This window comes from Vibrio sp. 378 (assembly GCF_033339435.1).
Window position 1 is genome coordinate 1 of record NZ_JAWOUO010000011.1, and the last position, 57,671, is coordinate 57,671.

Genomic DNA, 57,671 nt, shown 5'->3' on the forward strand with positions numbered 1-57,671 from the left:
GCTCGACTTGCATGTGTTAGGCCTGCCGCCAGCGTTCAATCTGAGCCATGATCAAACTCTTCAATTTAAGATTTTGTTCGGCTCAATGAATACTGAACATTACATAAAGTAATGTTTGAATTGACTGTGCTGAATCCGAAGATTCAATGGTCACTTCGTATCATTGAAACCTAATTTGAAGCCTAAGCTTCTAATTGGATTATCATCAACGAGTGCCCACACAGATTGATAGGTCTATATTTTTAAAGAGCACACTTCGAAGTTCTCTTCAAAGTGGACGGCTATTTTAACTAGATAACTTATCGTGTCAAACACTTTTTTAAGTTATTTATCTGCGAGTTAATTTTAACTCACTAACCGTAGTTGTTTAGGTTCCGCTTCACTTGCTTTCCCGTGACAACGGAGGCGCATTATAGGGAGTTCATTAAAGAACACAAGTGCATTTTTTAAAAAAACTCACCTTTTTAGTTTGTTCGTATAGAAAACAGACAAAAGACTCTAAAAAACTATAGAAAAGGGGCCAAACGGCCCCTTTAGTGTGATTTTTATCTCAATTTTACTGTATCCATACAATTATTGATGAGCACAAATTTGGTCATTAGTAACAATTAGCTGCACTGTCTTGTCTGGAACGATTTCACCAGACAGAATTGATTTGGCTAACGGGTTCTCGACATTCTGCTGAATTGCACGTTTTAAAGGACGCGCACCATACACAGGATCGAAACCAACTTGAGCGATCAAATCGAGTGCTTTGTCGGAAACTTCTAGTTGATAGCCTTTTTCCTCTAGTCGTTTCGCCAAACGTTCCAATTGAATAGAAGCAATGGACTTAATGTGTTCTTGACCAAGTGGATGGAACACCACGATTTCGTCAACACGGTTCAAGAACTCTGGGCGGAAGTGTTTGCTAACCACATCCATCACTTCACTCTTGATACCTTGATAGTCTAATGTTGCGAAATTCTCTTGGATACGAGATGAACCCAAGTTAGATGTCATGATCACAACCGTATTACGGAAGTCAACAGTACGACCTTGACCATCCGTTAAACGCCCATCATCGAGAACTTGCAGCAGAATGTTAAATACATCCGGATGCGCTTTCTCTACTTCGTCTAACAAAATTACCGAATACGGCTTGCGACGAACCGCTTCAGTTAAGTAACCACCCTCTTCATACCCGACATAGCCTGGAGGTGCACCAACCAACCTTGCCACTGAGTGTTTCTCCATGAACTCAGACATATCGATACGGACCATCGCATCTTCACTGTCGAACATAAAGCTCGCAAGTGTCTTACAAAGCTCTGTTTTACCCACACCAGTTGGACCTAAGAATAAGAAGGAGCCAATTGGTCGGTTTGGATCAGAAAGCCCAGCTCGACTACGACGAATGGCATTCGATACAACAGAGACCGCTTCGCTTTGACCTACCACACGATTATGCAGCACGTCTTCCATGCGAAGTAGTTTCTCTTTTTCCGCTTCTAGCATCTTGGATACCGGAATACCGGTTTGCTTAGAAAGTACTTCTGCAATCTCGTTGTCGGTTACTTTATTACGCAATAGCGTCATTTCCTGCATTTCAGCTTGGGTTGCAAGATCTAACTGCTTCTCAAGTTCAGGAATACGACCATATTGAAGCTCCGACATGCGGTTTAGATCACCAGCTCGGCGAGCAAACTCCATGTCCATACGAGCTTGTTCAAGCTCAGACTTAATATGTTGAGTACCAGAAAGAGCTGCTTTTTCTGTATTCCAAACCTCTTCTAGTTCAGCGTACTCACGTTCTTTTTCATTGAGTTCTTCATTAAGCGCTTTCAAACGCTTTTCACTCGCTTCATCGTGCTCGTTACTTAGTGCTTGTTGCTCAATTTTGAGTTGGATAATTTTACGCTCAAGCTTATCCAAGGACTCTGGCTTAGAGTCAATTTGTAAACGAATGCTTGAAGCCGCTTCGTCGATTAAGTCGATCGCTTTATCCGGCAACTGACGGTCGGAGACATAGCGATGTGACAAGCTCGCCGCAGCAACAATCGCTGGGTCAGTAATTTCGACGTGATGATGAAGCTCATAACGCTCCTTCAAGCCACGTAAAATCGCCACGGTATCCTCAACGGTCGGCTCATCCACCAGCACTTTTTGGAAACGACGTTCTAATGCTGCATCTTTTTCGATGTACTGACGATATTCATCCAATGTTGTTGCGCCAACACAGTGCAGCTCACCACGAGCTAATGCCGGTTTTAGCATGTTGCCCGCATCCATTGAGCCTTCACCTTTACCAGCACCGACCATAGTGTGTAGTTCATCAATGAAGAGGATGACGTTGCCTTCTTCTTTAGCAAGTTCATTCAATACTGATTTTAAACGCTCTTCAAATTCCCCACGGTATTTCGCGCCAGCAACCAGTGCGCCCATATCCAGTGATAGCACACGGCGACCACGCAGACCTTCAGGTACTTCATTGTTAACTATGCGCTGCGCTAAGCCTTCAACAATTGCTGTCTTACCTACGCCTGGTTCACCGATAATCACAGGGTTGTTTTTAGTACGACGCTGCAATACCTGGATAGTACGACGGATTTCATCATCACGGCCGATAACCGGATCCAATTTACCTTGCTCTGCACGTTCGGTAAGGTCTATGGTGAACTTTTCCAATGCTTGGCGAAGCTCTTCCGCATTCGGGTCATTGACCTTTTGACCACCTCTGATCTTTTCGATTGCCTGGCTGACTTTTTGCTCTGTTAAGCCGATCTCTTTGAGTAATTGCCCCAGTGGTCCGCGATCTTCTAAAGCGGCAAGCAGGAAGACTTCAGACGAGATATAGGAGTCTTGACGCTTTTGCGCCACTTTGTCACACAGGTTAAACAATGTGCCCATCGAGCTAGAGAGCTGAACATCCCCACCGATGCCACTGACTTTTGGTAATCGATCTAACATTTCACTCAATTTAGAGCGTAAATGCGTTACGTCCACATCCAGCATAGTAAGCAATGGACGAATTGGACTGCCATTTTGATCAAGCAAAGCCACCATGAGGTGAACTGGCTCGATATATTGATGATCGCGCCCTAACGCTAGTGATTGAGCATCAGAGATAGCGATTTGAAACTTACTTGTGAATCGATCAAGACGCATATCTACCTTCCTAACCTCAACTAAAGGAAATTCTTTTGACAGTTAGAAAGATGGATACTCAGGAGGGGAATTTCAAGGGAGTGAATGAATAAAGATAGCTTTGCAAAAATAGTAGTATGCATCTTAGCACTTTGGTGCTTATAGCTAGTCTTCGATCCAAATAAAGGTTGCTTGTCGACCAGTCTTACCATCACGGCGATAAGAGTAAAAAGAGGCTTTATCTTGGTAAGTACAAAGTCCAGAATCAAACACTTGTGTCACACCAGCCCGGTTTAGACGTTGCGTTGCCAGCACCGACATGTCAGCAAACCATTTACTGTCGATATCGCGTGGAGCAAATGCTTGATTCGCCTGTGAATCAAAATCAACAAAAGCTTGCAGAACATCTTCACCCACTTCGAAGGCTTGAGGGCCAATGGCGGGGCCAAGCCACGCTATCACTTCACCAGAAAACAACGCTAACGCATTTTCGACAATGCCATTTGCTAAGCCGCGCCAACCTGCGTGAACTGCGGCTACTTGCGTACCTTGTGTATTAGTCAATAATAAAGGTAAACAATCGGCGGTCATCGCTGAACAAACAACATGGCTTGAAGAAGTAAATACACCATCCGCATCAAGCACCTGTGTTGTTGGTTCATTTGCTTGAGCCACAACGGTTGAATGCGTTTGGTTTAACCAGATTGGCGCATTTGGCATGCTTGCCTGTTGCGCCAACCAAGCTCGGTTCTTCTCTACTAAAGACAAATCATCCCCAACGTGAGTACCTAAATTTAGCCCTTGGTAAGGGCCTGTCGAAAATCCGCCTATGCGTGTTGAGGCGAAAGCTTTGACATTTTTAGGCGCTGGCCAATTCGGAATGATCGTCTTCATATTAGAATTCTTCCGGTAAGCCGTGCTCTTCTGTATCTTGACGAAGCGCTTCAGTCATCACCACCATGTCATCAGGCACTGGAGCATGAAACTCAAGAACTTCGCTCGTAATTGGGTGCTCAAAGCGCAGCATTACTGCGTGCAATGCTTGGCGATCGAAACCCCGGATCATTGCCGTTAGCTCTTCAGACGCACCTGTCGGGATGCGAGCACGTCCACCATATGCAATATCACCGAGCAACGGATGCTGAAGGTAAGACATGTGCACACGAATCTGGTGCGTACGACCCGTTTCTAGACGCAAGCGAATACGCGTGTGTTCGCGGAAGCGTTCAGCAACACGGTAGTGCGTTACGGCTGGTTTGCCCATTGGTGCCACCGCCATAAGCGTGCGCTTAGTAGAGTGACGACCAATAGGTTGATCCACTTTACCGCCCGCAGTCATACGACCAATAGCGATCGCTTCGTACTCACGAGTAATATTACGTTTTTGCAGTGCGCGAACCAGACGAGTTTGTGCAGGAACGGTTTTCGCCACCACCATCAAACCCGTGGTGTCTTTATCCAAACGGTGCACGATACCTGCACGAGGTACTTCTGCAATATCAGGGTAATGATGCAACAACGCATTAAGTACAGTGCCATCAGGCGTACCAGCGCCCGGATGAACCACAAAGTCACGAGGTTTGTTGATAACGATAATATCTTCATCTTCATAGACGATATCTAGCGGGATATCTTGCGCTTCCCAGCGTTCTTCATCTTCTAACTCGGCTTGCAATGTAATTTCCTCGCCACCCATTACTTTGGTACGAGGTTTAGTGACAACTTCACCATCAACTTGAACTTTCCCATCAAGCAGCCACTCTTTTAGGCGCGAGCGAGAGAAGTCCGCGAATAATTCGGCGATAGCTTGGTCTAAACGTTGACCTAACTGGCTATCTTTTACGGTATTTGTTAATACAATCTGCTGAGCCATATCGAACTTTTTTAAAAACTGTGAGACTAATGCTCACGACTGTGAAAAAATAGACTATTACGTCATTGTATCTGTTACTGGAAAGAAAGTAACGGCAGCTTAAGAAATATTTAGATTCAAGGAACAGACTCCTGATATGAAACGTCAGACTTTAACAGGCCTTTTAGCGGTATCCCTTCTGTTTGGATGTGCAAGCAAAGAAGAAATCGTTCCTGATGTGCCGCCTTCGGAACTGTATGCAGACGCACAGATTTCTCTTCAAAGTGGTAATTGGCTTTCTGCAATTGAGAAACTGGAAGCATTAGACTCACGTTACCCATTCGGTGCCTACTCAGAACAGGTGCAGCTTGACCTAATCTATGCGTACTACAAAAACGACGACCTTGCTTTGGGCTTGGCAACCATTTCTCGCTTTATGCGTTTAAACCCAACCCATGAAAAGATGGATTGGGTGCTGTACATGCGAGGTCTAAGCCACATGGCGCAAGATCGTAACTTTATGCATGATTTATTCAGCGTAGATCGAAGCGATCGCGATCCTGAACCGGTAAAAAAAGCGTTTGATGACTTCAAAAAACTGCTTCAACGCTACCCGAATAGCCCATATGCAGAAGATTCACAAAAACGTATGGTCGCGCTGAAAAACCGTCTAGCGAACTATGATTTAGCGACTGCTGACTTCTACCTTCGCCGTGAAGCTTGGGTCGCTGCTATTAATCGTAGCCAAGAGCTACAAAAAGCGTATCCAGACACAGAAGCTGCACGTAAGTCACTGACTATCCAGTTAGAGGCCTACAAGCAACTTGGTTTGGAAGACGCCGTAGCAAGAACTGAAAAGCTTATCGAGCTCAACCCTGTGAAGTAATTGAACTTGCTTTAAACTGAACCGCCACCGTTTTTACCGTGGCGGTTTTTTATTACTCTCAATAGTGTATTCAGCCCTTTCTTGATGATCTTCCTAGCTCCACATATGCTTAAAGTTCTCCTCCCCCCTTTATAAAAAGGATGTGAACGTGACGATATCTAAGCTTTGCGCAGTTATGCTGCTCCTATTGTCTGCTTCCGTTTGCGCACTGCAAATCTCGCCGCTCAAACAGCCTCCTTATACCGGAGACCTCGATGTCATCAAGGAGAAGAATGTACTGCGCGTCTTAGTTTCTGCTGATTTAGGCTTTTACTACATTGAGGGCGGCACACCAAAAGGCATAGGCGCGGAATTGCTGGCGCATTTCGAAAAAGACCTTCGTAAACTCAAACCAAAGCTTAACGTACAAATTATTCCTGTTGCCCGCGACCAGCTACTGCCAGCCTTAGAAAACGGTTCAGGTGACTTAGTTGTCGCCAACCTGACTATTACCGACACGCGCAAACAGAAAGTGGAGTTCAGTTCACCCATCCTCACTGGTATTCAAGAGTGGGTAGTGACAAACAAAAGCACACCAACGATGACGAAAATCGAACAACTGAGCGGCAAAGAGATTTGGGTGCGCGCCAGTTCTAGCTACTTTGAAAGCATTCAGACACTAAATAAGAAACTAAACAAAAAAGGCTTACCGCCTGTTATCGTGCACTTTATTGAAGAAACACTTCAAGATTATGAGCTGGTCGGAATGCTCAACAATGGTTACGTCAAAGCCATTGTTCTCGATAGCCATAAAGCCAAGCTTTGGCTGAAAGTGATGGATGATATTCGGGTTCACAAAAAAATCCCTATCCGCAAAAATGGCAAAATTGCTTGGGCAATGCGAGAAAATAGTCCCAAATTAAAAGCCGTCGTGAATAAGTTCATCCAGAAGTCTCGCTCTGGGACACTACTCGGTAACGTTATTTACGGTAAATACATCGATAATACGGGATGGTTGAACAGAGCTCTTAACCCTAAGAAAATTGCTCAACTAGAAAAACTCGCGGCGCTATTTTCACGCTATGGTGAGAAATACGATATCGACTATTTACTGATCGCTGCAATCGCTTACAAGGAATCAGGATTTAATAACGACCTAGTTGGAAGTCGAGGTGCCGTTGGCATAATGCAAGTCCTACCTAGCACTGCTCAAGATCCGAATATCAATATCAAAAATGTTCGACAATTAGAAAACAACATTCATGCTGGAGTGAAATACTTAGCTTTTTTGCGTAAGCAGTACTTCAGTGATCCTGATATTACTGCACAAAATAAACTCTACTTTACATTGGCGGCTTACAATGCGGGCCCCGGCAATGTAGAGCGTATTCGTAAGCGTGCAGCCCAACAAGGTTACGATCCTAATGTTTGGTTTAATAACGTGGAAGTCGTTATGCGGAAAAGTTTAAGCTCAACGGTTGGGTACGTCACAAGCATTAATCGCTACTACATAATATACAAACAACTAGAAAGTTTGGACCAAGTCAAAAGTCTAGAAAGGGTTTCACTAGCCCCAAAAGACCCCATTTTCATGATACCGCTACGAAAAGTCAGCCAAATGCCAGACAGTAAAAAGCCGCTTGTACAGTAAGCGGCTTTTTAAATGGATTCATTGGAAAGACTCAGTGATCGTCATCACACCTTACGTGTAGTTAAATTTTAACCACCTCAAATATTAGGCCGTAAAACTTCCCTAAAAACGAGGCCGTTTTCAGCTGAGTACTCTATCCAATCTACGGATTTACTAACCGATAACAAGCAATTTCACGATAAATCTCAGAAGTTCTTGAGTGAGATCACATTCATTTTTCATCATAAAAAACCCGAGCAAAATAATGATCTGAATCACATTTTTTTATACTTAAAGCGGTAATCTGAACTCAACCCATGAGGGATGCAACAGAGGAAAAACACTTATGACAATGAATATCACTGGCAAAAACATCGAAATCACCTCTGCAATCCGAGCTCATATTGAGAGCAAATTTAAAAAACTGGAGAAATGGCAAGTAGACCTAATTGGTTGCCAAGCAACTTTCAGTGAGGAACCAAACAAACAGAAGAAATTCGAAGCGGTTATCAAAGTTCCTAAAGGCCAGCTCATTGCCTCAGCAACTCACGAAGATCTTTACGCAGCTATCAACGAAGTGGAGCAAAAACTAGAACGACAATTGAACAAGCTGACCCACAAACCTGAAGCTCGACGTGCAAGTAAGCCTGAGCTAGTGGAAGAAGAAGAGTAAACTGAACAGATTGAGGAAATAGCGCCGAAAGGCGCTATTTTTTTGCTTGACGCTCTCCCCAGCCTTGCTTATTGTGTTTAAACACTCATAAATTAAGCACTATTTATGCATTTAACCTCACTGTTTATTTTTGACTTCTTTTTCCTCCCATAGTTGGAGGGGCGAACTCGTTTGTGAAAGAAAAGTCAAAAACAAACAGAAAGCCTCCCAAATCGGGAGGCTTTTTTATAAGGAAAGAATTGATGACTGACCAACCTATTTCCCTCGAAGAAATTCGTTTACGCTTGAATGAGTTGGATGACCAACTTCTCAGCTTATTGTCTGAGCGCCGTAAACTCAGCATTGAAGTAGCCAAAAGCAAAGTACAAACCTCAAAGCCTGTTCGCGACGCCGTCCGTGAACAGCAATTATTGGTCAAGCTGATTTCTAATGGCCAAGATAAATACGAACTTGACGCGCAGTACATCACCAAACTTTTCCATACCATCATTGAAGACTCAGTTCTGCTTCAACAAAGTTATCTGCAAAATCTCGTTAACCCACAGCAAAGCCGTAAGCCACTTGCTCGCGTCGCTTTTTTAGGAGCCAAAGGCTCTTATTCGCACTTGGCAAGTCGCGAATACTTCAGTCGTAAAAATACGGAGCTTATCGAGCTCAACTGCGAGCACTTTAAAGAAGTGACTCAAACGGTTGAATCTGGCCATGCTGATTATGGCGTTCTGCCAATCGAAAACACCAGCTCAGGCTCTATTAATGAAGTGTATGACTTACTACAACACACGACGCTTTACATCGTTGGAGAGCTAACTCAACCAATCGAACACTGCTTGGTTGCGAAAAAAGACATTCGTCTGGAAGATATTAAAACGCTGTATTCTCACCCTCAGCCACACCAACAGTGCAGTGAGTTTTTAAGCCGTATGAAAGGGGTAAAGCTGGAGTCCTGCGCGAGCACAGCAGATGCAATGCAGAAAGTCCAAGAGATGGATCGTGATGATGTGGCTGCAATTGGTAATGCATCAAGCGGTAAGCTATATGGCTTGCAAGCAATTCAAGGCAACATCGCAAACCAAACCGAAAACCATACTCGCTTTATCGTGGTTGCTCGTAAACCGGTTGAAGTTTCTACTCAGATTCCAGCAAAAACCACATTGATCATGTCGACCTCCCAAGAGGCAGGTTCATTGGTTGAAACACTATTAGTGCTGCAACGTTACGGCATCAATATGACCAAGCTAGAATCACGCCCAATTATGGGGAACCCGTGGGAAGAGATGTTCTACGTAGACTTGACATCACATCTTGCTTCGACAGAAATGCAACAGGCACTTGAAGAGCTAACAAAAATCACTAAACACTTGAAAGTATTAGGCTGTTACCCGAGTGAGAACGTAAAGCCTACGCAAGTAAAATTGAGTTAATAGACACCAGTGAGTAAAAAGATCATGGCAACCCAAAAAGTCGTAATCGCATCGCTAAACCCAGCCAAAATTAATGCAGTTCAAAGTGCATTTCGTAATGCATTTCCGTATCAAGAGTTCAACTTCGTTGGCATCAGTGTACCGAGTGAGGTCGCAGATCAGCCCATGACGAATGAAGAAACTCATCGTGGTGCGCTAAACCGCGTTAAAAACGCAAAAGTAGAGATGCCAAACGCGGATTACTATGTCGGTCTCGAAGCGGGAATTGAAGCAAACGTGACGTTTGCTTGGATGGTGGTTGAGTCAGAGACTCACCGCGGTGAATCTCGTTCTGCAAGCTTAATGTTGCCGCCAAAAGTCTTGGAAAAACTCAAGGATGCGAATGAGTTGGGAGATGTAATGGACGAAGTGTTTGGTACTGATAATATCAAACAGAAAGGTGGCGCTATTAGCCTGCTAACCCAAAACCAGCTAACTCGAAGCTCGGTCTATCACCAAGCCTTGATTCTGGCTTTAATTCCATTCACAAACCCTGAGCATTTTCCTTCAAATTTATAACACTCAGCCTAGTCTCTAGATACGCAAAAAGGGCGGATATTTCCGCCCTTTGTAATACGTTATCTTAGTCACTTGTAACACCAAGGCCTAAAAGCAGTTTGGATATACTGTCTACTTAGATACCGCAACTTGTTCTAACAAGACTTTCAACTTGTCTTTTTCTTCATCAGATTTCGACTTTAGTTCGTTAGAGCCACGAGTAATGGTGGCAATGCCCACACCAAGCATCTGACTGATCTGACGTTGAGATAATTCTCCTTTAAGAAGTTCGTTAATTATATTAACGCGTGATATTAATGACTCTCTCTCATCACGTGACATCAGCATAGTTAACAGCATGTCATCTTGCTGGGTGCCCATACTTGTTCGAATTAGCTCAATAATCTGTTGCCAGTCTTTATACTCGGGTTCGTGCGACATCAAGTTACCTCACTCAATACTTGGTATTGATCTCATGTTGATTCAAGAACGCGCCATCGATACCCAAAAGATCACGATAGTATGTTTCAAACATCAAGATGTTTTGTACATAACCGCGCGTCTCTTTAAATGGAATTGCCTCAATAAAGGCATAAGCATCCACTTTTCCTTGGGTACGCTCTCGCCACGTTTTTACTCTGTTAGGACCTGCATTATAAGCAGCAAGAGCAAAAATACGATTATTATCGTAATCCTCTAATAAACCTTGCAAATAATGGCTACCAATCTCGATATTTTTTCCTACATTGTAGAGATCCTGCGTACCTTGATAACTCAACTTATATTTACGTGCCGTGTACTTCGCCGTTGCAGGCATGATCTGCATAAGACCACGAGCGCCAACTGGAGAGCGGGCTTCAACATCTAACGCACTTTCCTGTCGAGCGAGAGACATCATCGTGACGGGATCAATGTTGTGCTTTTTCGCATAAAAGTTAAACCACCAGCGGTGTGCTATTGGGAACCTAAGTTCGATGTTATCCCACATCTGCGCTTGAATACTCGCGGTCACCGTTAAGTTATGCCAACGTTTAAATGATGCATAAGCCGCCAACATCGCCTTTTCATCTTTTCCTACGCGGCGCAGTAAGTGTGCCCATTCACTCTTCGCTGCTGCGATTTTATCCGTCGCGATCAACTCTTCGATACGAGCTAGCGAGTCTTGATAGGGTTGAACAACTTTCTTATCCAACTTAACCGTATGCGTTGGGTATTTGATTGATTGTCCGATTGCATTGGCGGCAGCCACACTGTAGAAGTTTCGTTGCCCAAGCAGAGTTGCTAAACGCTGTTTCCCCGCGATGTCATCACCTAACGCTATTTCACTTCTTCCAAGCCAATATTGCCAGCGTAGCGTGGCTTGTTCTTCTTTATTTAGAACAGCAATCCACTCTTGTACGCCTTTCCAATCTGCATTTTGAATCGCTAAGCGGATGCGCGTTTCAATCAACGGTAAGTACTGACTGGTTTTCGTTTTATCATCGCGCCATTTAGCTAATGACTCAGACTCCGTACGAGTCAATCGAAATGCAATATAGTCGGCAAGTTCTTGCGCTTTTTCTGGAGAAAACTTCTGTCCTTTAATGACAGCATCGTACGCACCTTGTGCTTGGCTAGTGTTCATACGAGCCAACTTTTCTAACGCATATTCACTTTGCGCTCGATTAAAATCATTCGCAGGTTTTTTCTTCGCGAATTCCGCAACGCTTGAAGGATTATCAAACAACGCTTTCATTTCTTTGGCTTGTTGCTTTGCCTGCGCTGATTTAGGCAGTTTGAGCAAGTAACTCATCAAACCGCCATTACGAGCATCAAACGCCAGTAACATACGCTGTAGAATCAGTTCATCGGTACGCTCACCCGCCTTGTCCCATGCCGCAAATAATGGGTCACACTCATCAGCAATGCTGATGCCACGTAACCACATATGTTCAGCCCCTTTAAACGCCGCGACTTTCTTGCCTTGCTTTAATTGAGCGACGTAGAAAATACATTGGTAACGCTCACCACTAGGAATGACTTTTTGAAACTCAGTAATGGTTTTCCAATCTTTTTGCTTATAAAGATGATTGAGGTATGGAGCGCGAACTCGACGAGAAAATGGAAAAGACTCGTGCTCAGAAATAAACTCGTTCACCTGTTGTGGTGACTTTTCCGGTAACTGTCTAATAAAAGTGCGGTAATCCACATAAGGCGTTAGTGGATAGTCAGAAATTTTAGGACGAATCGAAAGGTATCCGTCGATGTCATTTTTATCTAATAAATCTTGAGCTTGCTCATATACTTCGCGCTGCTTTTCCAAACTCAGCGCGGCATTAGCACTCAAACTCATAGCACACAACGCGGCGGCGCAGCATACGTTTTTAGCCAATTCAGATACGTTGAATCTCATTTGTGTCATTTTCCCCAGACATATACTGCCCTAAAGCCTAGTTTTGTTAGAGTTCATGTGATGTTAAGGCAATTTTCACACATGCATCTATTTACACAGAATGCAGATGTCCATGTAAAGCAACTTAGTGTATTAAAAATTGTACTCGTCAAACTTTTAAGACGATGGAGACAAAGCGTTTCTAACTCGCATAGAAAACATTTCGTCATTCTTAACGAATAACAAAAGTGTATACCCTAACCGTGTAAGTTTCCGGTCAGCTCAAAATAAGAAATCCATTCGTTAGGGAAATTCTTGCAATGCGGTAACAAAAACAAAGCACTTGGTATAAAATGATGGGTTTGAATGACAGTTAATTTAGGAACGATCGGCAATGGCTGAATACGTATATACCATGTCGCGGGTGAGCAAAATTGTGCCACCTAAGCGTCAAATTCTTAAAGACATCTCTCTGAGCTTCTTCCCTGGTGCGAAAATCGGTGTTTTAGGTCTGAACGGTGCAGGTAAATCCACACTGCTACGTATCATGGCAGGTATCGACACGGATATCGACGGTGAAGCGCGTCCACAACCTGGTCTAAACGTAGGTTACCTACCTCAGGAACCAGTATTAGACGAATCAAAAACCGTTCGTGAAGTTGTTGAAGAAGCGGTTGCTGACGTTGCTGACGCTCTGAAACGTTTGGACGCAGTCTACGCAGCATACGCTGAACCAGATGCAGACTTCGACGCACTTGCAAAAGAGCAAGGCGAGCTAGAAGCCCTTATCCAAGCGAAAGATGGCCACAACCTAGAAAATGCGCTTGAGCGTGCAGCAAACGCACTACGTTTACCTGAATGGGACCAAAAAATTGCGCACCTATCAGGTGGTGAACGCCGCCGTGTGGCTATTTGTCGCTTGCTACTTTCTAAGCCAGACATGCTACTGCTTGATGAACCTACCAACCACCTAGATGCAGAATCAGTGGCTTGGCTAGAGCGCTTCTTAGTGGATTACACAGGTACCGTAGTAGCCATCACCCACGACCGTTACTTCCTAGATAACGCTGCGGGCTGGATCTTAGAACTGGACCGTGGTGAAGGTATCCCATGGGAAGGCAACTACACCTCATGGCTGGAGCAAAAAGACGCTCGTCTACAACAAGAAGCCTCCCAAGAGAGTGCTCGCCAAAAGACTATCGAGAAAGAGCTTGAGTGGGTACGTAAAAACCCTAAAGGTCGTCAAGCGAAGTCAAAAGCACGTATGGCTCGCTTTGAAGAACTGCAAAGCTCTGATCACCAAAAACGTAATGAAACCAATGAACTGTTTATCCCACCAGGTGAGCGTCTAGGTGATAAGGTTATTGAAGTGAAGAACCTGACCAAGTCATTTGACGGTCGTGTTCTGATTGATGACCTGTCATTCAGCATCCCTAAAGGTGCGATTGTTGGTATCATCGGTGCTAACGGCGCAGGTAAATCGACGCTATTCAAGATGTTAAGTGGTACTGAACAACCAGACTCGGGCACAATTGAGATGGGCGATACAGTAAAACTGGCATCGGTCGATCAGTTCCGTGACAGCATGGACGATTCTAAAACCGTATTCCAAGAGATCTCTGAAGGTGCTGATATCATTAAGATCAACAACTTCGAAATCCCAGCTCGCGCATACTGTTCACGCTTTAACTTTAAAGGCAGTGACCAACAAAAGATTATTGGTGAACTATCGGGTGGTGAGCGTAACCGTGTCCACCTTGCGAAGCTGCTTAAAGCGGGCGGCAACGTGTTGCTACTCGACGAACCAACCAACGACCTTGACGTTGAAACACTGCGTGCTCTAGAAGAAGCATTACTAGAGTTCCCTGGTTGTGCAATGGTTATCTCGCACGACCGTTGGTTCCTTGACCGTATCGCGACCCACATCATTGACTACCGTGACGAAGGCCAAGTTAACTTCTACGAAGGTAACTACACAGAGTACATGGATTGGTTGAAGAAAACATTGGGTCCTGAAGCCGCAGAACCACACCGTATCAAATACAAGCGTATTGCGAAGTAATCGCAACCCACAAAGTTTGATTGTAATTTGTACAAAGGCCGCTATCATAGCGGCCTTTGTTTTCTTTGTTATAAAAAGAGCTCATTAGCCCGTCTCGTTCGTTAAGAACATGACATTGCACTTACGTCACTCTGTAGCGACCTCGACACTTTTCAAACAACAATCGAACACTTTTTGTTCGTATTGATATACTATTCAATTCTGTTTGACGACCTGACGAGAATATTCATATGACAGAGAGACGACGCTTTTCACGTATTCTCCATCAAGCTCCAGCTAAGATAGAACAACGTGACTTGGCAATTGAAGCTAGGATTCAAGATCTTTCCTTGCATGGTTTACTCATGAAAGTGGAAGAGACTGAGGCTTTGGATCCAACCCTTCCAGTCCATGTGACTTTTTCATTTGATCAATCCGAACAAGTGATTACGTTAAAAGCGCAAATTGTGAATGTCTCTAAGTGTGAGATTAGGTTGAAGATCGCTAAGGTAGACATCGAAAGCATTAGCCAACTAAAACGATTTATAGAATTGAATGTAGGCAATAACGACCTTCTGAATCGAGAGTTAGAGCACCTCTCTGGTTTTTAGGAGAAAAATAAATGAACGCCTATTTAAGTAACAATAACTATGTCTAAAAAAATCATCATGCAGATCCCGACGAAAGACGGCGATCAGCAGTTCTATTTGGGCCGCAGTTCGGTCCTAGCAGTATTTGCTTCAGTATTGGCATTACCCGCCGTCGTTGGTGGCGCGTGGTACCTTAATCAGCAGCAGATGCACAATAAAGACGAACTAACACAAATCATCGCCAAACTGGAAAGTGAAAAGGCCGAAGTGACGGCTCTTTACGAAGAACAGCTTGATACCAATCATTCGCTTTCCCAGTCTTTGACGGACAAAAACAATCAAATTCAGCTATTGGGCAAACGGGTATTCGACGTTGAATCGGTTTTAGGTCTCGCAGACGAAGAGTTGATGATCGATGAGAACAGCATGGGGTTAGAGGAGCGAATTGACGCAGCCGCTATCGATTCTGCTGTTCGAGCGACGATGTTCCGTTTGATACCAAATGACAGTCCAGTCACATACCAACGTATTTCTTCTTCTTACGGCAGTCGTATTAATCCGATTTCAGGTAAGAGGCATGTTCATACTGGTATCGATCTGACTTGTAAAAGAGGAGAAGAGATCCTGGCACCGGCTGACGGTGTGGTGGAAACCGTTCGCCCGAGCAATCGTGGTTATGGTAACTATGTCACCATTCGTCACTCATTTGGCTTTATGAGCTCCTTTGCTCATCTACAACGCTTCAAAGTGAAAAGCGGTCAGTTTGTTAGTAAAGGCGACATCATTGCTCAATGCGGTAACTCTGGCAACTCCACAGGGCCACACTTGCACTATGAAGTACGCTTCCTCGGACGAGCACTCAACCCTCAATACTTAATGGAGTGGACGCCAGAAAACTTCAATGACGTCTTTGAAAAAGAGAAAAAAGTGAAATGGGGACCTTTGGTTCAATTGATTGATAACGTTGTACGTCTACAAGTCAATTTAACCAATTCACCCTATCGCGATACCAGTATCAACACAGTATCAAGTGAAGATACGAGTAATACTGCGACGAACTGATTTGTCCATCAACACGAAAAAGAGCAGCTTACGCTGCTCTTTTTGTTTCGGACTCTGCACGGCTAAATGACCCGTGATTAGCCGCGATGAATATTATCATTCGCCTGTTTGAGTAAGTTTTGGCTCTCATTCATAAATTGTTGAGAATAAGTACCAAACCAATCACTCACCTGCTTAAAGCTTTCGATGAATCGCGCTTTGTCTCTGCTATCCAGAATCGCTACCGCATCACCTAAACGCTGATGGAATCGCTTGATCATATCGATATTCTCTTGAGAAGAGAAAATGATATCACCGTACAAGTTCGGATCCTGACCAAACAGTCGTCCCACCATCGCCAATTCAAGGCGGTAGATTGGCGAGCTTAACTTCAACAACTGATCGATGTTCGGATTCTCTTTGCTAAGGTGCATACCGTAAGCAAACGACGTGAAGTGGCGCAGCGCCTGAATCAACGTCATGCCATGATCGTGCTCTTGTGCATCGATTTGGCACAAGCTTGCGCCCCAAATCCCAAACTGTTGCAATAGCCATTGGTAATGCTCGTGACCACGGCCATCACAGTACACAATAACCTGCTTGGCAAGGCTCGGAACATCTGGGCCAAACATTGGGTGCAAACCAACCACAGGACCTTGGTGCACATTCAACATTGCTTGCAGAGGCTTCGACTTGATAGAAGTCAGGTCACACAGAATGCAGTCTTGCGGCAAGTTCCCCAGTTTTTCGATCACCCCTTCCGTTAGATGAATCGGCACCGTGACCACGACTAAACCCGCATTGTCTAGAATCTCATCCGCATGATCCCAGTCTTTACTGCCGAGAACTTTGACCTGGTAGCCCGACAATTTGAACATACGCCCAAACAGGCCACCCAATTGACCATTACCACCAATAATAACAACTGAGCGTAAATCAGGGTTCAAACACTTAAAACCGGAATCTTTCTCGCTGGCATAAGACTCACGCATTGTTCGACGCAGAATATCTTCAATAAGCTGTGGAGGAATTCCCATTTTTTCAGCTTCAGCGCGACGAGAAGCTAACATCGCCGCTTCGCGGTCTGGAGCATAAATTGGCAAACCATGTTCGCTTTTTACTTCCCCAACTTTCTCTACGAGCGCTAAACGCTGAGCCAATAGCTCCAACATTTGCTTGTCGACTGCATCAATCTGATCGCGTAATGCGTTAAGTTCAACTGCCATTGATGTTCCTTAAATCCTGTATTAATTAGCCTTTAGACGATTTTCTAAGAAAGGCACTAGCTCTTCATGTGCATGACGTAATAGTGCCTCAGTTGAATCCCAATTGATACATGCGTCAGTGATAGATACACCGTATTTCATCTCTTCAAGAGCTAAGTCAGAAGATTGATTTCCTTCATTGATATGGCTTTCAATCATAAGACCGATAATAGATTTATTGCCTTCACGGATTTGATGAATCACATCCTCCGCGACTAATGGCTGGCGACGGTAATCTTTACGTGAGTTGGCGTGACTGCAATCCACCATTAATGAAGCATCAAGACCAGATTTCGCCATCTCTTGCTCACACTCAGTGACTGATACCGAATCGTAGTTAGTTTGCTTGCCGCCACGTAAGATCACATGTCCATTAGCATTGCCCTGGGTGGTCAACAGTGCGACTTGTCCCTCACGGTTAATTCCCATAAAACGGTGGCTAGAGGACGCAGCTTGCATCGCGTTAATTGCGGTTGCCAAACTGCCATCGGTGCCATTCTTAAAACCGATTGGCATAGACAGGCCGCTTGCCATTTCACGGTGAGTTTGTGACTCCGTCGTACGAGCACCGATGGCTGCCCAGCTAAAAGTATCCGCCAAGTATTGTGGGCTAATTGGGTCTAGAGCCTCAGTCGCGAGCGGGATTTCCATCTCTGCCAACTCCACCAGAAGTTCGCGTCCAACATGCAGACCGTGTTCAATATCGAAACTGCCGTCTAGGTGTGGGTCATTGATCAGGCCTTTCCAGCCGACCGTGGTGCGCGGCTTCTCAAAGTAAACACGCATAACAATATACAGTTGGTCACTTAGTTGTTCAGAGAGTGCTTTAAGTCGCTTTGCGTAATCCTTCGCCGCTTCTACGTCGTGGATAGAACATGGACCGCATACAACAAGCAGGCGGTGATCCTTCTTGTGAATAATATTAGCGATAGTTTGACGAGACTCTTGAATAAAGCGACGTGCTTTTTCACTCAAAGGAAGCTTGGTTTTTAGTTCCTCCGGAGTAATAAGAACCTGTTCTTCGATAATATTAATATTGCTCAACTCACTTTTCTGCATAACTCTAACCTGTATATTTATTTTTACACCCAACCAAACCCTTGGTGAGACAACTAAGCTTTAACGACAAGATAACAGGCTAAAAAAGAAAAACAAGCGTACATAATGAAAAACATTTAGTGTAAATTAAAGCTTACAGTTAAATAAAAAGCCAAAGTATAATTAACTTTGGCTTCTAATCGCTGTTTTGAATCTTTTACAAGAGGTTTAGCTAGTCAAGCGTTTCATCGCTTCACTCGCCGCTTTCCACTCTTGAGATAGCTTAAGTTCGCTTGGAGAAAATGACTGTTTTTTCAGTAATGCATCCGCGAGTGGCACGGTTGAAACCGGTAAGTTGTCTAATACTTCAACGTGCGCTTCTCGTTTATTACACATTAACAACATATCGCAACCAGCTCTCAATGCTTGAGCACCTCGCTCGGCTGGGCTGCCCATAATCGCAGCGCCTTCCATGGTCAAGTCATCCGAAAAAACCAAACCTTTAAAACCCAATTGCTGACGCAGGACCTGTTTTAACCAGTATTCAGAACCGCTGGCTGGTTGAGCATCATAATGTGGGAAAATCACGTGAGCAGGCATCATGGCATCTAAAATACCGGCATCAATTTGCGCTTTGAAGATCGCCATATCTTGTTCAAAAATATCACTGCGCTCGTCGTATGGTGTTTCTAGATGTGAGTCTGCAATCACGCCACCATGTCCAGGGAAGTGTTTGCCTGTCGTTGCCATGCCAACACTCTTCATTCCTTGCATATAAGCAGTGCTATAGCGAAGAATGGTATCGGCATCTTCACCGAATGCGCGGTTACCGATCGCTTTACATTGATGGCCTTGGTCAAGTACCGGGGCAAAGCTTAAATCAATATCATGGGCAATCAGCTCTGCTGCCATTAACCAACCGCCCATACGAGCAAGCTCTTCACCATTTTGATGTTTAGCGTACTCATCAGCAGCAGGAATTAATGAGAAACCTTCACGAAAGCGTTGCACTCGGCCGCCTTCTTGATCCACACCGATCAAAAACGGGCGCTTAGCCGCCTTTCGGATGGATTGAGTAAGTGCTTGAAGCTGTTCGCTATCATGATAGTTGCGAGCAAATAGAATTAAGCCACCAACCGTAGGATGCTCCAAGATTTCTTTGTCTTCAGCGGTCAGTTCATACCCCGCAACGTCAACCCATAACGGTCCCATGTTTTCTCCTCAAAATCGGCTGAATATCTCGTATTCGATGAGGTTATTCGCTTCAGATTTGCTTTACAATAAGTGAATGAAGAATTGACGAGATCGGCTATGAAATTTAACGAACTGTACATTGGTGTGATGTCTGGAACGAGTATGGATGGTGTTGATACCGCTCTAGTTGAAATAAGCGATGAGCACGTTCGCCTGATTGCGCACGACGACTACCCAATGCCCGCAGCACTAAAAGACATGCTGTTATCTGTTTGTACCGGTCAAGCAACAAATTTAAAAGCCATAGGTGAACTTGACCACCAGCTCGGCCACCTATTTGCAGATGCTGTGTTACAGCTACTCAATAAGTCTGGTTACGTCGCAGAGCAAATTCGTGCGATTGGTAATCACGGTCAAACAGTGTTCCATCAGCCTACCGGAAACTTGCCGTTTACCACTCAATTGGGCGATGCAAACATTATCGCAGTCAAGACAGGCATTGATACGGTAGCGGATTTTCGTCGTAAAGACATGGCGCTAGGTGGACAAGGTGCCCCACTCGTCCCTGCTTTCCATAAAAGCATTTTTGCGATGCAGGATTCCACAACTGTGGTACTTAACATTGGAGGCATTGCCAATATCTCGGTACTGCATCCAGAACAACCAGTCATTGGCTATGACACAGGCCCGGGCAATATGTTGATGGACGCATGGTGTGCGCTGCATACTGGGCAAAGCTTCGACGAAGATGCACAATTTGCACTTAAAGGAACGGTAAACGCTACTTTGTTGACTCAATTACTCAAAGAAGCTTACCTCGCCATGCCTGCCCCTAAAAGTACCGGGCGAGAACTGTTCAATATTGACTGGCTGCATCAACAACTGGCCCATCACAATTTACCAATCGAAGACGTACAACGTACACTTTGCGAGTATTCTGCAATTACCATTGCCAACGAAGTCGACAAGTTTTCTCATGGCATCACATCTCAGCTATTGGTCTGTGGCGGTGGAGCAAGAAACCCGCTTTTGATGCAACGACTGGCCAAGTTATTGCCACAATGGAGCGTTGCGACAACGGCAGAAAAAGGTGTTGATGGCGACTACATGGAAGCAATGGCGTTTGCTTGGCTTGCGCAGCGCCATATTCACGGCCTCCCTAGCAACTTACCGGAAGTTACGGGGGCAAGTCGTCTCGCTTCACTGGGTGTACTCTATTCAAAAAATTAAGGGCAATAGATCCTAAACAAAAAGGCTTAATTCATTATGACGAACGATGCACTTATCGCAGCTTTATCCCATCTGGTATCTGAAGGGCGAAACCCAGACACCATGGACATCGACTTGCTGCCTTCTCTCGATATTGTTCAACTCATCAACCAACAGGACAAACTCGTTCCTCTTGCCGTTGAAAAAGTGTTGCCTGAGATCGCTGAAGCCGTTGATAAGATCACGGAAGCATTTAAGGTCGGAGGTCGGTTGTTTTACATCGGTGCGGGTACCAGTGGTCGACTTGGCGTTTTGGACGCTTCAGAATGCCCACCAACTTTTGGCACAGATCCAAAGATGGTCGTTGGTATTATTGCCGGTGGAAAAGAGGCAATGTTCCGTGCAAAAGAAGGGGCGGAGGACGATCCAGCATTGGGTGAGCAAGATCTTAAAGAGAATACGCTAACACAACGCGATGTCGTCGTTGGTATTGCGGCAAGTGGACGAACACCTTACGTGATTGGTGGCTTAGAGTATGCGAACGAGCTTGGTGCCACCACTGTAGCACTATCTTGTAACCCTGACTCTCCGATTGCAGATATTGCTGATATTGCGATTAGCCCCGTTGTTGGACCTGAAGCGTTAACGGGATCCACTCGCTTAAAATCAGGGACGGCACAAAAACTCGTACTAAACATGCTCACTACCGCAAGCATGATTCGCCTGGGCAAAAGTTATCAGAACTTAATGGTAGATGTGAAAGCGACGAATGCAAAGCTAGTTGCAAGAGCGGCTCGTATTGTTATGCAAGCAACAGATTGTACTAACCAAGAGGCTAAAACGGCGCTCAAAGAAACGGACTACGACGCCAAGTTAGCGATTTTGATGATTTTAACCGGGCTGGATAGAGAAAGCGCGACTGAGCAACTGAACGCCAAGCAAGGATATTTAAGAAAAGTCGTGATCGCGCAAACTAATCAATCTTAATCAATAAAGCGCCTCACTTATTTAAAAGTCAGGCGCCTTTTATGGCTTAATTTAGTAGTTCAATCGTTCAATGTGAGTAATACCGACTTTACCTTCAAGGTCACTGAACATATGAACCATTGCTGGGTATGGTTGTGCTCCAGGGTAGACAATTTCTGCATTACAGAAAAACGCATAGTTTTGTCCGGCTACGACTTGAGTAGCCACAACCAAAGGGGAGTATTTGACACCGACAAACCCCTCGATACCTTTAGCAAATACTTCTTTATTATCTGCTGTGAGTTCATGAAATGGACTCCAGCCACCAGCCATTTGCGTTGACATAATGTGATTCCTTTTTTCTGTGCTCACTATCAAGCAGTATGAACATAGTTTAATAAGGAAGATTTTGCCACATTTATGTGATGCAGACAGTGTAACAACGGCTTTATTGACTATTAATTTGAGTATTCATTCCAACCACGTTGCCATTCCATGCGGAATTTTTGCGCTTGCTCAGTACCTTCACAAACCCCTTCGTAATACTGACCAGATAACCCCATTTGATACGCAAAAGCAGGATTACAGTACTCACGTAAACCTTCTAAATAACCTTGGTCGTAGTCACTTTGCTTAACACTACCCAACTCACGAAGCTCGCTCATCGTGCGCGATGTGTGTCCGGTTATGCCATCTTGATATCCGATCTGATGCCAATCTCCCGACTTGGCAAGATCTGCTGTCGTTGCTGTGCATCCTGCAAGTAAAGCCAGTGCCAGACCTACCGTTACCTTTTTCATGGTTCTTCCTTAAGTAATTGTTTTCAAAAATAAGCTTACCACTAATTATTGGCGCTTGCCGCTGAGCTTGCAGATTTAACCACTGATGACTCAAATCAGCCACTCAAGACTGTCATCAACCTTTCGCCATTTTTAAAAACCGCTCAAGCAGCATATCGACCACTCAGTGCTCTATTCGACCACTCATCTACTAACCGAATGCATTTAACACAAGCGACGCATAACATGCATCCTGAGATTAAAAAATTACCCTACCCAACTAAGACCAAGGACAATTGCTATGATGTGGTTTCTAACCTGTGTCGCAGCCCTAATCGGCGGATACTTCATCTACGGCGCTTTCGTCGAGAAGATTTTCGGCATCAATGAAAAACGCCAAACGCCAGCTCACACCAAATCGGACGGTGTTGACTTCGTTCCAATGTCAACAAAGAAAGTTTACCTAGTTCAACTACTTAACATCGCAGGTGTTGGTCCAATTTTTGGCCCGATCATGGGGGCACTATACGGTCCTGCGGCGATGCTTTGGATTGTAGTCGGTTGTATTTTTGCTGGTGCAGTACACGATTACTTCTCAGGCATGCTTTCAGTGCGTAACGGCGGTGCATCTGTACCTACCATTACAGGTCGCTACCTAGGTAATGGCGCAAAACACTTTATGAATATTTTTGCCATTGTCCTATTGCTTCTAGTTGGCGTAGTGTTCGTTTCAGCCCCTGCTGGCATGATTACTAACCTCATCAATGATCAAACAAGCTTGAGCGTAAGCATGACTACAATGGTTATTGCTATCTTTGCTTACTACATCATTGCGACGATTGTTCCTGTCGATAAAATCATTGGTCGTTTCTACCCACTGTTTGGCGCCCTACTTATCTTTATGTCTGTTGGCCTAATGACAGCCGTTGCTTTCTCTAGCGAACACACAGTAATGGGTGACTTCCAAGTTTCGGACATGTTCTCTAACCTCAACCCAAATGACATGCCGTTATGGCCTGCATTGTTCATCACTATCGCATGTGGCGCTATCTCTGGCTTCCACGCAACTCAGTCTCCACTGATGGCGCGTTGTATGGAAAATGAGAAAAACGGTCGCTTCGTATTCTACGGTGCAATGATTGGTGAAGGTGTTATCGCGCTAATTTGGTGTGCTATCGCTCTGTCTTTCTTCGGCTCTCTAGACGCTCTATCAGAAGCTGTGAAAAACGGTGGTCCTGGTAACGTGGTATACAGCGCATCATTTGGTCTGCTAGGTGTGTTCGGTGGTATCCTTGCGTTCCTGGGGGTGGTTATCCTACCAATTACGTCTGGCGATACAGCGTTCCGTTCAAGCCGCTTGATCCTTGCTGAATACTTCAACATGGAACAAAAAACGCTACGTAACCGTCTACTGATGGCACTTCCACTGTTCGTTATCGGCGGTATCTTAACTCAAGTAGACTTCGGCATTATCTGGCGCTACTTCGGTTTTGCAAACCAAACAACAGCGGTAATGATGCTTTGGACTGCGTCCGCTTACCTACTGCGTCACAACAAGCTGCACTGGATTACCACTATCCCAGCTATCTTCATGACCACGGTATGTGTCACGTTCATCTTAAACAACAGCTCGCTAGGTTTTGGTCTGCCAATGCAACTATCAACTATCGTAGGTATTGTGTTTGCCCTAGCTGTGACAGGTTACGTTATCAAAACCTCTAAGGGTAAAGGTGAAACTGAACTGGCTGACGAAGAGAAACCACAAGCCGTATCAGAAACAGCGTAATACTCGTCACATCTGAGTGACTAAGATAGGAGCCTGCCAATTGCAGGCTCTTTTTGTTTTATACCCAAGTCACTTTAAGGTTCAGAAAGCACAGCGCAGCATCATTTACTTAGCTGTTCTTATCTATCTGAGCCAAGCATCTTGAGGTTACTTAGGTATACAATAATAACATTGATTCTAGGTTAGGTTCACTATGGAACTGGTCATCTCCCTTTTACAACAGATGTGTGTGTACTTAGTTTTGGCTTACATGCTAAGTAAAACGCCAATCATCTTACCTTTGCTGAGTATTTCTTCGCGCTTAAGCCACCGCCTAATTTGTTACGTACTCTTCTCTGGCTTTTGTATTCTCGGCACCTATTTCGGTCTGCACATCAACGATGCTATTGCCAATACTCGTGCGATCGGCGCAGTTATGGGCGGGCTGTTTGGTGGACCTGTTGTAGGTTTCGCCGTCGGATTTACTGGTGGCATCCATCGATACTCTCTTGGTGGCTTTACTGACCTAGCCTGCGCAATTTCAACCACCGCCGAGGGCGTAATTGGTGGCTTGCTCCACGTTTACCTTATCAAGCGAAATAAAGGCGCATTGCTGTTTAATCCAAGCGTCGTATTCAGCGTCACGTTTGTTGCAGAAGTGGTGCAAATGATTTTGCTGCTCGCCGTCGCGAAACCTTTTGATCAAGCCTATGAACTGGTGTCCGCTATTGCAGCGCCTATGATCATCGCGAACTCATTTGGTGCGGCGTTGTTCATGAGTATCCTGCAAGACAGAAAAGCAATCTTTGAAAAGTTTTCTGCGACGTTTTCGCGTCGAGCGCTCACCATTGCTGATCGCTCAGTGGGAATTCTAAGCAACGGCTTCAACACCGAAAACGCAGAGAAAATCGCACGTATTATTTACGAAGAAACCAAAGTGGGCGCTGTCGCGATTACTGACCAAGAAAAAATCTTAGCGTTTGTGGGCATTGGCGATGATCACCATAAACCAAACACGCCGATTTCATCGCAAAGCACATTAGACTCCATGGAGAAAAACGACATCATTTATCTTGATGGTGCGGAGCGTCCATACCAATGCTCCATTGCAAAAGATTGCAAGCTCGGATCTGCGCTGATCATCCCACTGCGTGCAGGGAAAGAGGTCATTGGTACCATAAAGCTGTATGAACCGAAGCGTAAATTGTTCTCGACGGCCAACATGTCGATGGCGGAAGGAATAGCCCAGCTTCTATCTAGCCAAATCCTTTATGGCGATTACCAACAACAACAAGCCTTACTCGCCCAAGCAGAAATAAAATTGCTTCACGCTCAGGTGAATCCACACTTTTTGTTTAATGCACTCAATACTATTAGTGCGATTACTCGTCGTGACCCTGACAAAGCGCGCGAGCTAATCCAAAATCTATCGCACTTCTTCCGCAGCAATTTAAAGCAGAACATTAATACCGTGACGCTAAAGGAAGAGCTTGCACATGTGAACTCGTACTTGAGCATCGAAAAAGCGCGTTTTACGGACCGCTTAGAGGTTGAAATCGATATTCAACCTGAATTGCTGGACATCAAATTACCAAGCTTTACACTCCAGCCTTTGGTTGAGAATGCCATTAAGCATGGCATTTCAAACATGCTTGAAGGTGGTAAAGTTCATATCTACAGCGAAGCACACCCACAAGGTCACTTGATTACCGTCGAAGACAACGCAGGCAGTTTTGAACCGCCAAAAGAAAACCACTCTGGGCTAGGTTTAGAAATTGTCGACAAACGTCTCACTAATCAATTTGGACGTGATGCAGCGCTAAAAATTACGTGCGAGCCACATCAATTTACTAAAATGAGCTTTATCATTCCCCCAAAATCATAAAAGCACGCTGAAGCAATAAAGGTAATGTTGGATGTTAACCGCACTCGTCATTGATGATGAACAGTTTGCTCGTGAAGAGCTAGCAGAGTTACTGGATGAAACAGGCCAAGTTGAGGTCGTGGGCGATGCCTCAAACGCAATCCTTGGCCTAAAAAAAATCAATGAACTCAAGCCTGATGTGGTGTTTCTCGATATCCAAATGCCTCAAGTCACGGGGATTGAATTACTAGGGATGCTTGATCCAGAAACCATGCCTTATGTGGTTTTTGTCACGGCTTATGATCAGTATGCGATTCAAGCATTTGAAGACAATGCCTTTGATTACTTGCTCAAACCTGTCGACCCATGCCGGTTAACTAAAACGGTCAAACGACTAAACAAAGTCATTAGCCAATCCGCCCTAACGCAACAACTGTCTGCTATTACACCTGACACGTTGGATCAGATACCGTGCATCGGACACAACCGCATCGTTATCATGGCCACCGACACGGTGGAATGTGCTTACAGTGATATCAGCGGCGTACATGTACGCTCCACCAGCCAAACCGCGAGCACCCAACTGACATTAAAAACGTTGGAAGAGAAAACCCCTCTAGTCCGCTGCCATCGTCAATACTTAGTCAGTATTAAAGCGATTAGCGAAATCAAGTTACTGGAAAATGGGTTAGCGGAAATCATCACCAAAACAGGCTTTGAGATACCAGTAAGCCGCCGCTACTTAAAGGTGCTCAAAGAGATGCTCGGCATTAGCCACTAACACAAAAACTTCACACATCATCGCTGAGTTTCCGCTAGCGTATAAATAGGACGCTCTGAAAAGACGAGGCGATGATGTATAAAGTTTTATTCATATGTAAGCACAACGCTGGACGAAGCGTCCTCGCGGAGTCAATCGCAACCAATATCCTGCCAGCAGATTTTAGTGTCACCAGTGGAGGCTCACATCCCACAGGCAAGGTGCACCCAGTGGTGCAAAAATATTTAGATGACCACCAACTCCCCATTCCGCATATCCACACGCATTCATGGGAGGAGCGAACTCAATTTCTTCCCGACATCGTTATTATTCTCTGTGATTCTTTACATCAAGAAACCGCTCCTCAGTGGCTTGCAGGTGGTGTTCGAGTAAACTGGCAAGTTGATGCTTTTCCGACCGATGGTTCTGATGAAGACATGTACGCACATTGCGAAAAGGTTGCTCAATCGCTTGAGCGAAGAATCACGAAGATGTCTGATATGATTATCGATGGTTTAGGAAAAGACCAAATTCGTGATTACCTAAATGAGTTAAGAGAGATGTAAAAAAGGCGACCCACAGGTCGCCTTTTGAATATTCGATAAATGGAGACTAATCCACTTGCTTGATTTGCAGTTCTTTAGGTACTTCAAAGAACATATTCTCTTCACGGCCAAGTACTTCATCAACCGCTTCGGCACCAACGAGTTCTTTGATTCGCTCTAGAATCTGATTAACGAGCTCTTCCGGAGCAGATGCTCCCGCAGTCACGCCGACCTTTGTTTTGCCTTCGAACCACTCAGGTTTGATATCTTCCGGACAGTCGGTTAAGTAGCCAGGTGTCCCTAGCTTTTCAGCTAGCTCTTTAAGACGTGTAGAGTTTGATGAGTTTTTAGAGCCCACCACAACCATCACATCTACGTCACCAGCTAATTCACGTACGGCATCTTGGCGGTTTTGTGTCGCGTAACAGATATCGTCTTTACGTGGACCTTGGATATCTGGGAACACGCGGCGTAGCTCTTCGATAACATCGGCAGTTTCATCGACAGAAAGCGTCGTTTGGCTTACGTAATGAAGATCGGATGGATCTTTCACAATCGCCTTCAGTTTCTCAACATCGGCTGGAGTTTCAACCAAGTACATACCACCGGTTTCACTGGCGTATTGCCCCATCGTACCTTCGACTTCAGGGTGACCTGCGTGACCAATCAGAACCACTTCCATATTACGACGGCTCGCACGCGCCACTTCCATATGCACTTTGGTTACCAAAGGACACGTTGCGTCAAATACGGTCAAATCACGCTGCTTGGCTTCCTGACGAACTGCCTGCGATACACCATGAGCGGAGAAAATCACAATGTTGTTGTCTGGCACTTCGTGCAGTTCTTCAACGAAGATAGCACCACGCTGTTTGAGACCTTCAACCACAAAACGGTTATGCACCACTTCATGACGCACATAAATCGGTGGCTGATACATCTCTAGCGCACGCTCTACGATGCTAATCGCGCGGTCAACACCAGCACAGAAACCACGTGGGTTAGCTAACAGGATTTTCATTTCATTGCTCATGGAAGTTATCTTTTATTTGGTTCGCTATTCTACTGACAAAATTTCAACTTCGAAAGTCACGTCTTGTCCCGCTAGAGGATGGTTGAAGTCCACAGTGACTGAATCGCCTGCAATCTCTGTAATAATGCCCGGGATTTCCATGCCATCAGGGCCACTGAAGGCCATGATTGTACCAACTTCCACTTCTGCATCACCCACAAATTTAGTGCGATCCATATAGTGAATATGGTCAGGGTTTGGCATACCAAACGCGTCTTCTGCCTTTAGCTCAATCGCTTTTTGTGCGCCTGTTTCGAGGCCTATCAAGCACTGCTCAAAGTTTTCACTCAAGCTGCCATCACCCATAACAAACTTCGCTGGTTTACCCATGTTATGAGTACTATCTGCAACCGATCCGTCTTTCATTTTAATCGTAAAGTGAAGGGTTACTACCGATTCATTGGTTATTGTTGTCACGTTAATGCTTCCTTGTTCTTGGGTTATTACGCTGTCAGCTTGGTCTTTTTATACATTGATATGCTGATTGGCGCTCCAACATAATAAAAAGCGTCGCTCGAATCAACGGACGACGCTTAGGGTTATTCGATATACCGCAAAAGATTACTTGTCAGCGTCTTTTTTACGGAAGCCATCCAGAATAATCATTGCCGCACCAATACAGATCGCCATGTCAGCAAGGTTGAATGCTGGCCAGTGGTAGTTACCCCAGAAGAAGTCTAGGTAATCAACAACAAAGCCATGAACGACGCGGTCAAACACGTTGCCCACTGCACCACCAATAATCAGTGCATAAGCAATGTTGTTCCATTTTTCTTTTGCTGGAAGCTTACTCATCCAGTAGGTCAAAAGACCCGTAACAACAAACGCGATACCTGTAAATAACCAGCGCTGCCAACCAGCTTGATCGCTCAAGAAGCTGAAAGCGGCACCGTAGTTATGAACGTAAAGTAGGTTGAAGAATGGCAACACCTCAATTCGGTTTGCCCATCCGTAGCCCATATTGTCCATCACCACCAATTTGATGCCAATATCTGCAATAAATACCAGAATTGCTAACCACAGCCAGCGAACTCCAGATTGCTTTAACGTCAGTGCTTTTTCACTCATTACTTTACCTACAAACAGCCCCAGTAAATACTGGGGCTGTTAATTTTAAAAAAAGTTCAGTCGTTCTAGGCAATTACGCGAATTTACGTACTTCACCTTCGCCGTCTACGTTAGACACACAACGACCACAGATTTTCTCGTGACCTTCAATTGTGCCTACGTCTGGCGTGTGGTGCCAACAACGATCACACTTCTCACCTTCAGCTGCTGCTACTTCAACAAACAAGCCTTCGATATCCGTCGCTTGTGCTGCATCCGTCTTCTCACCTAGAGGCTTAACTTTCGCAGCAGAGGTTAGTAGAACAAAGCGCAGTTCATCTTCAAGTTTGTTGATCTTCGCCGCTAGTGCGTCATCAGCAAATAGAGTCACTTCAGCTTGTAGTGCACCACCAATGGTTTTCTCTTTACGCGCATCTTCTAGAAGTTTGTTAACCGCACCACGAACCGCTTGGATCTCAGTCCAGAATTCGTTGTTCAGCTCTTCACCTTCAGCAAGACCGAATAGGCCGTCGAACCACTCACCAGTGAATACGAACTTGTCGCGTTGACCTGGCATTTCGTTCCAGATTTCATCTGCAGTGAACGACATGATTGGCGCCATCCAACGAACTAGCGCTTCTACGATGTAGTAAAGTGCTGTCTGACAGCTACGTTGAGCGTTGCCGCCACGTTTTGCTGTGTACTGACGGTCTTTAATTACGTCTAGGTAGAAAGAGCCCATTTCGATTGAACAGAATTGCATTAGACGCTGAGTTACACCGTGTGTGTTGTACTCTTCGTATGCTTTAACGATCTCTTCTTGTGCTGCTAGTGCACGACCAACCGCCCAGCGATCTAGCGCAACCATCTCTTCAACAGGAACGATGTCTGTTTCAGGGTTGAAGCCGCTCAGGTTAGCTAGGAAGAAACGCGCTGTGTTACGGATACGACGGTAAGCATCTGCGCTACGTTTTAGGATTTCATCAGAAACCGCAACTTCACCAGTGTAGTCTGTTGAAGCAACCCATAGACGAAGAATGTCAGCACCTAGCTTGTTAGTTACGTCTTTTGGCGCAACCACGTTACCGATAGATTTAGACATCTTACGCCCCTGACCATCAACCACGAAACCGTGTGTCAGTACTTGTTTGTAAGGTGCTTCGTCTTTCATCGCAATAGATGAAATTAAAGAAGACTGGAACCAACCACGGTGTTGGTCAGAACCTTCTAGGTATAGGTCTGCACTGTTGCCGTTGTACTCTTCACGAGCATCAACAACAGAGAAGTGAGTGACACCTGAATCGAACCATACGTCTAGCGTATCTAGCACTTTTTCGTATTGGTCAGCGTCAGCACCTAGTAGTTCAGCGGCATCTACATCCCACCATGCTTGAATGCCTTTCTCTTCAACCAGCTTCGCTACTTTCTCGATCAGCTCTAGCGTGTTTGGATGAAGTTCTGCTGTTTCTTTATGAACAAACAGAGCAATTGGCACACCCCAAGTACGTTGACGAGAGATACACCACTCAGGGCGACCTTCGATCATACCTTCGATGCGGCTTTGACCCCACTCAGGCATCCACTCTACATTCTTGATTGACTTTAATGCTTTAGCACGTAGGCCAGCTTGGTCCATAGAAACGAACCATTGAGGCGTAGCACGGAAGATGATTGGAGTCTTATGACGCCAACAGTGTGGGTAGCTGTGCTCGTAAGCGTGGTGGTGTAGTAGTGCACCTTTTTCTTTTAGTACTTCTACTACTGCATCGTTCGCTTTAAATACGTGCTGACCAGCAAATAGCTCTGTATCTGGTAGATAAACACCGTTTGAGCCAACTGGGTTTGCTACTTCTAGGTTGTACTTGTTACCAACCGCGAAGTCTTCTTGACCGTGACCAGGAGCAGTGTGAACAACACCAGTACCTGAATCAGTCGTAACGTGATCGCCAAGGATCGCCGGTACAGTGAAATCGTAGAATGGGTGTTGGAATTGAGAAAGCTCTAGGTCCGCACCTTTAGCAAAGCCAAGGTTGTGGAAGTGCTCGATACCCGCACGGTCCATTACGTCTTTCGCTAGCTCAGCAGCAACGATGATACGCTCAGCGTTGTCGCCTTCTGTTTGGATAAGCACGTACTCTAGATCATCACGTAGACATACTGCGCGGTTTGCAGGCAGTGTCCAAGGTGTTGTTGTCCAGATAACGATAGATACGTCACCGTGACCTTCATGACCTTCTGTCAGTTCAAATTTAGATAGCAGTGCTGTTTCGTCAGCCGCTTTAAAACGAACGTCGATAGATGGTGATACTTTATCTTTGTATTCTACTTCCGCTTCAGCAAGAGCAGAACCACAGTCTGTACACCAGTGAACAGGTTTGAAACCTTTTAGCAGGTGACCATTGCTTGCGATCTTACCAAGAGCACGAATAATGTTCGCTTCAGTTGCGAAATCCATAGTGCGGTATGGCTTGTCCCACTCACCCATGATACCAAGGCGTTTGAAGCTCTCTTTCTGACCTTCAACCTGACCTGCTGCGTATTCACGACATTTCTCGCGGAATTCCGCTGCTGTCACTTTTTGGCCTGGCTTACCTACTTTCTTCTCTACCATTAATTCGATTGGTAGACCGTGGCAGTCCCAGCCTGGGATGTAAGGTGCGTCAAAACCTGAAAGTGTTTTGGATTTAATAATAATGTCTTTAAGAATCTTGTTTAGTGCGTGACCAATATGAATGTCACCATTTGCGTAAGGAGGGCCATCGTGCAATACGAATGACTTTTTGCCTTTCTTAGCTTTACGGATTTCACCGTAAAGATCTTCTTTGTACCAACGCTTAAGCATTTCTGGCTCACGATTGGCCAGGTTGCCGCGCATTGGAAACCCTGTTTCAGGTAAGTTCAGGGTATCTTTATACTCACTCATCGATTCTTAATTCCGTTATATTGGGCGAAAATTAGACATTATGTTGAACGGTGGAATAAACCGCTCAACGCTTAAGCTGACGCAGCCACACCCTTGCTGCTTCAGCATCCAATTCGATTTGTTGTTTAAGTGCTTCAAACGACTCAAACTTTTGCTCATCTCGAAGTTTATGCAAAAGTTCCACTTCTAGTTGCTTGCCATATAAATTGGCATGAAAGTCGAATAAGTGCACTTCTAACTGTTGGCGAACACCATTGACGGTTGGTCTTTGACCAATATTAGCAACACCACCAACTGGCTTATTTCCTAAGCCAAGCGCTTGAACAACATAGACTCCGGAAACCGGAGAAACACAGCGTTTCAAAGGAATATTTGCAGTAGGGAACCCAATGGTTCGACCTAGCTTTCTTCCGTGAGAAACACGACCGCTGATGCTGTAGTTTCTTCCCAGCATCTGTTGCGCGGAATGCAAATCGTCACGCGCCAGCGCTTGACGGATAGCCGTACTGCTGACACGTAATTGTTGTAAACAAAAGCTCTGGGTACTTACGACATCAAAGCCGTATTTTTCCCCTGCTTCCTGCAGCATTGCAAAGTTACCTGTACGGCCTTTGCCAAAGCAGAAATCATCACCAACGACAAGAAACTTAACACCCAAACGCTCGACCAACAAGTCACGGATAAACTCTTCCGCGGTTAAACTTGCAAAATGGCGATTGAAATTGACACACAGTAAGCGGTCAATATCGAGCTTACTCAATTGCACGAACTTATCGCGTAATCGCGTCAACCTTGCAGGTGCCTTGTCTTTGGCAAACAGCTCCATCGGCTGAGGTTCAAAGGTCATCACAACAGAAGGCAAGGATAGCCTGTCCGCTTGCTCAGACACTTGCTGCAATACTTGTTGATGGCCTTTATGGACACCATCGAAATTGCCAATAGTCAGCACACAACCATGATGTCGCGGGTTGATATTGTGAATGCCTCTAATCAGTTCCATTGGATACTGCTTTCTGCCTCTGTTTTACTTTACACTGTGTGAAACTGACGGATTATATACTAATCACCCTCAGTCTGTCCCAGCTTTTAGGTCTTTTAAACGCGCACCAGTTAAAAATAGAACCACTAGGTAAACCACGGCTCCTAAACCGATCAACATCCCTAGCACCGCGCTTCGGTGAGCAAAGCTCCAGCCCAGCCATACTGACATATCTTCCAGTTGCCATAAGATTGCCGCCACCATCGCCGCGCCAGCAATAGCTAAACGTATAATAAAGAAGACGGTTCGCTTAGTGATTTGGTATACCTCTGCGATGTGCAGGCCACGATACAGCAGTGCCATATTCACAAATGCCGATAGTGCTGTCGCGATAGCCAAGCCAACGTAGCCATAGAAGTACGCAAAAATTGCATTAAATACCATGTTGGTCACCATCGCAATGATGCCGTATTTCACTGGCGTTTTGGTGTCTTGACGCGAGTAATACCCCGGAGCGAGCACTTTAATCAGCATAAAGTTCAACAAGCCTGAAGCGTAAGCAAAGAGTGACAATGATGCTTGATGTACGTCTTGTGGCGAAAACTCACCTCGCATGAATAACACCATCAACATAGGTTTTGCCAGTACCATCAAACCAAGCATTGCAGGAAGGCCAAGTAAGATCACCATGCGCACCCCCCAGTCCATGGTTTGTGCGAATCCTTCATTTTGTGCGTCAACATGTTTGCGTGATAATGCTGGTAAAATCACCGTTGCAATCGCAATACCAAACAGACCTAACGGGAATTCCAACAAACGATCTGAGTAGTACAACCAACTGATCGAACCGGTTTGCAGAAAGCTGGCAATAAAAGTATCAAACAACAAGTTGATTTGGCTTACCGACACACCGAACAAAGCAGGAATCATTAAGGTTCGGATCTTCACCACGCCCGGATCGCGCCAGCCCCATTTCGGCTTAACCATAACCCCCGCTTTAATAAGGAAAGGGATTTGAAATAAGAACTGAACCAAACCACCAAGGAAAACACCGATGGCAAGACCAATCTCTGGCTGTGGCATCTGCGGCGAGATAAACCATGCTGCCAAAATGATCATCACATTGAGAAAGACAGGAGTAAACGAAGAAACCGCAAACTTACCTAGTGTATTGAGAATGGCTCCCGATAGGGCAACAAAAGTGATGAACCATAAATAAGGAAAGGTAATCTTGAGCATCACGCTAGCAAGTTCGAACTTCTCAGCCGCGGGACCACCATGCATCCAGTCTAGGAACCAACCAAAACCAAACAGTGCAGTCACCACACCGGAACCTAGAACACCTAAGATGGTAACAATTGAGACTATCACCCCCAATGTGCCCGCAGCACGGGCAATCAGCTCGCGGGTTTTATCCATGTCGCCTTGAGCATGGCTTTCCGTTAAAACAGGTACAAACGCTTGGGAAAAAGCACCTTCAGCAAACAAACGTCGTAAAAAATTAGGAATTTTATTGGCGAAGAAAAAGACGTCTGCGCTTGCTCCTGCCCCCATTAAATTTGCCACTACAACATCACGAACTAGGCCAAGAACGCGGGAAATAAATGTCATAGCACTGACGATCATGCCAGACTTGAGTAGTCGTTTACTCACTGTAACCTCGGAATATCACCATAAGACAGCTAACCCTATACTGTTTCTCTGACAGGTGCTGCAAATAGACGTCAAAAATCTATCCGCGGGTTGTAAGGAATAAGTGTGCCTTTCGCGGATAATTATTAGCATTGGTATAAAAATGCTGTTAGAATCCCCGCCATCTTAACCGCGATAACCTCTCTTACCAAAATTTGTTTTGGCTTAGATCGGTTTTTGCACAAATCATTTGACATTTAAGCGCAAATGAGGGATATTCCTCGCCCTTAAATTGTCACAGAACTAAGTTTTTGGGAGTTAGACCCTTGGCAAATAGTAAATCTGCTAAGAAGCGCGCTATCCAAGCTGAGAAACGTCGTCAGCACAATGCTAGCCGTCGCTCAATGATGCGTACTTACATGAAGAAAACTGTTGCTGCTATCGAAGCAGGCGACAAAGAAGCTGCAACTGCTGCATTCGCTGTAGTTACACCTATCCTAGACCGCATGGCAACTAAAGGCCTTATTCACAAGAATAAAGCAGCTCGCCATAAGTCTCGTTTCGCTGCACAAATCAAAGCTCTTTAATAGAGTCCTGATTTTACAGTGAAGAAAAAACCGACCTTGTGTCGGTTTTTTTATATCTACAAAATTTTCTTAATAAAAAAAGCTGGCAATGCCAGCTTTTCTTTTTCTGAATGTCCCATTTAAAGACATCAGCTTATTCATTACCCATATAACGCTCAAACTAGAAAGCACTAATAAAACACTTGAGAACAAAGCAAATTGGTCGATGAGTAGTACCCTATCATCAAAAGTTTAACGCCACTCTCAAATATTCCAACAAGTTAGATTCACACTCTAAGATGAGCAGTATATTAGGACTATTTAATTAATGTTGAGCACTCTCAGCACAATAAAGACTATGCAGTGTTTTTATTAACGCTTTCACTTCATCACTCTTTAATGTGTAGTACACCGTTTGTGCTTCTTTCCTTGTCGTGACTAACTCATCACGGCGAAGCCAAGCAAGATGCTGAGATAATGCCGACTGGCTTAGCTCTAACTTTGCACACAGCTCTCCCACGGACAGCTCTTGGTTATGCAGCATACAAAGGATTTGTAGGCGTCTCTCGTTTGCCATCGCTTTGAGCAACACGACGGCTTTTGCGGAGTTCTGCTCCATTTCTTGTAGATTCATGTGTTGGACCTCTAGCTACAACTTACTTATTCCAACCCTGGCCAGCTTGTTGTGTTGCACTGATTTATATATCTAAGAAAATCAAGATACACTTCCAGAGTCTTCATTATTAGAACCTCTAATTTAGTTGTTAGTGATACACCAATATTATCCACCAAGGATTTTAATTGGTGCGCCATCAATAATTAATAGTTTTGCTCACTAAAACAAGTATCTTGCTTACTTAGATATTATTTAGAATTATATTTTTATTGATAGTAATCTATTTATTTACGCAACGATACGGGTTTACTCAAACATTTGACTGAAATCAGCATCACAAACATTTTTTACCGCGGGGTGTTGGATCATTCGTTCCGCAAAAATCACGTAGTACTCTTCTTTTAGCCCATCGACATGGCCAATTAGCTGTAAATTTCGGTCGTCTTCAATCTCCGACATGTATACGGTCGGTGCCAAGAAAATCACATCATCGTGGTACCGAGCAAAAGCTTTCATCAACGCAACATCATCAAACTCCCCCAGCACATTGGGTTGAAGGCCTTGACGATCAAACCATTGAATAACTTTACGCCCCATAGCCGTTCGGCTCGCGGGAATCAGAAGTTTTTTTTGTTCCAAGATCTCAGGGAATCGCACATTTTCAATTTCAGAAGAAGCAAAAAAGCTCATGCTACTTTCACCCAACTTTTTGCTATAAAGGCCAGGACTTTGAGTAGAATCAACGGGACAATCCGAAAGGATCATATCTAGCTTGTGCTGAGAAAGGCGTTCAAGTAGCAGTTCGTGGGTCGATTCATAACAGCGTAAATGAATACTGTTATCTTCCGGGACGGTCGTCATCAGTACTTTACTGACCAAGCGCTTAGATAATGCATCGGCTACACCAACTTCAAATAGAATGTTCGAGTGCTGGCTGTAATTGACGATATCTAACATCTCATAGCTCAAACCGAACATCCGGTCGGCGTACTTAAACACAAGCTGACCTAACTCAGTGGGCTCAACTGTACGACCATTGCGCTTGGTTAACTTTCCTTTCATGCGCTCTTCAAGCGCTTTAATCTGTCCTGTCACGGTTTGCGGTGTCAGGAAGAGCGCGTCAGCCGCCTTAGTTACAGAGCCCTGTTTGCACACCATCCAGAAATAATAGAGATGGTTGTAGTTTAGATGTGACATGATCGAGTCCCGAAAAGAAAGTGATACTTTTTATACCAAATGTGACAGAGACAAACAATAAACTCGACAAAACCATACAATACCTTACAAAAGCATAAGTTTTACCGAAAGTATAAAGTCAACACTGTCATAAAAGTTGAACTGAGGCGCATTTTCTCTACAAAAAAAACGCAAAAATCAAACAAAAAGAAATCAAAATTTAACCATTAAAATCAACAAGTTAAAAATTAATTTCCTTCCTCTTTTACGCCATTATCAAAAAGAACAATAAAAATCTCTCACAGCAAGAAATCTGTAATATTACTGAAATATTTGTTCTCTAACATCGCCCGCAGATTCAACTACAGACCGAAAAATGAACTGAAAGGTCAACGGAGAAAATTATGATGAACCAAGCTACTTCAACAGTGGCACCAATTTCGAGCACAGCTCGTTGGTTACGCTGGGCTAACTTGGCATTCATGTTATATCTGCTTCTTCTAGCAGTATCTATGGTTGGTAGTGGCTTTAAATGGGCAACTGGCGATCAAGCTAAGGTGCTATTTGAATTTGCCGCACACCCAGTTGCAGGTCTAATGATCGGCTTGGTGGCAACAGCCTTAATTCAGTCTTCAAGTACTGTAACGTCTATTATTGTAGGCTTGGTTGCAGGTGGCTTACCTGTAGAAACCGCTATCCCTATGGTGATGGGTGCTAACATTGGTACCACAGTGACCAATACGCTTGTGTCTCTTGGCCACGTGCGCTGTAAAGAAGAGTTCAAACGTGCATTTGCAAGTGCAACCATTCACGACTTCTTCAACTTGCTTGCTGTCGCTATTTTCCTTCCGTTGGAAATGATGTTCGGCATTTTAGAGAAAGTTTCTCACTGGCTTGTTTCTCCACTGCTTGCTACTGGTGATATGAGCATTAAGGGCTTCAACTTTATTAAACCAATTACAAAGCCAGTCGTAGGCGCAATTAAAGAGCCACTTTCTACCTTCGGTGATACTGTTGGCGGCGTCATGCTTATTGCTTTGGGTATTGCGACTATCTTCGTTGCAATCACAGTGATGGGTAAATTGATGAAGAGCCTAATGGTTGGTCGCGCACGTGAAATTTTGAAAAACGCCATCGGTCGTGGTCCTATTCACGGCATCGTATCAGGCTCAATCGTGACCGTTCTAGTACAATCTTCCTCAACCACGACAAGTTTAATGGTTCCGTTGGTTGGTACTGGCGTGTTGAAAGTACGAGATATCTACCCTTTCACTCTGGGTGCTAACATTGGTACTTGTATTACGGCACTACTAGCAGCGACAGCGGTATCTGGAGAGTTCGCAGTATTCGCACTACAAATCGCTCTAGTCCACTTAGTATTTAACATCATGGCGACGCTGTTTATCTTTGGAATTCCATTCCTACGTGAGATTCCGGTTAAAGGCGCTGAGATGATTTCTGAAATGGCTATTAAGAATAAAGCAGTTGTTGGTGGTTACCTAATGTCAGTATTCGTTATTCTACCAGGTGCAATTCTAGCCCTAACAACGTAACAACAACGACATACCATCGCTTATTGTTTAGGCTCCACATCGTGGAGCCTTTTTTATGATAATTAAACTGTTCAAATCGATTGTCCGGTGATAATTTGAGCCACATCAGCATGCTTATGCTGAGCTATCTCATTTGGAGTCGACAACATGACGCAGCTTAATGACGCTATTTCTGATCAGCTACTCGCAATAGACGAAAACCTAACCCAACTGGTTGCTGATATTGATATCCTCAGTAGCGTGAATCCTCTTAATTATGCTCAAGAAAGAGAACGTTTCATTAAAAACAAATATTCTCAAGAGCCTAATTTTCAATATTCAATTACTAACGTAGATACCCACAGCGCAAAGCGACGTCTATATGAGCTACCTCTAGAAAACATTCAAGACACCCAACTGCAGAGGCTGTACGCGGATGTAATTCAGTCTTATGCAGATAAACTGGATCAAGTGAATACCATAGGTACGCAAGAGTTTCTTTATAACTCCTTACGCTATTATGGGGAACCGAGCGCCAAAGATATTGCCAACGCCCATTTCATATTGCACCTTCCTACAGAAGAAGAAAAAGAACCTCAGCACGATAGCCGTGCAATAGCACGTTTCATGCAAAATTTTGCTCAACGCAATGGGTATGAATGTGAAATACAGGTGTTGGACGGGATGTTAGCAAACGCACTAGTTTCAGGATCTCGAGTCAAAATTAACCACGCGGCGTACATCACCACTGATGAGCTGGAGGCTCTTGCACATCATGAAATGGGAGTACATCTCCTGACTACGCTTAACGGTCGTCAACAACCGCTAAAAGTCCTGAGCTTAGGTTGTCCTGCCAATACCAACACTCAAGAAGGGCTGGCTATATTATGTGAGTATCTGTCAGGACATTTCAGTATCAAGCGCCTAAGAACCTTAGCCTTACGAGTTCTGGCAGTAGAGTCGATGATCAAGGATCGCGATTTCCGCCATACGTTCATGCTATTAAAAGAACAGTATAAAGCTTCTGATCTTCAAGCATTTACAACGACTGCCCGAGTCTATCGAGGTGGAGGTTTAACGAAGGATTACTTGTATCTTAGAGGATTCCGAGAGGTGCTCAATGCCTATGATAAATTGGGCGATGACTTTTCACTATTGTTGTGCGGGAAAACAGAGCTGAAGTACTTTGAGCTTATCCGTTCATTAGTGAGTAAAGAAATATTCACTCAACCTAAGTTTATTAGCCCGGCACTGTCCACACCGATGCAGACCAACCCAATTCACCGTTATATTGTCAGTGCACTAAAATAATACCTTCTAAGTACAAAAAAGAAAAAAGCTCCATTCGGAGCTTTTTCTATATCTTGAAGAACGATACTCGTTACACTGAGAATGGGTAACGAATAGGATCGTGATGCTCGTACCCTTCAACCCAAAAGTCATCCAGTGTGACCCAAGTTTCCAAATCTTCTAGAGATTTAATCTCTGGGTTGATATGGAACGTCGGCGCTTTTAATGGCTCACGCTTCAACTGAACATCGCGCATCAGTTCAAGCTGGTCTTCATAAATGTGAGCATTCACAATCTTATGAAATGCCTGACCAGGTTTCTTGCCCGTAATTTGCGCCATAATCGCCAAGAATACGTAAACTTGAACCATATTGAAGTTTAAGCCAAGCGGTACATCACACGAACGCTGAGTACTATTCAGGTAAAGCGTATCATCCAGCAATGAAAAATGGTGACTGTACATACAAGGACGCAAGCACCCCATGTGGAACTCACCCGGGTTGTAGAAGTTCAAGATTTCACCGCGATCATCAACACCACGCGTTAAGTCATCCACTATCTTACGTAGCTGGTCAACATGACCACCATCAGGTTTCGCCCAGGCGCGCCCTTGAACCCCATAGACACGGCCCATGTCGTCTTCGCCTTTACGGTATGGGTTATTCAACCAGGCATCATTTAGGTTGGCATTGGCATCCCAGGTTTTCGTGCCCAGCTTACGAAAATCTTCCGCATTATCGTAACCACGAATATACCCTAATAGCTCTGCAACGGCCGCTTTCCAAAAACTTTTACGTGTGGTGACCAACGGAAATTGATTGTTCGCAACATCGTAGGTTAAATCCGCGTTGATTACGGTCAGGCAGCGCTTGCCTGTACGCTCATTTTCAACCCAAACACCTTGGTCAACGATGCGTTGACACAAATCTAAATACTGTTTCACACCAATACCTTACTTCGTCTTTTGTGGTAATTCGTCTTTGTAATGACCACGTTTGTATGCCCAAACCATCATGAGGACACCGATAACCACCATTGGCAGGGATAAAATCTGTCCCATGGAAATAAAGCCACCGAATAACCCCAAATGAGCGTCTGGTTCGCGCACGTATTCTACTAGGAAACGGAAGGTTCCGTAACCCGCAAGAAAGAGTCCTGAAACAGAACCTAGAGGACGAGGTTTCTTGATGAACCAATTCAAAATGAAGAAAAGGACGATACCTTCAAGCGCCATTTCATAAAGCTGTGATGGATGACGTGGCAGTGGACCGCCATTTGGGAAAACGATCGCCCAAGGCACATCCGTTACTCGGCCCCACAACTCGCTGTTCATGAAGTTACCTAAACGCCCCATACCCAAACCAAATGGCACAAGCGGCGCGATAAAGTCAGCAACACCGAAGAAAGTTCGCCCGTTTTTGTGTGCATACCAGAACATCGCAGTAATCACACCCAGTAAGCCCCCGTGGAAAGACATACCACCGGTCCACACTTTAAATAGATACAAAGGGTCAGCCAGGAAGAGCTCAAAATTGTAGAAAAGCACGTAGCCTACACGGCCACCAATCACCACGCCAAGGAAGCCTGCGAACAACAAATCAGAAACCTGCTCTCGTGTCCAACCACTTCCAGGCTTATCCGCACGTCGGTTCGCTAACCATAGAGCAAACATAAAGCCAACAAGGTACATCAAACCGTACCAACGAACCGAAACAGGACCAATAGAGATTAAAACCGGATCAATATTGGGAAATTCAATATATCCCTGAGACATAAATCATTCTCTTCTTATCACAACAAAATAAATATACCCAAGTAACCTCTAGATGCTTGGTTCAGCGAGAATGACTTGGGTACAAACTTAGAGCAGCATGGTCGCTGCAACAAACATTAAGAACACCGCGAATATCTTTTTTAATACCGCAGTTGGAAGGTTAGTTGCGAGCTTCGCACCCACTTTTGTTGTGAGCATCGAGGCCATAGCAATCGCTAATAAAGCGGGAAGATAAACATAGCCAATACTGTATGAAGGTAAGCCTTCCACTTTATAGCCATGTAAGATGAAGCCGATCATACCAGAAATAGCAATCACGCAACCACAAACGGAGGATGAGCCCACCGCTTTACGCATCTCTATCCCATGTTTATTTAAAAATGGTACCGACAGTGAGCCACCACCAATACCAGCAAGGCTTGATACGACACCAATTCCCGTGCCGTAAACTACAGTCACAGGGCTGCTCGGCATAGGTTTACTGCTCGTAACTTTAATGGAACGAAACATTTGTACTGACAGGCAAAGAACAATGACACCAAACACTTTCGGCAAATAGTGTGTAGGGATCCACTCAGCAATATTGGCACCAACAAAGCCACCAATGACCACACCAGGCATCAACCATTTTACGACAAACATATCGACATTGCCGAGCTTAAGGTGATTCATCGCCGATGAGCCAGACGTAACAATAATACTCGCTAACGAAGTGGCTAAGGCCATGTGCATACTCATTTCTGGAGAGATCCCAGCAAGAGGAAGCAAATACAACAAGGCAGGAACAACAATCAAACCACCACCGATACCGAGTAACCCCGCCATCACACCCACAAAAGCGCCTAGCGCCAACAATAACAAAAATAAAGAGACGGTCACGATTTCCTACTTTTTACCTGCACGGATAAAGCCCGCAAAGCCCTGTTGAATGAAGAAGTCATGCATCATTTGATGAATGTCCTCCCCATAGGACTTTGTCATTGCTTGCTCCGCTAATTTTTCTAATTCTTCTTGTTGGCTATGACGAATCAAATATTTCACCTTAGCCACATTGGAGGTGTTCATACTCAAACTGGTATACCCTAACCCAAGTAAGAGAAGAGCGCCAAATGGATCACCCGCTAGCTCACCACAAATACACACGGGCACCTGATATTTATCACACACCTCATGGATTTGCTTAAGCGCTAACAGTACCGCAGGATGCATAGATTCATAGACATCCGCTACGCGCGAATTGTTCCTATCTACCGCTAATAAATACTGAGTTAAATCGTTTGTCCCGACAGAAACAAAATCAACACGGTGAGCAATCGTTGGCAACAGATACACCATCGATGGTACTTCAATCATGACCCCAATTTGTGGGAATTGAATTCTATCATCAAGCAAAACGGCTTCGCTGTGAGCTTGATTAATCAAGCTAATGGCATCGTCTAACTCTTTTACCCCTGACACCATTGGCAATAAGATACTTAAGTTTCCGCTTTCTGCACTCGCTCTTAACATTGCACGCAGCTGGATCAAGAAAATGTCTGGATGATCCAATGTAAAACGAATGCCACGCCAGCCTAGAAACGGATTATCTTCTTCGATGGGCAAATACGGCAAAGGTTTGTCACCACCAATATCCAAAGTACGCATCACTACTCGTTGATTCGGATAGCTGTTAAGTATTGCTTGGTATTGATGATACTGCTCATCTTCCGAAGGAAAGTGATGCTGAAGTAAAAATGCAATCTCAGTTCGGTACAACCCAACACCATCAACACCTGTGTTGATGGCAATATTACTGTCTGCACTGAGTCCCGCATTCAGCATAATTTCGATATGGTGATTATCTTGCGTAACCGCAGGGAGTGCGAGGTCCTTGTTTACCATGGCAAACAATTCAGACTCTTCGCTTACTAAGCTGCGATACTCTCGCAACAACTGGCGGTTTGGCTCTAAGAAGATCTCACCCGTATAGCCGTCGACTATCCCGAGTTTGCCATTAACCACATCCGGATTAATGTTGGCGCCCATGACTGCAGGGACCCCAAGAGCTCGAGATAAAATGGCAGCGTGAGAGTTAGCGCCTCCCTCTAATGATACGACAGCTAACAAAAACTCTTTAGGTACAGAAGCGAGCAAGGTGGCAGTGAGTTCGTTCGCCACCAAAATAATGGGACGATCAATTGCAGAATTTTCTTGCTCACTGTTGTGCAGAAAATAGAGCAGCCTTTGCCCTAACTCTCGGATATCTTGCGCTCTTTCACGCATGTATACATCCGACATTCTTGCAAATCGATTCGAGTATGACTCTACAACTTGGCGTAACGCCCAGTCTGCCCTATCTCCTTTTTCAATCTGCTTCTTCAAATCACCGCGAAGCATCGGATCATTCAGTAAGTGAGTAAACAGATCGAAGATCGCCAGCGCATCTTTGTTGATTTCACTGTCCAGCTTTTTCCGCATACGGCGAAAGTCATTTAACGCTCGCTCTATGGCCACCAGTAATGTCTCGTGCTCGCGTTCCTTATCTAACGTGGACGAAGGGAAAACATCCGATAAACTCGGCTGGGTATTGTCGAACCAAAACTCTCCAATCGCGACACCAGTAGACGCAGGCAAACCTTTTAATACCGTGGGTTTAGATGCTAACTGCCAATGCCCAAGATTCTGCGCATGTGCAATGAGCACCGCTAACTGAGCGGATAAGGTAACAAGAAACGATTCTTCCATTTCACTAAACAAGCGCGGCGTTTTTTGTTGGATCACCAACACACCTAAAACTTGTTTACGATGAATGATTGGAGTAGCTAAAAAAGAGTGGTAAATCTGTTCGCCGAGTTGAGGAAAGAATTTGAACTCGGGGTGTTTTGAGGCTTCGGCAAGGTTAAGGGGTTCAGCGCTTCGTTTTACCAACCCAACCAAGCCTTCATTGAAGTTGATATGAATACTATCACCTTCAAAAATAAGGCCTTGAGTTGCCATTAACTCAAGGCGCTGCATTTCTTCATTAGCAAGATAGATAGTACAGCACTCAGTACTAAGAGCAGCACAAGTCTCTTTCACCAATATATCGAGTGCCAGATGCACATCATCGACCCTGGAGACTTTCTCAACTATTTCCCTTAGCTGACTGAGCATGATTATCCTCTACGTTGCTTTTTTCTTTTCCCTTTCGCTTTTCTCTCTCGAAAAGGCATGGCTAAGGATGCAAATTCTTTCATCGCTCGTCGATAAACATCTCGCTTGAAAGAAACAACTTGCCTAACTGGATACCAGTAACTTACCCAGCGCCAACCATCAAATTCAGGGGATTTTCCGCGTTGCATATTAATGCGAGATTCATCGCATTCTAATCTCAGCAGAAACCATTTCTGTTTTTGGCCGATACAAACAGGCTTGGAGTCCCAACGCACCAATCGCTTTGGTAGCTTATATCTTAACCAATGACGACTTGTTGCAATGATCTTAACGTCTTTTTTCGTTAAACCGACTTCTTCGTATAACTCCCTGAACATGGCTTGTTCAGGGGTTTCACCTTCGTCAATCCCACCTTGTGGAAATTGCCATGAGTGTTGCCCGTATCGTTTAGCCCAGAAGACCTGACCATGGTTATTACATATCACAATACCAACATTAAGTCGGTAACCATCGCCATCTATCACTGGCTAACCTCTATGAATAAATTTTTTATTACCGTGATTTTTCCACATATCCCCATTACTAGCAAACTTACTGATGTGATATGAGCAAGATTTATTACCTTTTCAGCATTTTTGGATATCTTTTAATCAAACCATGCCTTATCAACACAAGAGTGAGACATTGCCCACATTTATTCACCTTTTCTGTGAATAACTTTGTGAAGAATTCAATTCAAATGAGTAATTCAGTTCAATCCCATCAAATAAAAAACAAATGAAGAAACAAAAAAATAAACATAAAGCATTGATAAAAAAGTATTTATTTTTAAAAATAACGATAATTAGATCTTCAGTTTCTTGATGATCTTTTCACCAAACTCAGATCGGTCAAAGATCCACCAATAGGCTATTTATCCACACTCACCTGCTATTCGTTTAGATGATTACAACAAAATCAACCCCAAAAATGCATTTTAACCCCTGTTTATTCATACAGACCCCTCAAGATCTTATCTATATCTCCTCCACCTGTGGATAAGTTATGAATTGATCGTTCTTACACCGCCTCGGTGAAATCTTAAACAGTAGATTTGGTCGGAGTTTGATAAACTATATTTTTTGTAATACCACCTTGTAACTATGAAACCAGAACCACAAACAGAAGCAGAGCTATTGGAACGAGCGCATGATATGGCAGGACTCAGTTTTGCTGAGTTGGCCGCCGAGGCGAATATGATTGTTCCTGAAAACTTAAAACGTGATAAAGGTTGGGTGGGTCAATTACTCGAATGGCACTTGGGCGCTCCAGCTGGCAGTAAACCTCAACAAGATTTCGCAAAACTAGGGATCGAGTTGAAAAGTATTCCGATCAGTTACTCTGGCAAACCTTTAGAAACAACCTTTGTTTCTGTGGCCCCCCTCACTGGTGTTCATGGTCTTACATGGGAAACAAGTCATGTTCGAAACAAGCTATCTCGTGTGCTTTGGGTACCCGTAGAAGGAGAACGAGAAATCCCACTCGCTGAAAGACGTGTGGGCAGTCCACTCATTTGGTCACCAGATGAAGAAGAAGAACGGATTTTGCGAAATGACTGGGAAGAGTTAATGGAGATGATCGTCTTGGGAAGATTTGATCAAATTTCCGCCAGACACGGAGAAGCGCTGCATCTTCGCCCTAAAGCCGCAAATGCAAAAGCGCTCACCGAAGCATATAACTCAAATGGTAAGCCGATGAAAACTCTGCCCCGAGGCTTTTACCTTAGAACACAGTTTACTGAACAGATCTTACTCAAGCACTACATTAACACTCAACCAGAATAAAACCATATCAGCTATTTAGTGCGTCACGAGCGATAACTCAATATCGCAGTATGAGGCTGCCTCTTCAGTGCCACATTCGTCATACGCATTGCGCAGCCTTAAATACGCTTTATCGACCCCTAGCCTCAATAGTTCTTCTTTTACTAAGTCTAGAGAGCCAAAATGTATCGGGTCTTCACCGTCTTTAATCGGCTCAAGTTGATGCTTGTACTCCACAGCTAAAAGATAGTCAGAGACATCAGAACACCCAATCACAAATACTTTGGGAGTTTTATAAGTATCTTTATGTGGACCATGTAGCCACATGTCCAATTGATGCTTCTGCATAACATACCTCCTTCACACGATCATTTAAGTGTAGTTAGGCTAACTGTAGCTTTCGAGTTTGCTCTTCCTTTATACGTAAATCATTTGCGATTGCGGCTAAAAATCCCCTATATTGGAGTCACTTATTTAGTCGGTAACTCTTCAAGGACGTGATATGCAATACACAAAACTACCGCACTCATCACTTGAGATCAGTAAAATCTGCCTCGGCACTATGACGTTTGGCGAGCAAAACACAGAAAAGGACGCCTTTGAACAGCTCGACTTTGCCCTCGATCATGGGGTGAACTTCATCGATACCGCTGAGATGTACCCTGTACCGCCAAACTCGGAAACACAAGGGCTTACCGAGCAATACATCGGTAATTGGTTGGCAAAAAGCGGCAAAAGAGAGAAAGTAGTACTGGCAACAAAAGTGGCAGGCCCTCGCAATGTTCCTCACATTAGAGACAACATGAGCCTTAATCGTCGCCACATCCATACAGCGATTGATGACAGCCTTAATCGTCTACAAACCGATTATGTCGATTTGTACCAACTACATTGGCCGCAGCGTCAAACCAACTGCTTTGGTCAACTCAACTACCCATACCCTGACAAACAAGAAGAAGTCACGTTAATTGAAACGTTGGAAGCGCTTACTGAATTAGTGAATGCAGGTAAAGTGCGCTATATCGGCGTATCCAACGAGACGCCGTGGGGTGTGATGTCGCTATTGCGTTTGGCAGAAAAACACGATTTGCCAAGAATTGTCTCCATTCAAAACCCATATAACTTATTGAACCGCAGCTTCGAAGTTGGCTTGTCTGAAATCAGCCATTACGAAGGCGTTCAGTTACTTGCCTACTCTCCTTTGGCATTTGGCTGCCTGAGTGGTAAATACCTAAACGGGGCAAAACCTGAAGGCGCTCGATGCACTAAGTGGGAGCGTTTTGCGCGCTACTTCACTCCGCAAGGTGTTAAAGCGACCGAAGCTTACGTCAATTTAGCTCAAGAGCATGGTCTAAACCCTGCACAAATGGCGCTCGCGTTTGTCAATCAGCGTCCATTTGTTGCTTCTAACATTATCGGAGCAACAAACCTAGACCAATTAAAAGCCAATATCGACAGTATTGATTTGCAACTTAGCGACGAACTACTTACTGAAATTCAAGCAATAGGTACAACTTACTCGAATCCTTGCCCTTAACAGTACCACCTTCAAACGAAAACAGCTGATCTTCAAGATCAGCTGTTTATCCAATGAAGTCATACTTCATATAAAAAGTTAAGCGTGTTGAATGACTCGTTAGCAACTCTGTCAGTCCAACACGCTAACGATTACGTCATTATTCGCGACGTTAAAACTCGACGAAGGTGACGAACTCGACGTTCAACTTTTACTGCATCCGGAACATTGGCACGTGTAGAACGACCATCGCGATCTAAACCAATATCCCTCAATAGATGAACATTCGTCCATGGAATATCATGAGCAGTTCGGCGTATGGTACGCTGCCATTGCTTTTCTTCGCGTTTAAGGTCTGCTTTCAATAGCAAAGTGGCCAATTGTAAGTAAATAGAGTGACGCATAATATTTTCTCCGATTATCGATGTATTCGACTGGGAAAAATAGTGCGTAAAATGAACAGAAATATTCTGTTGATACTAAGCCGCTACTTTCCCGCAGCCTAGTAATAAATATGATAGGTTACGGATTAAATTTTATCTTGTGAGCCAGTGGTATTGGTATCATCCGATTTAAGGGTTATCGGAGCGATAGGCATACGATCAGCGCAAGCAGTGGTGTTAACAACGTAATGTTTCATCTTGCGCCTCCTAGCTAAAAATTAATCCGTTTATGAAAGGTATAACTCATTGAGTTACGGTTAAATTGTAAGCTTTGATGAATATATATCAAACATTTTTTGCCTTTTTGATTAAAAACAAATCAATACACCGCAATTTAGTTTCATATACTTTTATGTATAACATATTCACCTGAGGAATATATAAATTTGCGGATTTTATAAATCAAACCAAACAAAAAATAAAAAGAGCGGCTCTGTGGCCACTCTCTTTTATTGTATTTATTCGCCTATTTAACACAGGGAAAGGCCAACTACATGGCTTGTTCGGAAATCAAGTTATGTTTATTAAGTAGTCGATACATGGTTGCACGCGAAACTCCGAGCTCTTTCGCCGCATTTGAAACTTGACCAGAATGAGATTCCAAAACAACCAGCAACGCATCACGTTCACTCTTCTCACGGATTGATTTCAAGCTGCGCTTTGAGTCATTACGTTGAGGTAAATCTAAGTGATGCTCTTCAATCATTACGCTGTCGGACATTAATACCGCTCGCTTCACTTGGTTCATAAGCTCACGCACATTTCCAGGCCAGAAATAACGTGTCAGTGCCTTGAATGCATCCTCAGAAAAGCTTTTTGCTTGCGAGTTGTACTCTTTTGAGAACTCTTGTAAGTAGAAACGAGCCAGCAATGCGATGTCACTCGCACGTTCTTTCAAGCTAGGGACATTGATGCGCAGAACGTTGATGTAATGGTAAAGCTCTTCATTGAAGTCACCGTCAATCAAAGCTTTTTCAACATCTGACGAGTTAGCAGCAAGAATACGCACGTTAACCGCTTTTACGCCATCTTTGGTATCAATGGTGCCTTCTTGCAAGAATCTCAGCAGATTCATTTGCTGCTCTCTTGAAATGGTAAGAATGTCATTAAACAACACGGTGCCACCATCTGCTTGTTCAAGCAGGCATGCTTCCATATCTTCATCGGCGTTAATACCAAATACTTCAGCTTGGAAACGTTGTTCATTGAGTGCGCGACAGTTAATTGCCATAAACGGTTTATGAGAGCGTGAAGAGACTTTATGGATGGCCCTAGCAACCGCCTCTTTACCAGTCCCACTTTCCCCAGAAATCAGAATGCTGACGTCCGTTGGACCAATGCGCTTCACTTGATCGCGTAAACGTTTCATCGGGATAGATTCACCGATCAAACCCATATCTAAACTGCTACCAAAACTAGGCCAAACTTTTTTCTCCAACTTAAGCATGCCAAGCTGGTGACCTATTGTGCTTAATAACTGTGCATCTGGGATCGGCGCTGTGAAAAAATCGATACAAAAGTTAACAATGAACTGGCATATGGTGTCAGTGCCAAGCTGAGATTCACGAATAAACGCTAACCAACGTACGTGTTTGTGAGAGCTGACTAAGTTCGCCAAACCATTCAAGCTGAACTCGTCATGGCTGAGATCAACAATACCGATACATGGACCAATATCTTCTAACAGCGTATTAGCTTTGCGTAAGTCACCTACTTGGTGACACTTCCAGCCCACTTGCTCCAGTACCGATAACCAAGGCTCATAAGTACCGCCAACTACCACAAGCGATCCCGGGATGGAATCCATCTTAAACTGCCCAGCCATTCTCTAACCCTTTTTCATTGTTAATAGAAATTTTGTGCCACAAACTTATCTTTGCGAGCGGGTAACATTATCGAGACTCCGCCCCCTCACGTCTGTCTCAGTATTAAGACTATGCAATAGATTGAGATTTGGCGAATGTTTATTTGCATATCCCATTAAAAGGCAAGTGCAACAACTTGAATTACCTTAACTAAAAGGCAAAAAAAAACCACCCGAAGGTGGTTTTTTTTACTCATCCTATCGAATTACGCTTGCGGGCGCATTGCAGGGAATAAGATCACGTCACGGATAGTGTGCGTGTTAGTCAGTAGCATAACCAAACGGTCGATACCGATACCTTGGCCTGCTGTTGGCGGTAGGCCGTGCTCTAGAGCAGTAATGTAGTCTGCATCGTAGAACATTGCTTCGTCGTCACCAGACTCTTTCGCTTCAACCTGTGCTTTAAAGCGTGCATCTTGGTCTTCAGCATCGTTAAGCTCTGAGAAACCGTTCGCTACTTCACGGCCACCGATAAAGAACTCAAAGCGGTCTGTAAAGAACGGGTTATCGTCGCTACGACGAGCCAACGGAGAAATATCTGCTGGGTAACCAGTGATGAACGTAGGCTGCATTAGCTTAGGTTCTGCTGTTTCACCAAAGATCTCTTCAAGAAGCTGACCACATGTCCAGAAAGGTTCTACTTCAACGTGAACAGATTTCGCGATAGAAACCATTAGATCACGGTTTTGTAGGTCTTCTTCTGTTAGCGCTTGGATTTGCGCGTGGTCTGGGTTGTAGTGCTTGATTGCTTCGAACATGCTCATACGAGTGTAAGTACCACCAAACTCAACCGTTTCATCACCGTAAGGCATTGACGTTGAACCTAGAACTTCTTGCGCCACTGAGCTTAGTAGTTCTTCAGTTAGGTCCATCAGATCTTTGTAGTCTGCGTACGCCATGTAGAATTCCATCATTGTGAATTCTGGGTTGTGGCGTGGAGAAAGGCCTTCGTTACGGAAGTTACGGTTGATTTCGAATACGCGATCAAAACCACCAACAACTAGACGCTTCAGGTATAGCTCTGGCGCGATACGTAGGTACATTGGCATGTCTAGTGCGTTGTGGTGCGTGATAAATGGACGCGCACTCGCACCGCCAGGGATAACGTGCATCATTGGCGTTTCAACTTCCATGAACTGCTTAGAGATCATGAAGTTGCGGATTGCAGACATTACTTTAGAACGTACTACGAACGCTTGACGAGAGTCTTCGTTAACGATCAGGTCAACGTAACGTTGGCGGTAACGCATCTCTTGGTCAGTTAGACCGTGGAACTTTTCTGGAAGTGGACGTAGTGCTTTGGTTAGCAACTCGTACTCTTCCATGTTCACGTATAGGTCACCTTTACCAGACTTATGAAGTGCACCTTTAACACCGATGATGTCACCGATATCTAGACCTTGGTATTTTTCTTTAAGTACTTTTTGAACCGCTTTGTCAGCGTAAGCTTGGATACGGCCAGAAGTTTCTTGAATTACCAAGAATGGACCACGTTTAGCCATGATACGGCCAGCGATTGCTACTACGTGGTTAAGCTCTTCTAGCTCTTCCTTCGTCTTTTCACCGAACTCTTTCTGAAGGTCGCCCGCTAGTGCGTCACGACGGAAGTCGTTTGGATGGCCGTTCGCTTTGCAGCTCTTTCGGATTGCATCCAGTTTAGCGCGGCGTTCAGCAATCAGCTTATTTTCTTCTAGTACAGTTTCGTTTTGAACAGCATCAGTCATTTTCGATGTATCCTGTTTTTGTCGGTGAAAAGCTTTATAGACCTGATTTCAGGCTAGCTTCAATAAATTTGTCCAGATCGCCATCAAGAACCGCTTGAGTATTACGGTTTTCAATGCCCGTACGGAGGTCCTTAATACGTGAGTCATCCAATACGTAAGAACGGATCTGGCTACCCCAGCCAATGTCAGACTTAGCGTCTTCATTAGCTTGTTTTTCCGCATTTTGCTTTTGCAATTCAAGCTCAAATAGCTTCGCTCGAAGCTGTTTCATTGCCTGATCTTTGTTCTTATGTTGAGAACGGTCATTCTGACACTGAACCACTGTGTTCGTAGGTACGTGCGTAATACGTACCGCAGATTCTGTGGTGTTTACGTGCTGACCACCTGCGCCTGACGCACGGTAAACGTCAATACGTAGGTCGGAAGGATTAATGTCGATGTCGATGTTTTCATCAATCTCTGGATAGATGAACGCAGAAGCAAATGACGTATGGCGACGACCGCCTGAATCGAACGGAGATTTACGAACAAGACGATGAACGCCCGTTTCAGTGCGTAACCAACCGTACGCATACTCACCAGAGATGCGAACTGTTGCCGACTTAAGACCCGCGACTTCACCTTCAGAGACTTCAATCACTTCAGCTTTGAAGCCCTTCGCTTCTGCCCAACGTAGGTACATACGCAGCAGCATGTTAGTCCAGTCTTGTGCTTCTGTACCACCAGAGCCAGCTTGCAAATCGATGTAACAATCAGAGCTATCGTGGTCTCCAGAGAACATACGACGGAATTCAAGCTTTTCTAGCTTCTCTTCCAACTCAGCAAGTTCTGGTTCAATTTCGTCAAATGTTTCTTGATCTTCTTCTTCTACAGCCAGCTCAAGAAGACCTTCTACATCTTCCACACCTTGCTCTAGTTGATCAATGGTTTCAACAACCGCTTCTAGTGATGCACGCTCTTTACCCAGTGCTTGCGCACGCTCAGGTTCGTTCCATACATCTGGTTGTTCAAGTTCTGCGTTGACTTCTTCTAGACGCTCTTTCTTCGCGTCATAGTCAAAGATACCCCCTCAGGACATTTGTGCGCTGAGACACGTCCTGCAGACGGTTTTTAATTGGATTGATTTCAAACATGTTTACTCAACATTTTAGAATAGAATTTAACCGAGAAATTCTACTGAAAAATGTGACCGAGATACAGGAAAATTTCGGATGAGAAATCAGATTGCGGTGAGAGAGAGCACGGTCATAAAATTTTACACCCACTTAGGGACAACCGTACTCTATAAGAAAGGTTAATCTAGGTATTACTTAGCTTCGATATGGCCGATCATCAATTGCAATGATTGATTACCACGAAATTCATTCACATCCAGCTTATACGCGAGACGTACTGTTTTAACCGATGCATCTGGCCATCGACGTAGATCAACATTGAATGCGATACCGTCGATCATCACATTGGTAGGGTGACCTTTATAAAGCGGCTCTAACATCAATTTAAGATGCTTCTCACCCACCAGCTTTTGATGCAGTACTTTAAACTCACCATCAAAGATTGGCTCTGGGAAAGCTTGTCCAAAAGGGCCACCCGATCGCAGCTGTTCAGCAACATGCATAGAGAACTCTTCCGGCTTAAGTTCGCCATCTGACATGATCACGCCTTTTAGCGCCGCTTCATCGAGTTCCTTTTTTACCACTTCATCAAACAAACGACTGAAACGCTCAAAATCCTGCTCTTTAATCGTTAAGCCTGCTGCCATGGCGTGTCCACCAAACTTGATGATCAAACCCGGGTTTTGCGTGTCGATGAAATCCAACGCATCGCGCATGTGTAGCCCCGGAATAGAACGACACGAGCCTTTAATCGTCCCTTCTCCGCCATCAGCAAATGCAATGACTGGACGGTGAAACTTCTCTTTAATACGCGAAGCCAAAATACCAATCACACCTTGATGCCAATCACGTTGGAACAAGGCTAGGCCATAAGGAAGCTCATTGCCTTCACCAAACTGAAGGCGCTCACAGAAAGCCATCGCTTCTTGCTTCATGCCTTCTTCAATCTCTTTACGTGTTTGGTTCAAGCCATCCAATTCACTTGCCATGCGACGAGCAGCGTGGATGTTGTTACACATCAGCAGTTCAACACCGAAAGACATGTCATCAAGACGACCTGCAGCGTTAATACGTGGACCTAAAGCAAAGCCAAAATCGGACGCAACTAAACGACGCGCATCGCGCTTCGCGACCTCAATTAACGCTTGGATGCCGGGACGCGCTTTGCCCGCACGAATACGTTGCAAACCTTGGTGTACAAGAATGCGGTTGTTTTCATCCAATGGAACGACGTCGGCGACGGTACCCAGTGCAACAAGGTCAATCAGTTCCATCAACTTGGGCTCTTGCATCCCCTGTTCTGCAAACCAATTGTGTTTTCGCATATGAACGCATAGTGCCATCATGAGATAAAACGCGACCCCCACACCCGCAAGCGCTTTAGATGGAAAGCTACAGCTCTCAAGGTTTGGGTTCACCATTGCATCCACATCAGGCAACACTTGTCCTGGCAAGTGGTGATCGGTAACAAGCACAGTAATGCCATTTTCTTTTGCGTAACGCACGCCTTCGATTGATGAGACGCCGTTATCCACCGTCATGATCATCTCAGCGCCAAGCTCTAAGGCTTGGTCAACGACTTCTGGACTTAACCCATAACCGTCTTCAAAACGATTTGGCACTAGGTAATCCACATTGTGACTACCAAGCATACGCAGCGCGAGTACTGATAATGCTGAGCTTGTCGCGCCATCAGCGTCAAAATCACCGACAACGATGATGCGTTTTTGTTCTTTTATCGCCTGAAACAAAAGATCGACAGCTTGCTCAATCCCCCCGAGTTTTTGATATGAATGCAACCCACGGGCCGACGTTTCTAATTGTGAAAGATCCGTTATCCCACGGTTGATGTAGATACGTTTAAGAATCGGAGGAATGGAATCAGGAAGAAGGGAAAGATCAGGTTCAGGACGTCGTTGAATTTCTATCATGCTTAAAAGAGCCGACAACTTTGCCGGCTCTGCTCCTAATGGATTATAGTTGCTTTAAACGTTTCAATAGCTCTGCAGGTGGTAGGTAGCCACCAACCATTTCGCCATTCGGTAAGAAGATTGCTGGCGTACCAGAAATACCCAATTGGCGACCTAGATTGTAATGCGCCTGGATGGTTTCTTTACACTGTTTCAAGTCTTTCGCAGGGTTATCAAATGTACGATTCACTTTCGCGTTGTGCATTGCCGACGCCGGATCTTCAGCACACCAAATCGTTGCCATTTGCTCTGCCACAGGGCCAGTTGCACCTTGGCGAGGGTAAGCCATGTAACGCACTGTAATACCTAGATCATTATAGCCTTGCATTTGGCTATGCAGACGCACACAGTAACCACATGTGATATCAGTGAATACGGTCACAACATACTTTTCATCGTCGGCTTTGTATTCGATCATGCTATCGGAGAACTGCGCAATTTTCTCGGCGTTAAGTGGCGCTTGACGCTCTGCTATGACATCTTTGTAACTGCCATCATCATTAATGGCATAAAGCGTACCGGCGATAAAATGGCTACCATCATTTGAAGCAAACAGGATCCCGCCATTGGTTTGAATTTCCAATAAGCCAGCGACGTCTGATGGTTGAATATCAACGATAGATAAACCAAGCTTTGAGAACTTAGTTTTTAATGCTGCTTCATCAAAGCCGCTTTGTGCAGCTGGCGCCACTTGTTGCGCAGGAGTCTCCGTTTGAGCCTGACTTTCTTCTGCACCACAAGCGGTAACAAAAAATGGTAAAGTCAGCAGAGTTAGTCGGCGTAATACGCTCATGAAATTCACCTTAATGTAAAATCGTTTTTCCAAGAAGACATGGATGAATCTAACCATTGTTATGCTCTTGGGTGGTGTTGACTGTGGATCTGCTTCAATCGTTCAGTCGCCACGTGAGTATAAATTTGCGTGGTCGATAAGTCACTATGTCCTAAAAGCATCTGTACGACCCTGAGATCTGCGCCATAGTTCAATAAATGCGTGGCAAAGGCATGACGCAGTACGTGCGGCGACAGCTGATCAGTATCAATCCCTGCTATCAAAGCATAGTACTTAATACGGTGCCAAAACGTCTGACGAGTCATTTGTCTTGCGCGTTTACTAGGAAAAACAATATCAGATGATGTATCACCAAGTAACGCAGGGCGCCCTTGTTGAATGAACGTCTCGATCCAATCGACCGCGTTTTCCCCCATAGGAACCAGACGTTCTTTACCACCTTTACCAGTCACGCGCACCACCCCTTGGCGCAAGCTAACATTTTCCATGGTCAAACTGACGAGCTCTGTCACACGCAACCCTGTCGCGTAGAGTAGCTCTAGCATCGCTTTATCGCGCAATTCTATAGGGTCATTCGGGTCTGGCGCTTCGAGCAACGCGTCCACTTGCTCTTCACTAATATCTTTGGGTAAACGTTGTGGCAGTTTAGGGCTAACCAAGAGCGCACTCGGGTCATCAGCACGCACCTTCTCACGATGCAGGTATTGAAATAAACGACGAATAGCCGACAACATACGCGCACGGGACGTCTGTTTGTAATCTAAGTCTACAAGGTGGCTTTGATATTCTTGCAAGCCAGACAAACTGATAAAATCAAGACGGTATCGATGTTTTTCCATCCACACGAGCAGCTTCATTAAATCGTTTCGGTAGGAAGCCAACGTGTTCTCTGATAGACCACGCTCCATCCACATCGCATCTAAGAATTGCTCAACAAGCGAAAAATCTTGTTGATTGACAGGCTGTTGTGCCGTCATGAATGCTTCCTTATCTGTTTATATTTACAGTATTTAGATTAAAGCACCTGCCAATCCAATACCATAAAAAATCATCCCACATAGGATATTCGCTGCAATCTTCCTCAATTTATGGTTAGAATCTTCCACAACAGCAACACAAATAACGACGAATATAATGAAAATCGGACTCTTTTACGGCTCAACGACCTGCTAC

The 57,671-nt window shown here is 44.6% G+C and carries 51 protein-coding genes, 1 rRNA gene and 1 other annotated feature (1 of these 53 running past the window's edge); of the genes, 20 read left to right on the forward strand and 32 right to left on the reverse strand.

All coding sequences use genetic code 11. The features are described from left to right. From R7Q48_RS18225 to rluD, 4 genes are all read right to left on the reverse strand, one after another. Positions 1-67 (reverse strand): 16S ribosomal RNA (locus R7Q48_RS18225); the annotation flags it as partial. A 506-nt stretch (positions 68-573) separates the two neighbouring features. Beyond that, positions 574-3,147 (reverse strand): ATP-dependent chaperone ClpB, encoded by a 2,574-nt coding sequence (gene clpB, locus R7Q48_RS18230; RefSeq protein ID WP_005381873.1) that lies wholly within the window; start codon positions 3,145-3,147, stop codon positions 574-576. 144 nt (positions 3,148-3,291) lie between these two features. Continuing rightward, positions 3,292-4,020 (reverse strand): peptidoglycan editing factor PgeF, encoded by a 729-nt coding sequence (gene pgeF / locus R7Q48_RS18235; RefSeq protein WP_262656539.1) that lies wholly within the window; start codon positions 4,018-4,020, stop codon positions 3,292-3,294. 1 nt (position 4,021) lies between these two features. Then, positions 4,022-4,999, reverse strand: a complete 978-nt coding sequence (rluD, locus tag R7Q48_RS18240) for a 23S rRNA pseudouridine(1911/1915/1917) synthase RluD (protein ID WP_206958067.1) — start codon at positions 4,997-4,999, stop codon at positions 4,022-4,024. Between the two features lie 136 nt (positions 5,000-5,135). Between rluD and bamD the strand changes: the two genes are divergently transcribed. The 5 genes from bamD (at position 5,136) to yjjX (ending at position 10,125) form a co-directional block, all read left to right on the forward strand. Further along, positions 5,136-5,864, forward strand: coding sequence for an outer membrane protein assembly factor BamD (gene bamD / locus R7Q48_RS18245; RefSeq protein ID WP_005381876.1), 729 nt, complete (start codon positions 5,136-5,138; stop codon positions 5,862-5,864). A gap of 148 nt (positions 5,865-6,012) precedes the next feature. After that, positions 6,013-7,494, forward strand: a complete 1,482-nt coding sequence (locus tag R7Q48_RS18250; protein WP_309474001.1) for a lytic transglycosylase F — start codon at positions 6,013-6,015, stop codon at positions 7,492-7,494. A gap of 325 nt (positions 7,495-7,819) precedes the next feature. Further along, complete coding sequence (gene hpf, locus R7Q48_RS18255; RefSeq protein WP_005381889.1) at positions 7,820-8,146, forward strand: ribosome hibernation-promoting factor, HPF/YfiA family; 327 nt, start codon at positions 7,820-7,822, stop codon at positions 8,144-8,146. Positions 8,147-8,254: 108 nt separating this feature from the next. After that, positions 8,255-8,376: a sequence feature (Phe leader region), on the forward strand. A 12-nt stretch (positions 8,377-8,388) separates the two neighbouring features. Further along, a complete protein-coding gene (pheA, locus tag R7Q48_RS18260; protein ID WP_017636154.1) occupies positions 8,389-9,567 on the forward strand; it encodes a prephenate dehydratase in 1,179 nt (392 codons plus the stop codon). Between the two features lie 24 nt (positions 9,568-9,591). Further along, a complete protein-coding gene (gene yjjX / locus R7Q48_RS18265; protein ID WP_005385931.1) occupies positions 9,592-10,125 on the forward strand; it encodes an inosine/xanthosine triphosphatase in 534 nt (177 codons plus the stop codon). Positions 10,126-10,236: 111 nt separating this feature from the next. On the opposite strand, the gene trpR is transcribed toward yjjX, so the two are convergent. Both trpR and sltY read right to left on the reverse strand, forming a co-directional pair. After that, on the reverse strand, positions 10,237-10,545 hold the full coding sequence (gene trpR / locus R7Q48_RS18270) for a trp operon repressor (RefSeq protein WP_005381892.1): 309 nt from the start codon (positions 10,543-10,545) through the stop codon (positions 10,237-10,239). 13 nt (positions 10,546-10,558) lie between these two features. Next, complete coding sequence (gene sltY / locus R7Q48_RS18275; RefSeq protein ID WP_411912876.1) at positions 10,559-12,505, reverse strand: murein transglycosylase; 1,947 nt, start codon at positions 12,503-12,505, stop codon at positions 10,559-10,561. A 364-nt stretch (positions 12,506-12,869) separates the two neighbouring features. On the opposite strand from sltY, the gene ettA reads away from it, so the two are divergent. The 3 genes from ettA (at position 12,870) to R7Q48_RS18290 (ending at position 16,168) form a co-directional block, all read left to right on the forward strand. After that, on the forward strand, positions 12,870-14,537 hold the full coding sequence (gene ettA, locus R7Q48_RS18280) for an energy-dependent translational throttle protein EttA (RefSeq protein ID WP_005381894.1): 1,668 nt from the start codon (positions 12,870-12,872) through the stop codon (positions 14,535-14,537). 230 nt (positions 14,538-14,767) lie between these two features. Further along, positions 14,768-15,127 carry a PilZ domain-containing protein gene (locus R7Q48_RS18285; protein WP_031781006.1) on the forward strand — a complete coding sequence of 120 codons (360 nt, stop codon included), beginning with the start codon at positions 14,768-14,770 and terminating at the stop codon, positions 15,125-15,127. 39 nt (positions 15,128-15,166) lie between these two features. Beyond that, a complete protein-coding gene (locus tag R7Q48_RS18290; protein ID WP_005381900.1) occupies positions 15,167-16,168 on the forward strand; it encodes a M23 family metallopeptidase in 1,002 nt (333 codons plus the stop codon). Positions 16,169-16,245: 77 nt separating this feature from the next. On the opposite strand, the gene tyrA is transcribed toward R7Q48_RS18290, so the two are convergent. From tyrA to nagZ, 3 genes are all read right to left on the reverse strand, one after another. After that, on the reverse strand, positions 16,246-17,373 hold the full coding sequence (gene tyrA, locus R7Q48_RS18295) for a bifunctional chorismate mutase/prephenate dehydrogenase (protein WP_005381901.1): 1,128 nt from the start codon (positions 17,371-17,373) through the stop codon (positions 16,246-16,248). A 21-nt stretch (positions 17,374-17,394) separates the two neighbouring features. Then, complete coding sequence (locus R7Q48_RS18300; RefSeq protein WP_005381904.1) at positions 17,395-18,471, reverse strand: 3-deoxy-7-phosphoheptulonate synthase; 1,077 nt, start codon at positions 18,469-18,471, stop codon at positions 17,395-17,397. A 207-nt stretch (positions 18,472-18,678) separates the two neighbouring features. Continuing rightward, entirely contained in the window at positions 18,679-19,662 is a 984-nt protein-coding gene (nagZ, locus tag R7Q48_RS18305; RefSeq protein ID WP_064369000.1) for a beta-N-acetylhexosaminidase, read from the reverse strand. A gap of 99 nt (positions 19,663-19,761) precedes the next feature. On the opposite strand from nagZ, the gene R7Q48_RS18310 reads away from it, so the two are divergent. Then, complete coding sequence (locus R7Q48_RS18310) at positions 19,762-20,874, forward strand: anhydro-N-acetylmuramic acid kinase (protein WP_213966865.1); 1,113 nt, start codon at positions 19,762-19,764, stop codon at positions 20,872-20,874. Positions 20,875-20,910: 36 nt separating this feature from the next. Then, the gene (murQ, locus tag R7Q48_RS18315) at positions 20,911-21,840 is read left to right on the forward strand and encodes an N-acetylmuramic acid 6-phosphate etherase (RefSeq protein WP_256903125.1); all 930 of its coding nucleotides are present in this window, start codon (positions 20,911-20,913) and stop codon (positions 21,838-21,840) included. A 51-nt stretch (positions 21,841-21,891) separates the two neighbouring features. Here murQ and R7Q48_RS18320 read toward each other — a convergent pair whose 3' ends face one another. Together R7Q48_RS18320 and R7Q48_RS18325 are read right to left on the reverse strand one after the other, a co-directional pair. Continuing rightward, positions 21,892-22,164 carry a hypothetical protein gene (locus R7Q48_RS18320; RefSeq protein ID WP_256903126.1) on the reverse strand — a complete coding sequence of 91 codons (273 nt, stop codon included), beginning with the start codon at positions 22,162-22,164 and terminating at the stop codon, positions 21,892-21,894. Between the two features lie 113 nt (positions 22,165-22,277). Further along, on the reverse strand, positions 22,278-22,619 hold the full coding sequence (locus R7Q48_RS18325) for a DUF2799 domain-containing protein (RefSeq protein WP_005381912.1): 342 nt from the start codon (positions 22,617-22,619) through the stop codon (positions 22,278-22,280). Positions 22,620-22,899: 280 nt separating this feature from the next. On the opposite strand from R7Q48_RS18325, the gene R7Q48_RS18330 reads away from it, so the two are divergent. The 4 genes from R7Q48_RS18330 (at position 22,900) to R7Q48_RS18345 (ending at position 27,553) form a co-directional block, all read left to right on the forward strand. Further along, entirely contained in the window at positions 22,900-24,384 is a 1,485-nt protein-coding gene (locus R7Q48_RS18330) for a carbon starvation protein A (protein WP_005381914.1), read from the forward strand. A gap of 193 nt (positions 24,385-24,577) precedes the next feature. Beyond that, positions 24,578-26,248, forward strand: a complete 1,671-nt coding sequence (locus R7Q48_RS18335) for a sensor histidine kinase (protein ID WP_005381915.1) — start codon at positions 24,578-24,580, stop codon at positions 26,246-26,248. Between the two features lie 31 nt (positions 26,249-26,279). Then, complete coding sequence (gene btsR, locus R7Q48_RS18340) at positions 26,280-27,008, forward strand: two-component system response regulator BtsR (RefSeq protein WP_005381917.1); 729 nt, start codon at positions 26,280-26,282, stop codon at positions 27,006-27,008. A 71-nt stretch (positions 27,009-27,079) separates the two neighbouring features. After that, positions 27,080-27,553: a low molecular weight phosphatase family protein gene (locus R7Q48_RS18345; protein WP_017636163.1), complete on the forward strand. Its 474-nt coding sequence runs from the start codon at positions 27,080-27,082 to the stop codon at positions 27,551-27,553. 46 nt (positions 27,554-27,599) lie between these two features. On the opposite strand, the gene ispH is transcribed toward R7Q48_RS18345, so the two are convergent. From ispH to murJ, 6 genes are all read right to left on the reverse strand, one after another. Then, positions 27,600-28,565 (reverse strand): 4-hydroxy-3-methylbut-2-enyl diphosphate reductase, encoded by a 966-nt coding sequence (gene ispH / locus R7Q48_RS18350; RefSeq protein ID WP_005381920.1) that lies wholly within the window; start codon positions 28,563-28,565, stop codon positions 27,600-27,602. Between the two features lie 24 nt (positions 28,566-28,589). After that, positions 28,590-29,021, reverse strand: a complete 432-nt coding sequence (gene fkpB / locus R7Q48_RS18355; protein ID WP_005381922.1) for an FKBP-type peptidyl-prolyl cis-trans isomerase — start codon at positions 29,019-29,021, stop codon at positions 28,590-28,592. Positions 29,022-29,165: 144 nt separating this feature from the next. Continuing rightward, a complete protein-coding gene (gene lspA, locus R7Q48_RS18360) occupies positions 29,166-29,672 on the reverse strand; it encodes a signal peptidase II (protein ID WP_005385948.1) in 507 nt (168 codons plus the stop codon). Between the two features lie 73 nt (positions 29,673-29,745). Then, on the reverse strand, positions 29,746-32,574 hold the full coding sequence (ileS, locus tag R7Q48_RS18365) for an isoleucine--tRNA ligase (protein ID WP_213966862.1): 2,829 nt from the start codon (positions 32,572-32,574) through the stop codon (positions 29,746-29,748). 64 nt (positions 32,575-32,638) lie between these two features. Further along, a complete protein-coding gene (ribF, locus tag R7Q48_RS18370) occupies positions 32,639-33,574 on the reverse strand; it encodes a bifunctional riboflavin kinase/FAD synthetase (RefSeq protein WP_005381933.1) in 936 nt (311 codons plus the stop codon). A 69-nt stretch (positions 33,575-33,643) separates the two neighbouring features. Continuing rightward, the gene (murJ, locus tag R7Q48_RS18375; RefSeq protein WP_005385957.1) at positions 33,644-35,206 is read right to left on the reverse strand and encodes a murein biosynthesis integral membrane protein MurJ; all 1,563 of its coding nucleotides are present in this window, start codon (positions 35,204-35,206) and stop codon (positions 33,644-33,646) included. A gap of 305 nt (positions 35,207-35,511) precedes the next feature. Between murJ and rpsT the strand changes: the two genes are divergently transcribed. Next, positions 35,512-35,772: a 30S ribosomal protein S20 gene (gene rpsT, locus R7Q48_RS18380; protein ID WP_005381938.1), complete on the forward strand. Its 261-nt coding sequence runs from the start codon at positions 35,512-35,514 to the stop codon at positions 35,770-35,772. Between the two features lie 304 nt (positions 35,773-36,076). On the opposite strand, the gene R7Q48_RS18385 is transcribed toward rpsT, so the two are convergent. Together R7Q48_RS18385 and nhaR are read right to left on the reverse strand one after the other, a co-directional pair. Beyond that, a complete protein-coding gene (locus R7Q48_RS18385; RefSeq protein WP_005381940.1) occupies positions 36,077-36,385 on the reverse strand; it encodes an ArsR/SmtB family transcription factor in 309 nt (102 codons plus the stop codon). Between the two features lie 288 nt (positions 36,386-36,673). Further along, positions 36,674-37,564 (reverse strand): transcriptional activator NhaR, encoded by an 891-nt coding sequence (gene nhaR, locus R7Q48_RS18390; protein WP_005381942.1) that lies wholly within the window; start codon positions 37,562-37,564, stop codon positions 36,674-36,676. Positions 37,565-37,950: 386 nt separating this feature from the next. Here nhaR and R7Q48_RS18395 point away from each other — a divergent pair, with 386 nt between their 5' ends. Beyond that, on the forward strand, positions 37,951-39,096 hold the full coding sequence (locus R7Q48_RS18395) for a Na/Pi symporter (RefSeq protein WP_025768431.1): 1,146 nt from the start codon (positions 37,951-37,953) through the stop codon (positions 39,094-39,096). A 147-nt stretch (positions 39,097-39,243) separates the two neighbouring features. Beyond that, complete coding sequence (locus R7Q48_RS18400) at positions 39,244-40,386, forward strand: flavohemoglobin expression-modulating QEGLA motif protein (protein WP_053306894.1); 1,143 nt, start codon at positions 39,244-39,246, stop codon at positions 40,384-40,386. A gap of 70 nt (positions 40,387-40,456) precedes the next feature. On the opposite strand, the gene R7Q48_RS18405 is transcribed toward R7Q48_RS18400, so the two are convergent. The 5 genes from R7Q48_RS18405 to rppH form a co-directional block, all read right to left on the reverse strand. Then, complete coding sequence (locus R7Q48_RS18405) at positions 40,457-41,308, reverse strand: thymidylate synthase (RefSeq protein ID WP_005381947.1); 852 nt, start codon at positions 41,306-41,308, stop codon at positions 40,457-40,459. Positions 41,309-41,317: 9 nt separating this feature from the next. Continuing rightward, positions 41,318-42,139, reverse strand: coding sequence for a prolipoprotein diacylglyceryl transferase (gene lgt, locus R7Q48_RS18410; RefSeq protein ID WP_005381948.1), 822 nt, complete (start codon positions 42,137-42,139; stop codon positions 41,318-41,320). 87 nt (positions 42,140-42,226) lie between these two features. Beyond that, positions 42,227-43,018 carry a sulfite exporter TauE/SafE family protein gene (locus R7Q48_RS18415; protein ID WP_005385965.1) on the reverse strand — a complete coding sequence of 264 codons (792 nt, stop codon included), beginning with the start codon at positions 43,016-43,018 and terminating at the stop codon, positions 42,227-42,229. A 6-nt stretch (positions 43,019-43,024) separates the two neighbouring features. Then, on the reverse strand, positions 43,025-45,271 hold the full coding sequence (ptsP, locus tag R7Q48_RS18420) for a phosphoenolpyruvate--protein phosphotransferase (protein ID WP_005385966.1): 2,247 nt from the start codon (positions 45,269-45,271) through the stop codon (positions 43,025-43,027). Between the two features lie 2 nt (positions 45,272-45,273). Further along, positions 45,274-45,795 carry an RNA pyrophosphohydrolase gene (rppH, locus tag R7Q48_RS18425; protein ID WP_005381953.1) on the reverse strand — a complete coding sequence of 174 codons (522 nt, stop codon included), beginning with the start codon at positions 45,793-45,795 and terminating at the stop codon, positions 45,274-45,276. 618 nt (positions 45,796-46,413) lie between these two features. Here rppH and mutH point away from each other — a divergent pair. Continuing rightward, complete coding sequence (gene mutH / locus R7Q48_RS18430; protein WP_017821501.1) at positions 46,414-47,094, forward strand: DNA mismatch repair endonuclease MutH; 681 nt, start codon at positions 46,414-46,416, stop codon at positions 47,092-47,094. A 15-nt stretch (positions 47,095-47,109) separates the two neighbouring features. Here mutH and R7Q48_RS18435 read toward each other — a convergent pair whose 3' ends face one another. Next, complete coding sequence (locus R7Q48_RS18435; RefSeq protein WP_005381772.1) at positions 47,110-47,421, reverse strand: DUF6482 family protein; 312 nt, start codon at positions 47,419-47,421, stop codon at positions 47,110-47,112. 154 nt (positions 47,422-47,575) lie between these two features. Here R7Q48_RS18435 and R7Q48_RS18440 point away from each other — a divergent pair, with 154 nt between their 5' ends. Beyond that, complete coding sequence (locus R7Q48_RS18440; RefSeq protein ID WP_005381774.1) at positions 47,576-48,610, forward strand: NADP(H)-dependent aldo-keto reductase; 1,035 nt, start codon at positions 47,576-47,578, stop codon at positions 48,608-48,610. Positions 48,611-48,741: 131 nt separating this feature from the next. Here R7Q48_RS18440 and R7Q48_RS18445 read toward each other — a convergent pair whose 3' ends face one another. From R7Q48_RS18445 to xerD, 7 genes are all read right to left on the reverse strand, one after another. After that, positions 48,742-48,993, reverse strand: coding sequence for a hypothetical protein (locus R7Q48_RS18445; protein WP_005381776.1), 252 nt, complete (start codon positions 48,991-48,993; stop codon positions 48,742-48,744). A gap of 529 nt (positions 48,994-49,522) precedes the next feature. Continuing rightward, positions 49,523-50,857: a cyclic-di-GMP-binding transcriptional regulator VpsR gene (gene vpsR, locus R7Q48_RS18450; RefSeq protein WP_005381779.1), complete on the reverse strand. Its 1,335-nt coding sequence runs from the start codon at positions 50,855-50,857 to the stop codon at positions 49,523-49,525. A gap of 245 nt (positions 50,858-51,102) precedes the next feature. Next, on the reverse strand, positions 51,103-52,620 hold the full coding sequence (gene lysS / locus R7Q48_RS18455) for a lysine--tRNA ligase (RefSeq protein WP_005382861.1): 1,518 nt from the start codon (positions 52,618-52,620) through the stop codon (positions 51,103-51,105). A 34-nt stretch (positions 52,621-52,654) separates the two neighbouring features. Continuing rightward, positions 52,655-53,753 (reverse strand): peptide chain release factor 2 gene (gene prfB / locus R7Q48_RS18460; protein ID WP_100068604.1). Its coding sequence is split into 2 segments (ribosomal slippage): positions 52,655-53,677 and positions 53,679-53,753, totalling 1,098 coding nucleotides; the frame shifts between segments, so codons are not numbered across the junction. A gap of 173 nt (positions 53,754-53,926) precedes the next feature. Then, the gene (recJ, locus tag R7Q48_RS18465; RefSeq protein ID WP_318132403.1) at positions 53,927-55,666 is read right to left on the reverse strand and encodes a single-stranded-DNA-specific exonuclease RecJ; all 1,740 of its coding nucleotides are present in this window, start codon (positions 55,664-55,666) and stop codon (positions 53,927-53,929) included. Positions 55,667-55,709: 43 nt separating this feature from the next. Next, entirely contained in the window at positions 55,710-56,498 is a 789-nt protein-coding gene (dsbC, locus tag R7Q48_RS18470; protein ID WP_005381786.1) for a bifunctional protein-disulfide isomerase/oxidoreductase DsbC, read from the reverse strand. 59 nt (positions 56,499-56,557) lie between these two features. Further along, the gene (gene xerD, locus R7Q48_RS18475) at positions 56,558-57,475 is read right to left on the reverse strand and encodes a site-specific tyrosine recombinase XerD (protein ID WP_005381788.1); all 918 of its coding nucleotides are present in this window, start codon (positions 57,473-57,475) and stop codon (positions 56,558-56,560) included. Between the two features lie 157 nt (positions 57,476-57,632). On the opposite strand from xerD, the gene fldB reads away from it, so the two are divergent. After that, a protein-coding gene (fldB, locus tag R7Q48_RS18480) for a flavodoxin FldB (protein WP_005381790.1) crosses the window boundary here: on the forward strand, positions 57,633-57,671 show its beginning. It continues 480 nt past the right edge of the window; the window shows 39 of its 519 coding nt (coding positions 1-39); the start codon lies at positions 57,633-57,635; its stop codon lies beyond the right edge, outside the window.

What these genes read in the sequence shown, in the direction of transcription:
- lspA (WP_005385948.1), bottom strand. Translation starts at nt 29,672, where the DNA reads ATGAGTGAAAAAGCACTGACGTTAAAGCAATCTGGAGTTCGCTGGCTG.
- R7Q48_RS18440 (WP_005381774.1), top strand. Translation starts at nt 47,576, where the DNA reads ATGCAATACACAAAACTACCGCACTCATCACTTGAGATCAGTAAAATC.
- ribF (WP_005381933.1), bottom strand. Translation starts at nt 33,574, where the DNA reads ATGGAACTGATTAGAGGCATTCACAATATCAACCCGCGACATCATGGT.
- R7Q48_RS18290 (WP_005381900.1), top strand. Translation starts at nt 15,167, where the DNA reads ATGTCTAAAAAAATCATCATGCAGATCCCGACGAAAGACGGCGATCAG.
- R7Q48_RS18325 (WP_005381912.1), bottom strand. Translation starts at nt 22,619, where the DNA reads ATGAAAAAGGTAACGGTAGGTCTGGCACTGGCTTTACTTGCAGGATGC.
- lgt (WP_005381948.1), bottom strand. Translation starts at nt 42,139, where the DNA reads ATGTCTCAGGGATATATTGAATTTCCCAATATTGATCCGGTTTTAATC.
- vpsR (WP_005381779.1), bottom strand. Translation starts at nt 50,857, where the DNA reads ATGGCTGGGCAGTTTAAGATGGATTCCATCCCGGGATCGCTTGTGGTA.
- bamD (WP_005381876.1), top strand. Translation starts at nt 5,136, where the DNA reads ATGAAACGTCAGACTTTAACAGGCCTTTTAGCGGTATCCCTTCTGTTT.
- ispH (WP_005381920.1), bottom strand. Translation starts at nt 28,565, where the DNA reads ATGAGCAATGAAATGAAAATCCTGTTAGCTAACCCACGTGGTTTCTGT.
- nagZ (WP_064369000.1), bottom strand. Translation starts at nt 19,662, where the DNA reads ATGGGACCGTTATGGGTTGACGTTGCGGGGTATGAACTGACCGCTGAA.
- R7Q48_RS18395 (WP_025768431.1), top strand. Translation starts at nt 37,951, where the DNA reads ATGAACCAAGCTACTTCAACAGTGGCACCAATTTCGAGCACAGCTCGT.
- clpB (WP_005381873.1), bottom strand. Translation starts at nt 3,147, where the DNA reads ATGCGTCTTGATCGATTCACAAGTAAGTTTCAAATCGCTATCTCTGAT.
- R7Q48_RS18310 (WP_213966865.1), top strand. Translation starts at nt 19,762, where the DNA reads ATGAAATTTAACGAACTGTACATTGGTGTGATGTCTGGAACGAGTATG.
- sltY (WP_411912876.1), bottom strand. Translation starts at nt 12,505, where the DNA reads ATGACACAAATGAGATTCAACGTATCTGAATTGGCTAAAAACGTATGC.
- murQ (WP_256903125.1), top strand. Translation starts at nt 20,911, where the DNA reads ATGACGAACGATGCACTTATCGCAGCTTTATCCCATCTGGTATCTGAA.
- R7Q48_RS18335 (WP_005381915.1), top strand. Translation starts at nt 24,578, where the DNA reads ATGGAACTGGTCATCTCCCTTTTACAACAGATGTGTGTGTACTTAGTT.
- R7Q48_RS18330 (WP_005381914.1), top strand. Translation starts at nt 22,900, where the DNA reads ATGATGTGGTTTCTAACCTGTGTCGCAGCCCTAATCGGCGGATACTTC.
- xerD (WP_005381788.1), bottom strand. Translation starts at nt 57,475, where the DNA reads ATGACGGCACAACAGCCTGTCAATCAACAAGATTTTTCGCTTGTTGAG.
- R7Q48_RS18320 (WP_256903126.1), bottom strand. Translation starts at nt 22,164, where the DNA reads ATGTCAACGCAAATGGCTGGTGGCTGGAGTCCATTTCATGAACTCACA.
- mutH (WP_017821501.1), top strand. Translation starts at nt 46,414, where the DNA reads ATGAAACCAGAACCACAAACAGAAGCAGAGCTATTGGAACGAGCGCAT.
- lysS (WP_005382861.1), bottom strand. Translation starts at nt 52,620, where the DNA reads ATGACTGATGCTGTTCAAAACGAAACTGTACTAGAAGAAAATAAGCTG.
- R7Q48_RS18445 (WP_005381776.1), bottom strand. Translation starts at nt 48,993, where the DNA reads ATGCGTCACTCTATTTACTTACAATTGGCCACTTTGCTATTGAAAGCA.
- R7Q48_RS18400 (WP_053306894.1), top strand. Translation starts at nt 39,244, where the DNA reads ATGACGCAGCTTAATGACGCTATTTCTGATCAGCTACTCGCAATAGAC.
- ileS (WP_213966862.1), bottom strand. Translation starts at nt 32,574, where the DNA reads ATGAGTGAGTATAAAGATACCCTGAACTTACCTGAAACAGGGTTTCCA.
- ptsP (WP_005385966.1), bottom strand. Translation starts at nt 45,271, where the DNA reads ATGCTCAGTCAGCTAAGGGAAATAGTTGAGAAAGTCTCCAGGGTCGAT.
- R7Q48_RS18435 (WP_005381772.1), bottom strand. Translation starts at nt 47,421, where the DNA reads ATGCAGAAGCATCAATTGGACATGTGGCTACATGGTCCACATAAAGAT.
- R7Q48_RS18300 (WP_005381904.1), bottom strand. Translation starts at nt 18,471, where the DNA reads ATGCAGAAAAGTGAGTTGAGCAATATTAATATTATCGAAGAACAGGTT.
- R7Q48_RS18385 (WP_005381940.1), bottom strand. Translation starts at nt 36,385, where the DNA reads ATGAATCTACAAGAAATGGAGCAGAACTCCGCAAAAGCCGTCGTGTTG.
- yjjX (WP_005385931.1), top strand. Translation starts at nt 9,592, where the DNA reads ATGGCAACCCAAAAAGTCGTAATCGCATCGCTAAACCCAGCCAAAATT.
- dsbC (WP_005381786.1), bottom strand. Translation starts at nt 56,498, where the DNA reads ATGAGCGTATTACGCCGACTAACTCTGCTGACTTTACCATTTTTTGTT.
- ettA (WP_005381894.1), top strand. Translation starts at nt 12,870, where the DNA reads ATGGCTGAATACGTATATACCATGTCGCGGGTGAGCAAAATTGTGCCA.
- recJ (WP_318132403.1), bottom strand. Translation starts at nt 55,666, where the DNA reads ATGATAGAAATTCAACGACGTCCTGAACCTGATCTTTCCCTTCTTCCT.
- tyrA (WP_005381901.1), bottom strand. Translation starts at nt 17,373, where the DNA reads ATGGCAGTTGAACTTAACGCATTACGCGATCAGATTGATGCAGTCGAC.
- rluD (WP_206958067.1), bottom strand. Translation starts at nt 4,999, where the DNA reads ATGGCTCAGCAGATTGTATTAACAAATACCGTAAAAGATAGCCAGTTA.
- nhaR (WP_005381942.1), bottom strand. Translation starts at nt 37,564, where the DNA reads ATGTCACATCTAAACTACAACCATCTCTATTATTTCTGGATGGTGTGC.
- R7Q48_RS18345 (WP_017636163.1), top strand. Translation starts at nt 27,080, where the DNA reads ATGATGTATAAAGTTTTATTCATATGTAAGCACAACGCTGGACGAAGC.
- btsR (WP_005381917.1), top strand. Translation starts at nt 26,280, where the DNA reads ATGTTAACCGCACTCGTCATTGATGATGAACAGTTTGCTCGTGAAGAG.
- hpf (WP_005381889.1), top strand. Translation starts at nt 7,820, where the DNA reads ATGACAATGAATATCACTGGCAAAAACATCGAAATCACCTCTGCAATC.
- trpR (WP_005381892.1), bottom strand. Translation starts at nt 10,545, where the DNA reads ATGTCGCACGAACCCGAGTATAAAGACTGGCAACAGATTATTGAGCTA.
- pgeF (WP_262656539.1), bottom strand. Translation starts at nt 4,020, where the DNA reads ATGAAGACGATCATTCCGAATTGGCCAGCGCCTAAAAATGTCAAAGCT.
- pheA (WP_017636154.1), top strand. Translation starts at nt 8,389, where the DNA reads ATGACTGACCAACCTATTTCCCTCGAAGAAATTCGTTTACGCTTGAAT.
- R7Q48_RS18285 (WP_031781006.1), top strand. Translation starts at nt 14,768, where the DNA reads ATGACAGAGAGACGACGCTTTTCACGTATTCTCCATCAAGCTCCAGCT.